Source organism: Abyssibacter profundi (assembly GCF_003151135.1).
Classification (GTDB): Bacteria; Pseudomonadota; Gammaproteobacteria; order Nevskiales; family OUC007; genus Abyssibacter; species Abyssibacter profundi.
This window is the reverse complement of sequence record NZ_QEQK01000012.1, coordinates 1-57,671: the sequence shown is the minus strand read 5'-3', so window position 1 is coordinate 57,671 and position 57,671 is coordinate 1. Positions and strand designations below refer to the sequence as shown.

The window sequence follows — 57,671 nt, the reverse complement described above, 5'->3', positions numbered from 1 at the left end:
GTTCCAGCACCTGGTCCAGCGCGCGATGCACCAGCCCGCGAATCCGTCCTTGGGTCACGCCCTGGGTCAGCGGATAAAGGGGCGTTAAAGTGTCTTCCGTCGCCGCGGCGTCTTCAGGCCCCGCCAACAGCGTGTATTCGGGATGCGCCATCTCCAGCGTGGTCGCACCCGGGCGGGCGTCGCCGTAGACACGCAGCCACTGGCCCGGGACAAACTGCCGTTGCTGGGCCTTGGAGAAGTGGAACAGGCGCATGCCCAGCCGGCCGGTGCCATCGGTTAGCCACACCAGCAGGGAGCGACGCCGGCCGAATTTCAGATCCGCCCGTTCGACCCGAGCGACCAGCTGGGCCCGAATACCTGGGGCCAGGCTGCCGATGGTCCAGATGCGGGTGCGGTCTTCGTAGCGGTTGGGCAGGTGGAACAGCAGATCCGCTGCAACCTCCAGCCCGAGTTGGGCAAGCCGCGCGGCCATGGCCTCGCCGATCCCCGGAAACGCCGTCAGCGGCGCCTCGGGGGTCAGGGCCGCGGTGCGTGCGGCGCTGATCCGGCTGGCCATCGCGGGCGTGGAGCGGTCTAGCCGCCCAGGTAGAGCACCGCATCGGCCTCTACCTGAACACCCTTGGGCAGGGCCGACACCTCAACGGCAGCCCGGGCGGGATACGGCTCTGCAAAGTACTGCGCCATGACGGTGTTCACGGTTGCGAACTGACTGAGATCGGTCAGGAAAATGCTCAGTTTGACGGCAGATTGCAGCGACGTGCCTGCCGCTTCGGCCACGGCAGCCAGATTGCGGAAGACCTGCTGGGCCTGGGCCTCGAAGTCCTCGCTGACCACCTGCATGGTCGCCGGGTCGAGCGGAATCTGGCCCGAGATGTAGAGGGTATCGCCGGCCTGGACGGCCTGGGAGTACGTGCCGATGGCCGCCGGGGCCTGGTCGGTTGAGATGATGCGTCGCATGGTGTCCTGCCGTGACTGCGGTGAAAGAATGGGGCGCGTCAATCAGATGCGCTGCACGCGCTCGACGATGTCCAGCCGGCGCAGCGCGCGCATCACCTGCGCCAAATGAATCCGGTCGCGAACCATAATGTTGATCCGCATGTCGGCCATGCCGCTGGACCGGTCCGACATGTTGACGTTCTCGATGCTGGAGCCCGCCTCGGCGATCTCGGTGGCAACGGTGGCGAGAAAGCCGCGCTGGTTCGGGCCCTGCACGCGTAGTTCCACGTTGAAGTCGCCCTCGACATCCGAGGCCCAGGACAGGGAAACCCAGTCATGCTGGGCCGCCTTACGTTGTTGGATGCCCGACTTGCAGTCCACGCGATGGATCACAATGCCGCGCCCCATGGAGACATGGCCACGGATGGGGTCGCCGGGAATGGGGTGGCAGCAGCCCCCGTACTCGACGATTAGGCCCTCCGTGCCCTGAATGGCCAGTGGCGCGGCGACCTCGATGGGCGTGCCGCCCTGCTGGTCGGGCTTCAGGAAAAGTCGGGCGACCAGCGGGGCCAGGCGCCGGCCCAGGCCGATGCTGGCGTAGAGGTCTTCCATATCCTCGAGTTCAAAGGCCTGCATCACCCGTTCTGCCGAGTCGCCCTTGAGCACCCGGGCCGACAGGCCCAGTTCGTCCAGCGACCGTTCGAGCAGGCGCCGGCCCAGCCGGACGGCCTCGTCGTCGCGTAGGTTCTTGAGGTAGGTACGAATCGAGGTTCGCGCCTTGGCCGTCTTGACGAAGTTCAGCCAGGCCGCGTTGGGCCGTGCATGGCGGGCGCCGATGATCTCGACGGTGTCGCCATTGCGCAGCTGGATGGACAGCGGCGCGAGGTGGTGATTGACGCGTGTCGCCACACAGTGGTTGCCCAGCTCGGTATGCACCGAGTAGGCGAAGTCCACCGGGGTCGCGCCGCGTGGCAGGCGCCGGATCTGCCCCTTGGGCGTGAACACATAGACCTCGTCCGGGAACAGGTCGATCTTGACGTTCTCGAGAAATTCCAGCGAATTGCCGGGCGCGTGGTCCATTTCCAGCAGGCCGGTCAGCCATTCACGGGCCCGGACCTGCGGAGCTTTCGCGCCGCCGCTGCCAAGTTTGTATTGCCAGTGGGCGGCAATGCCGGATTCGGAGATGTGATGCATATCGCGCGTGCGAATCTGCACCTCGATCTTGATGCCGCCGGGGCCCACCAGCGTGGTGTGTAGCGACTGGTAGCCATTGACCTTGGGTGTGGCGATGAAGTCGTTGAATAGCTCGCCGATCGGTTTATAGACGTGGTGGACCACGCCCAGGGCGCGATAGCAGTCGTCGACCCGTTTGACGACCAGGCGAAACCCGTAGAGGTCCATGACATCCAGAAACCGCAGATGCTTGCGGCGCATCTTCAGGTAGATGCTGTAGAGGTTCTTCTGCCGGCCGACGACGGCCGCACCGATGCCTTCGTCGCGCAAGGCCTTGGACAGCGTCTGCTCGACTTCGCGGATCAGGTTGCGGCGATTTCCGGAGACTTCGGCCACGGCGCGTTCCAGGACGCCGTAGCGGTTCGGGTAGAGATTGGCAAAGCCCAGGTCCTCCAGTTCCACGCGCATGGTGTGGATGCCCAGGCGCTGGGCGATCGGGGCATAGATATCCAGCGTTTCACGCGCGATCTTGCGCCGCTTGGCATGTGGCATGGAGCCCAGCGTGCGCATGTTGTGCAGGCGGTCTGCCAGCTTGACCAGAATGACCCGGATGTCCTGGGTCATCGCCAGCAGCAGTTTGCGGAAGCTCTCGGCCTGGACCTCGGCCTTGGTCTGGAACTGCGCCCGATCCAACTTGGAGACGCCGTCGACTAACGCGGCGACATCGCGACCGAATCGCTCGGTGACGTCATCGAGCGTGACGTCGGTGTCCTCGACCACATCGTGCAGAATCGCCGCCATGAGCGTCGTGTGGTCCAGGTGCATCTCGGCGAGAATGCGGGCCACGGCCAGCGGGTGGTAAATGTAGGCCTCACCAGACTTGCGGAACTGGCCTTCGTGGCGCTCGGCGCCGAAGTGGTAGGCCTTGCGGACTTCGTTGACCTGCGCCTGGGGCAGGTAGGTTTCCAGCACTTCCGACAAGGCATCAATGCCGAATGCTCGGGATATCCGCTGATTGCGAATGGCATTGTTGAGGCGACCGAGCATTCCGAAACTATATAAGAGCCTGGACCTGTGTGGGGGCGGTTGACCGACATCGGCCACCGAACCGGGCGGCAGATACGAAAACGCCCGCTTGTGGCGGGCGTTGTTCTATGCGGCTCGGTGAAGCGAGGCGATCAGGACTCCGGGCCGGGATCCAGGTTCGCCAGTTCCATCTTCACCCGCGGGATCAGCGGCAGGTCTTCCTCATGCAGGACGGATTCGCCCACATGCCCTTCGCCGATTTCGCGTAGCGCAACGACGGTGGATTTGTCGGTGCCCCATGGAATGCTGGGCTCGGCGCCGCGTGCCAGCATCCGGGCGCGCTTGGCGGCGACCAGGGTGAGCTGGAACTGGTTCGGAATCTGTTCGAGACAATCTTCGACGGTTACGCGTGCCATGGCTTTGCTGCAGTCATGCGGAAAAGAGGCGGGATTCTACGGTAATGCCGGCTTTTTAGCCAGCGTGTTCGCCAGCACGCCGACCGGGCCGTCCGCCGCCTGGCATTGACGCAGCCGTGCGGCTCTCAGCAATGCGATCAAATCGTCCACTGCGGTCTCGAAATCATCGTTCACGATGACATAGTCGTACTCGTGCCAATGCGACATTTCCGCAGCGGCGGCCTCCATGCGGCGCGCGATCACGGCCGCGCTGTCCTGGCCACGGCCCGCGAGACGATCACGCAGCACTTGTACGGAGGGTGGCAGCACATAGATCAGCACGGCGTCGGGATAGGCCGCCCGCACTTGCTGGGCGCCCTGCCAGTCGATGTCCAGGACCACATCCTGCCCGTCGGCCAGGGCTTCCAGCGTGCGTTTGCGACCGGTGCCGTAGCGTCGGTCAAACACCTGGGCATGCTCCAGGAATGCCTCCTCGCCGATCATGGCTTCGAAGCGCTCCATGGAGACGAAGTGATAGTCCTGCCCATCCTCTTCGCCCGGACGGGGTTCCCGGGTCGTGTAGGACACGGAAAACGTCACGGCGTGACCAATCGCTGCCAGGCGATCGATGGCGGCGTGGGTCAGGCTGGTCTTGCCAGCGCCCGAAGGCGCCGACACCACGATGAGTGAACCTTTCACGGCAATCTCGTTCAGTGTTTTAGGCGAGCTGCGACAACTGGCTGCGCCGGGATGCGGCGGAGCGGGCCGACATGGTAACGCCTGGACTGCGCATCAGACGATTCGGGCAAAATTCTAATAAAGAATCATTCTCGTTCGCATAAAGATCATTTCTGCGCAATTTGCCCGTTTTTCACAGAACTTTCACGAAAATACGCGGTCGCGGGCGGCGCTCAAGCAATGTGGGATAGATTTCCCATTCACTGAGGGCTGAAACGAATACCTCTTATATTCAATAGCTTATGATTGCTTGCGTCTGGGTAATCTCCACCTCAAGCGCAAAAATCAAGCGCTGTACAGGCTGCGCCGGCGCCCAACGCCAAAACTGTGAAGAGATTCAAGTTACCGTCGGAATGAGATCGAGATACTCGAGCGCGACCCGGTCGTGAGTGCGTGCCGGGCAGGATCGCGTCAAGGGAGTGAATGGGATGATCCGGACGGGACTGATCGCCGCCTGCTGGTTGGTGACCTGTGTGGCTTGGGCGCAGGATGACCTGCTTGATGGGGGGCTGCTCGAGGGCGGGCTGCTGGAGGAAAGCGAGGCAGCTTCGGACGGTGATCTGCTGGGGGATTCCGGTGGATTGCTGGACGGCGGTGACGATTTGCTCGATGACTCCGGCGGATTGCTCGACGGTGACTTGTTGTCTGGCGAACCTCCAGCTGCGGCGACCACCGAGGCCGTGGAGGCTGCGGATGTTTCCCCGGCGGATGATGATCGCCTGACGGCCGACGAGATCCACCGAGCCCTGTTCGAAGAGGCGGAATACCCGTCGGCCAACACCTGTGGCAGCTGCCATCCACGGCAGTACGAACAATGGGCGGTGTCCCAGCACGCCTATGCGCAGATTTCGCCGGTGTACATGGCGATGCAGCGCACGATCAACGCACAAACCAGCAGCACCAATGGCGATTTCTGCATCCGCTGTCATACCCAGGTTGGGATGAACAAGGGTGAGTCGCCGTTCATCTCCAACCTGGACCGGCACCCGGCCTCCAGCGAGGGGATTACCTGCGTGGTCTGCCATCGTCTGAGCCAGCCTTACGGCAAGGTGAGCGGGCGCGTCGCGTTGGAGACGGGTGATTTGACCGCGCCGGTTTATGGGCCGACGGATGGTGAGGTGCTTCAGGCCACCATCGATAGTTCTGGCGGCACGCTGACGCCCGATCCAGACAAATCGGGTCGCAAGATTCACGGCGAGGTTCGCAGCTTCGAATACATCGGTGAATCCGGCTTCTGTGGCGTTTGCCACGACGTCAATCTGTTCAACGGATTTCGCCTGGAAGAAGCGTTCTCGGACTACAAACAGTCACCGGCGGCGGAGAACGGTGTGAGCTGCCAGGACTGCCATATGGGGAAGGTCCAGGGCAAAGATGCGGGTTACGAGGTTGGGCCAGCCGCCCAGATTGGCAGTGAGACCACGCCGCCGAGAAAGCTGACGAATCATTTCTTCGCAGGGCCGGATTACTCCATCGTTCACCCCGGAATTTTCCCGCACAACATCGAGGCCACCAAGCTGGCCACCCCGCGGGACTGGCTGTTATTTGATCATGAGGCTGGCTGGGGCACGGACGCCTTCGAAGACACCGTCTCCGATGACTACGAGTTTCCTGAGCGATGGCGCGCCATCGATGATCGCTACGACGCCAGGGCCATACTCGATGACCAGTTCGAGCGCCTGGCCTGGGCGCGGGAGAAGCGTCTCGAGGTGCTGCGCAACGGCTTCGGCCTGGGTGAGATCGAGGTGACGCGGCAAACCGCCGAGCAGCTTCGATTCGCCGTCGACGTCAAGAACATCATGGATGGTCATAGCGTCCCCACCGGCTTCGATGCCGAGCGGGTGATCTGGCTGCACGTGGTGGTCCGCGATGCCGGTGGCCAGGTGCTGATGGAGTCGGGTGACCTGGACCCCAATGGCGATGTGCGCGATTCACATTCGATCTATGTGCACAACGGTGACCTGCCGCTCGACAAGCAGCTGTTCAACATGCAGTCGCGCTTTGTAACCCGCAACGTGCGTGGCGGCGAACGCGAGCAGGTGCTCACGGTGAACTACTCGGTCGATGCACTGCCGTTCATCCGTCCGAGCACGTCTTCCACGATTCTGACGGGCCAGCCGGCCGGCGCACGCAAACATCGCCAGGTGCTGTCGCCGGGTGCGACGCGAACCGCCAAGTACCGGGCACCGCTTAACGGCAAGGGTCCTTACAGCGTCGAGGTGGAGCTCAAGGCGGCGATGGTGCCGGTCAACCTCATTGCCGAGATCCAGCACGTGGGCTTCGATTACGGCATGAGTCCACGTGATGTCGCGGACGGGGTGGTCGCCGGGCATGAAGTGATCTGGGCGCGCAAAACGACTATCGGCGGCGCAAACGTCGCGCAAACGGAGGTGCAGTAATGCAGCCGTTGCACAGATTGACGCAGCAAGGTCGTTTGGGGCGCAGCGGTTGGGCGCTCTGTCGAGCTGTCGCTGTGGGGTTGATGCTCGCCGGCAGCGGCGTGGCAGGGGCGGCCGGCGACGCCAGCCGTTTCTCCGACGAGCCCGGTCCTTATCTGGGCGATGACGAGCTGCCCAAACTGACGCCGCCGATCGTGGAGCTGGGCGGTAAGTTTCTCGGGCCTGGCAATATTCCCCACGGCGTGCTCCTGCCGGGTGGGGCGGTATGGCAGCCTCAGTTCTGGGTCTATGGCACGTTCCGCTCGGCCCTGCAGAGCTTTGATAACGATCTCGGCACCGGACGCAGCGAATTGGTCAGCCGGCTGGACCTGTTCGGCAACCTGCAACTCTCCGGTAGCGAGCGAGTACTCATCGGCATCCGGCCGTTGAATGATGGCGCGCAGTTCACCGGCTGGCAGTACGACCCGGATCGCCAGGACCCCTTCGAAGATCACACGAACGCCGACATCACCACCCTGTTCTTTGAAGGGGATTTCGGTGAACTGTTTCCCGCGCTGGATCCCACGGACCGACACGACCTGGACATCGGGTTTTCCGTCGGCCGCCAGCAGATCACCTTCCAGGACGGGTTTCTGATCAATGATCGCCTGGATGCCATTGGCCTGACCCGAAACAATCTACGCTTTCCGAGCATGGATTGGCTGAACAACCTGCGTGTCACGGTGCTGTACGCCTGGGACGAGATCGATCGTGACGACAACGCACCGGACGACGGTGCCCGGCTCTACGCCTTGTTCACGCAGTGGGACACGGTGTTTGGCAACCAATTTTCCACGACTGTGGATCTGGACTTGGCATTGGTCGATGGCAGCCAGGGCCGTGGCGACCTGATCGCCGGCGGCATCAGCGCGGTACAGCGTCTGGGTCTAGTGAACACCACGTTCCGCTTCCTGTTCTCCAACGATATCGGCAGTGACGGAACTGGGTTGGCTTCGTCCGATGATGGCCAGTTGTTCTTCACGGAGTGGTCGATCACGCCATATCACACGCACAACCTGCTGTACGCCAACGCCTTCTACGGTCAGGACAACTTTTCCTCCGCGGCCCGCGACCCCCTGGCCGGCGGGCCACTGGGCCGAACAGGCATCACCTTTGCTGCACGAGGGATCGGCGCATTCCCGGCCCCGCTGGGTAATCGTACGGACGATGCCTGGGGGGTGGCCCTGGGTTACCAGATGTTCTGGAACCGCAATCGCACACAGCTCATTGTTGAGACCGGGCGCCGCGGTCAGCACACGGTGTCGGACAACGACGCCAGCGCGATTTCCTTCCGCCTGCAGCAGGCCGTGGGTCGACGGGTTCTGCTTCAGTTCGGCGGGTTCCTCGGGGCTGCGGACACCGGGCCGGATCAACAAGGCCTACGTGCCGAACTCGTGGTGAAGCTCTAATGGACTGGCTCGTGGCTCCGATGACCGTGCAACTGCTGGGCGCCGTCCTGGTGATCGGGGCGCTGCTCCACCTGGCCACGGTGCTGCTGCGTGCCCGGAGCGATGCGGCCATGGCGCGTCGCTACCACGATCAGCGGCTGCAACAGTTAGATCTGGAACTGGCCACCGCCGCCGTGCGTCACCGCTCGGCTGTTCGTGCTGTCGACGCAGGGTGGAGCGGTACACGTAAATTTCGTATCGAGCGCAAGGTGCCCGAGAGTGATTCGGTCACCTCGTTTTATCTCATACCGCATGACGGCAAGGCCTTGCCGCCGTTCAAGCCCGGGCAGTTTCTGACCTTTCAGCTCAAGCTGCCGGATCGGGCCAAGCCACTGGTTCGTTGCTACTCCTTGTCGGACAGCCCCAGCGAAACCGGGCACTACCGGATTTCGGTTAAACGTCTGGATCCGCCGCCGAAGGCGCCCGACGCTCCGCCCGGGCTCTCGTCCAACTTCCTCCATCGGGAAGTCAGCGAAGGTGAAATTCTGGATGTAAAAGCACCGGCTGGAGATTTCTTCCTGGATTTGGAAGAACGTAGACCGGTGGTGTTGATTGGCGGCGGTGTCGGCATCACGCCGGTGTTCAGCATGCTCAAGGCCGCGTGTGCGGCTGGCTATGATCAGGAGATCTGGTTCTTCAGTGGTGCACGGTTCGGTGCCGATCAGATCTACCAGGATGATCTCAAGGCGCTGGAAGCCGCCCACGACAACCTGCGGGTTTGTCTTTGCTACAGCGAGCCGACCGAAGGCGATGTGCTGGGCGAGACCTACCACCACCACGGCTGGGTGGGCGTCGATTTGTTCAAGCAGATGCTGCCGTCGAACAACTATGTGTTCTACATCTGCGGTCCGCCGCCGATGATGGCCGCTGTGACACAGGACCTGGCTGACTGGGGCGTGCCCAAGGCGGACATCCGCATGGAAGCCTTCGGACCTGCTTCCATCAAGAAGACAGAATCCAAGCCTGCCAGCGACGTGCCGGCGGTGACCGTCGAATTCGCCCACTCCGGCAAGACCGTGAACTGGAGTGGCGCTGAAACCCTGCTGGAGCTGGCCGAGGACAACGATGTCGTCATCGACTCCGGCTGCCGGGCGGGCAACTGCGGGACCTGCGTCACCGCCGTTCGCTCAGGTGAGGTCGACTACGCCAGCCCACCCTCAGCGGAGCCAGAGGCCGGTTCTTGTCTGCCCTGTATTGCCCGACCCACGTCCAACCTCGTGCTGGATGCCTGATTCATTTTTCCGAAGACCGATTGACCGCCATTGGAGGCCTGCACCATGACACGCCACATTCTTGCCGCATTCACCCTGGTCGCAGCCACCGTGCTTGGGGCCTCCACCGCTACGGCGCAAGAGCTGCGGCTAGACCCGGCCAAGGTCGTCGGGCCGACGGCATGCGGTGACTGCCACGAGGCCTCGATCGCCGCCTGGCGCGATACGCATCACTTCTCCACGTTCAAGAACATGCCGCGAACCGACGAGGCACGCAGCATTGCCGACAAGATGGGCATTAAGCGCATCAAGGCCGAGGGCGAGTGTGTGTCCTGCCATTTCACGTCCAAGCTGGATGAAGGCAAGCCCGAAACCATCGGCGGCATTACCTGCGAGTCCTGCCATGGGGCCGGCAAGGACTGGATCGAAGTGCACAGCGACTTCGGTGGCAAGGATGCAACGGCCGAAAACGAATCCGAGGCACATCGCAAGGCGCGTTGGACCCAGTCCGAAGCCGCGGGCATGATTCGACCGGGCGATCTCTACGCCTTGGCCGAGAACTGCTACCAGTGCCATACCGTGCCCAAGGAAGACCTGGTCAATACCGGTGGTCACCCGGCTGGCAGCAACTTCGAACTGGTGGCCTGGAGCCAGGGCGAAGTGCGCCACAACGTCTGGTACAACGACGCCGGCAGCAATGCGGAAGCGAGCCAGAATCGTAAGCGGCTGATGTTCCTGGTGGGCCAAGCGCTGGACCTGGAGTACGCCCTGCGCGGAGTCGCCAAGGCGACGGCAAAAGCCAAATATGCGGTCGAGATGGCGAAGCGCGCCAAGCGGTCGGCGCTGCGCATCAAGGCCATCTCGGACGCCGGTGTCGCGATTCCCGAAGTGGCCGCCCTGCTGAAGATTGCCGGGTCGGCCAAGGTGTCGCTCAACAACGAGGCCGCCCTGACCGCCGCCGCTGACCGGGTGGCCGAGCAGGCCAAAGCCATCGCCAACGGTTATGACGGCAGCGAGCTGGCCGCATTGGATGGCTTGTTGCCCGCGGCCGGTGCCTACAAGGGCAAGGTCTACGCGCCTTAATCGGACGACGTCATGGCCGAGTCCATCCTGACCCGAGATCTGCGAGCCGCCACCTCGGCGGCGCCGTCCAGCATTCCGCCACCGCAGCGCTGGTCACAGCCGTTCGGTGACGCCATGAGCGAGCGCGATGTGGCGCGCATACTCTCGATGCCGCCGTTCGCCCAGATGGACCCGTCGCGATTCCGGCCACCGGTGACGCTGGAGAGCATCGTCCGCAACGACACTCGGCTGCGACGGGTCACGCGCGGAGAGATCATTGTCCGCGCCGGGGACTACGGAAATTCGGCCTTCTTGATTGTGCAGGGGCGGGTGCGGGTCATCCTGCCGCCAGGTCTGCCCGAAGCCACGCTGGGTCGGGCGGAGCCGCAACGTAAGAACTGGATGCAGGCGGTGGCGCAGCTATGGCGGAATCCACGCCAGCCTGAGGTTCGCGATGTGTCGCGCTACGTGCCCGAGGCGCCTGCGTCGACGCCGTCAGCGGCGCGCCTGGTCATGACCGGGTCGTCGAGCGAATCCGAACGTGAAATCTTGCTCGATGCAGTTCCGGAAAGCGGCCTGAGTATTGGTCGAGATGCCGAGAATGACGTCGTGCTCAGCGACGCCGCCGTGTCGGCTCGCCATGCCCGACTGGTGCCGACCGAACTGGGTTGGGAGCTGGTTGATCTGGGGAGCTCCAACGGCACCTTCATCGACGGCGTGCGCATCGAGCGTCAGGTGCTGGCGGGGCAGGCCACACTTCGCCTGGGGACCTGCGATCTGCGGTTCATCGGTGAGGGCGAGGTTGATGAGCAGTCCATGTTGAGCACCCGGTTGCTCAGCGCCGATGACGGCAGCGCGTCGTGGAGTGCCACCGTGGTCGAAGAACGGGCGGGTGCAGCGGCGCCCCACACCTTTGTGCAGGACATTCCTGCGGTACTCGATCACACCCAGTCGGCGGTGTTGGCCAGTGGCGAAGTGTTTGGCGAGATCGCCGCCCTGGGGCGGACGCAGCGCACCGCGACCGTGTTTGCTGAAGACGACGCCATCCTGCTGGAAATTCGCTGGCAGGGCCTGCGGGATCTACGCAAGCGGGATGAGGCGTTTCGTCGGCATGTCGAAGATTTGTATCGCAAGAACAGTCTGATTACGCATCTACGCGCCACGCCGCTATTTGCGCATTTGGACGACGCAGCGATGAACGACATCGCAAGTCAAACCCTGTTCGAGAGCTACGGCGAATTCGACTGGCACACCAGTTACCAGCGCATGGCCGAGCAACCCGATGCGGCGCGCATGAAGGCCGAGCCCGAGATCGTGCGCGCCGGGGACTATCCCGATGGCCTGTTGCTGATTCGCTCCGGGTTCGCTCGGGTCACGCGGCCCCTGCATCACGGACAGCAGACGATCAACTACCTGGGCCGCGGTGCCGTGTTTGGGTTGGACGCGTTGCTGGCCGACGACAACGGACAGCCCAGAACACACCATCACACCCTGCGGGCCGTGGGCTATGCAGACGTGTTGCGTGTGCCCACCCAGGTGATCGAAGAGCATGTGCTACCAGGCTTGAGCGCGGCGCAGCTGGATGCCCTGCGCCAGGAGCAGGCCGATGTGCTCGGCGCGTCTGCCGGAATCGACGAGGCCCTGCGTCCCCTGGATGTGCAGAGCGCGCAGGACGATGAGGCCTTGGTCGAGATGCTGGTGGATCGGCACCTGATCAACGGGCGCGCCGCCATGCTGATCAATCTGGATCGCTGCGTGCGTTGCGATGCATGTACCGAGGCCTGCGCCGTCGGGCATCAGAACAACCCCCGCTTCAACCGTCACGGGCCGCGTCACGATGGACTGATGATTGCCAATGCCTGCATGCACTGCGCCGACCCGGTCTGCATGATTGGCTGCCCGACCGGGGCGATTCATCGCGCCTCGGAAGAGGGGCAGGTCGTGATCAACGACGACACCTGCATCGGCTGCGCCACCTGCGCAAACTCCTGTCCGTACAACAACATCCGCATGGTCGAGGTGCGTAATCAGTCCGGGGACTTCGTCCACAACGACGCCACTGGCGCGCCAGTCCAGAAAGCCACCAAGTGCGACCTCTGCATCGACCAGCCTGGCGGACCGGCCTGCCAGCGGGCCTGTCCGCACGATGCGCTGGAACGTGTGGACATGCGGGATCTGCCTAACCTGATCGAATGGCTGCATCGATGACCCCATTTGCGCTGCGGCGGCGCCGGAATCTGCTGGCGTGGGCGATCGTGGCCGGTCTGGGCTGGCTGTTGTTCCTGGCCCTGGATGCCGGCCTGCTAGCCGCGGACCTCTGGACGGGGTGGCTGCTGTTCATCGCCATCCTGCTGTTGTCGTTGTACAGCCAGCGCAAGCGGCTGAGCATGCTGCCCATCGGTCGGGCTGCTGTCTGGCTGCAGTTGCACGCCTATACGGGCGCGCTGGCCATCGTGATCTTTGCGGCGCATACCGGTCTGTCTTGGCCGGACGCCGTGCTGGAGTGGCTGCTGTGGTGGCTGTTCGTACTCACGGCGGGTAGCGGCTTGCTGGGGCTGTACTGGTCGCGCAGCTTGCCGCGCCGACTGAACCAGACCGATGAGGAACTGATCTTCGAGCGCATTCCGCAACATGCCGCCACGCTGCGCAAACGGGCTGAGGCCCTGGTCGTGCAGGCGGCCAGCGAGACCGATTCAACGCTGCTGGGCGAACACTATCGCCAGCATCTGGCGGGGCTGTTCACGGCGCCGCGGTGGCGCTGGCGCTCGCTGGGTCACGGTGATCATGTAACACGACATCATGGCCGGCTCATCGCGCTGGAACGCTACCTCTCCGAAGCCGAAAAGCCTTTTGCCAGAGAGCTGGCGGCCTTGTGCAGGCAGAAGTCGGATCTGGATATGCATTACACGGTTCAGGGCTTGCTCAAGGGCTGGCTTTTTGTCCATGTCCCGCTGACTGCAGCGATGCTAGTGCTGGCCGTGGTGCACCTCATCTCGGCCCATGCCTTTGGAGGCCTGTAGGCATGACTGAGCGCTTGCAGCCCTTCGATTACGCGGCCAGTCCTTACCACCGCCCCAATCAACATTGGGTGTGCGGGCGTCAGGCAGACGGCAGCTGTTGTCATGCTGGGCCGGACGCCCGGGGCCATTGCGGCGCCGGACCTCAGTGTCAGCCCGTGCGTGATGGTGACCGGTGGCGCTGTACGCGGGGGCCGTTGCAAGGTGGGCCCTGTGCCGGCGGCCCGGCTGCGGATGGCCGGTGCTGCCAGCAGGAGCCACCGTGTCGACCACGTCGTAGCTGGAAGTACCGACGCAAGCTCCTGGTGCGCTCAACAGCGGTTGCAGCGTTGGGACTGGTCTTGCTGGGTCTGGCCGGACAGTGGGCGGGCGAACTGGTTGAACCCGGCCACCTCAGTGCGGCCCATTCGACCGTGCAGGCCTGCAGCGATTGCCACACGACGGCAGGCGATGAGGCTGGCGGTTGGCTGCAGGCGGCGTGGAACGGCGGCGCCGATATGCCGGTGGGCGGTGAACATGCCTGTCTGAATTGCCATGACCTCGGCGAGACACCGCAGGCCCCCCACGGACTCACGGCGCTGCCGGTGGGCGAGCCTGGCGATCGCCTGGGCCCCTGGTCTGTGGAATTGAACCGCGCAATCTGGGGTACGCCCGATGCCCCGATTGCCTGCGGTGCCTGTCATCAGGAACACCAGGGCGCGACGGCTGACCTAACGGCTGTCGAAGCCGGTCAATGCCAGGTCTGTCACAGCCAGCGGTTTCCGCATTTTGGTGACGGCCACCCCGAGTTCAGTGATTATCCCTATGACCGGCGAACCCGCATCGTCTTCGATCATGCCTCACATCTGGGCAAGCACTTTGCCGATGAGGCCGAGGCCGCACCGGCCAGTTGCTCGGGTTGCCATGTCCCCGCGGAAGACGGTCGCACGATGCGCGTGCGCGCATTCGACACCAGCTGCGGCGACTGCCACGCGGGCGATATTGCGGGTGATTCCCAGGCCGGGGCACGCGGGTTGGCGGTACTCGCCGTGCCTGGTTTCGATCTGACCCTGGTCGAGCAGATCGGCCAGTGGCCGGCCTTTGCCGACGGAGAGCTGCCGCCGATGAACCAATGGCTGCTGGCGGCTGTTCCGAACTACGCTGAGCTGCAGGCAAGACTCGAAGACGTCGATCTGCTGGACCTGGAGTCTGCGACAGCCTCCCAGCGTGATGCCGCCTCCGAGCTGGCCTGGCACTTCAAACACCTGATTCACGACCTGCAGCAACGCGGTAGCGCCGAGTTCATCGAACGACTCGAGGCCAGCCAACAGGCGCCGCTGGACACCACCGCGCAACGCCGCCTATCGGGTCTGCTACCCATCGGGCTCATCGATGCCGCCCAGCAGCGGTGGTTCCCGGATTTGGCCAGTGAGGTCGCCGCCCATCAGGGCGGCGAGCCACCAGCGACCACGGCACTGCGCCCGGAGCCCGCCGATACGCCCGAGGCCACGTCAGATGACGACGGGCTGGATGACTTCGATGCCTTGTTTGGTGGCGGGGATGATGACGAGTCGCTCGGCGACCTGTTTGCAGACGATGCAGGCGCCGACGAAGACCTGTTTGGCGGCGATCTGTTTGCCGGGGGTGACGATATCGATCCCTTCGCCGAGCCGGAGCCGACGCCCGAGCCGGAATCCGAGCCCGGCCTGAGTCCCGAAGAGCGCATGGCGCTGGGCGGCTGGTACCTGGATGATTTCGTCTTGCGCTACCGCCCGGCAGGTCATGCCGACCCCGTGCTGCGTGCCTGGACCGACCTGGCTGCAGGTCAGGCTGGCGGTGACTGGATGGACCCGCGCCAGCCCGGCATGTGTCTGCAGTGCCACAGCGTGGAACGCGATGGCCCCGAGGCGCCGCGGCAAGTGCAATGGCAGCCGCGGCAGGTGTCGGCCCAGCTGCGCCAGTTCACCGAGTTCGATCATGCGGCGCATTTCAGCCTGCTGGGTGACGCCGGCTGCCGAACCTGCCATGAGGTGGCGCCGGACGCGGCTTACGCCGAAAGCTTCGAAACGCTCAACCCCCATGACTTTGCGAGCAATTTCCAGCCGCTTGAGCAGGCCGTGTGCCTGGAATGTCACCAGCCTGATCGGGCCGGTGACGACTGCACCCAGTGCCACCGCTACCACGTTGGCGAGTTCGAGGCGACGCTGCCGCCCACCCAGATGAGTGCCCTGCCAGCCCGGCCCTGAACCCCTCCGGCTCATCACGTTGACCTGACGGGTGGTACCAACGTCCCGCTGGTGACAATCCCCCCGGGGTGCCTGCGGCGTACACTAGGCGTTACATGCGTCGGGCCATGATCCCGACGCCACGAACGAGCTGCGACCAAGCGGCCGGGTGCAACGAGGAGATTGATCATGTTGGGGATTCCCACGACCGCCCTGCGTGGCGGACTGGTGGCCGTGTGGCTGCTGATGACGGCCTGCAGTGGCAGTGCGCCGTCGGTGACCGAGCCGGTCGAGGCAGGGGGCGAGGGTCTGTCGGTCCTGGTGCTGTCCAACCGCGCCGACATGATCAGTGGTGGCGATGCGCTCATGGAGATCGCCGTTCCGGGTGACGAGGCCGTTGATGGCCTGCGGGTTGCCCTGAACGGGCAGGACATCAGCACCGATTTCGCGCGCCGGAATAACGGCCGCGTCATGGGGCGCATCGATGGGCTGACGGTTGGTGAGAATCGCCTCGTCGTCGAGCTTAACGGCGCTCAATCCAGTACGACCATCACCAACTATCCCAATGAGGGGCCGATATTCTCCCGGCCCGAGATCAAGCGGATTCGCTGTCAGGACGGGGCGGTGGACCTGGCCTGTAACCAGCCTGCCGAGTACAGCTACCTCTACCGCCCCACGGCCCTGGTCGATGTGCTGGAGCCGATCCCCGGGGTGTCGCTGGGCACCGACCTGCTGCCCTACGATCCCGACAATCCGCCAGATGATGTGGCCATGACCACCACACAGAATGGCGAGACCGTGCCCTTCATCGTGCGCCAGGAGCTGGGTTACCAGGATCGCGACCAGTACAAGATCCTGACGCTGTTCAACCCGGAGGCGCCTTGGGAGCCCTGGGCACCGCAACCGCAGTGGAACGGCAAGATGTTGATCACCCATGGTGGCAACTGCGGGGCCAAGTACACGCCGGGTAATGCACCGTTGGATGATTACTCGGGCACTTTCGGCGATATCCCGCTCATCGAGCCCAGCTACATCTATGCCTTGGGGCAGGGCTATGCCGTGCTATCGACGGCGCTGGCCAATACCGGGCACAACTGCGATGTGGCCCTGGCGGCCGAATCGATCATGATGGCCAAGGAGCGCTTTGTGGAGCAGTACGGCCCGCTGCGCTATGCCATTGGCACGGGTTGCTCGGGGGGCTCGATTGCCCAGCTGACCATCGCCAACGCCTACCCGGGGCTGTATCAGGGCCTGCTGACCATGTGCGCGTATCCGGACTCGCTGTCGGCCGGGCTGCAATTTGCCGACCTGCATCTGATGCGCAAGTACTTCGAAGACCCCAGTCGCTGGGCGCCAGGGGTGGTCTGGAACCCGTTGCTGTGGGGGCCGGTGGAAGGGCATTTGACGCATGTGAACGCCGTGGTCGCCGATGAGGGTTTGTTCAAGGCGGCGACCCAGACCACCGGCAACTGCGCCGGGGATGCCAGCTACGACCCCGAGACCAACCCGACCGGGCAGCGCTGCGGGATTCTGGAGTGGATGCCGCATATTCTCGGGCAGCGCGGTCCCGAAGTCTGGTCGGAAATCGAGCAGCAGGTCGGCTTTGGGTTCACCGGTATTCCGTTGGGTAACACCGGGGTGCAGTACGGCCTCAACGCCCTGCGCGCCGGGCTCATCACACCGGCGATGTTTGTTGATCTGAACGTCAAGATCGGTGGGCTGGATGTCGATATCCAGCCGCAGGCCGCCCGCACCCGGGCCGATCACCCGGCCGTGGGGAATGCGTATCGCAGCGGCATGATCAATATGACCAACAATCTGGATACGGTGCCGATTCTGACCTTCGTCGGACCCGATCCGGGGATTGCACACGATGCGCTGCATGCGTGGTGGATCCGCTGGCGCATCGAGCGCGAGCACGGCAGCGCCCGCAACCATGTGATGTGGGGTGGCCCGGTCCCGCTGCTCGGGGATCTCGAGTATGTCTACCGTGGGCTGGATGCCATGGACGCGTGGCTGGCGCAGGTCGAGGCCGACAGCAGCGACACACCGCTGGCCGACAAGATCTCTCGTAACCGGCCGGGCGATGTGCAGGATCAATGCGCGATTGTGGGGGGTGAGCCGGTATTGGGTGAGGTCTGCATTGACCTGCTGCGCCCGCTCTACGCCTACGGTACGCCGCGCACCGTCGCGGGCGACACCCGCACGGCAGACAACTTCGACTGCCAGCTCAAGCCGCTGGATCGCAATGATGACTACGGGCTGGTGCCGTTCACCGATGAGCAGTGGGCCCAGCTGGCCACGGCCTTCCCCGATGGCGTTTGCGACTACCGCGCACCCGGCCGGGCCAAGCAGCCGACGGTCGCCTGGCTGCGCTATGTGGACGACAACGGCCGCATGATCGTCGGTGGCGAGCCGCTGCCACCGCCGCCAGCCAACTCGGGCGCAGGCATGCAGGCGGCCGCATTCGACTACGGTCTGCGGTAGCGTCAGACCCGGCGAAACCCGACAGTGGCCGGCGCCGATGACATCGCCGGCCACTGTCATCAAACAATGATGTGACTGGGCAAGAATGCGGCGCTTCGTTCGCATCCTGCACCGTTCACATGCTCTCCAACACTTTGCGCGGCCTGCTGGTCATGGCCATTGCCGTCATCGTCCCTCCGGCCGCGGCCCAGGTGTCCGGCCCCAATGGGCCTCAGCTCAACATCGCCCACCGCGGCGCCTCGGCCTACGCGCCGGAGCACACGTTTTTTGCCTACGATCTGGCCATCGAGATGGATGCGGACATGCTGGAGTGCGATGTCCTGCTATCGGCCGACGAGGTCCCCGTGTGCATCCATGACACCACGGTAGACCGCACGTCGGACGCCAGTGGCGCGGTGTCGGACTACACCCTGGCCGAGCTTCGGGAGATGGACTTCGGCTCCTGGTTCAACACCCGGAACCCCACCCAGGCTGATGACGCCTTTGTGGGCGCCAAGATCGTGCCCTTCGAGGAGCAGCTCGACTGCTACCTGCGTATCAATCCCTTAATGCGCTTTCACGTCGAGACCAAGGATTCGGCCGGCGGCCGGGCCGAAGAGGTGCTCACCGAGTTACTGACGCGCAAGGGTTTGATCGACACCGGCGGAGGCCGAGTGGCCGACAGCAGCGTGCTGATGCAGAGCTTCGACCCGGCAAGCCTGGAGCGCATCAAAGCCTTGGCGCCCACACTGCCCACCGTGTACCTGTACGGCGCGCCGACCAACCTACGCAATCTGTCCATTCAGACGAGTGGCACCGGCGACGCTTACATGGATGCGTTCTCGCCCAACAACGCCAACATTCTCGCGGACCCTGCGGTCATCGATCGCTTCCATGCCAATGGTCATGACGTGCACACCTATACCGTCAACGACCGCCAGACCATGGACACGCTGCTGGGCTACGGCATCGACGGCATTTTCACCAACAATCCTGACATCCTGCGCGCTGCGATCGATGACCTGGGAACGGGGACCACGCCCGAGCAGCGCGGCAACCCCAGCGACTTTGAGCGCGGTTGTCCGGGCGTTGCCGGGCGGGTGGTCTCCAACCAGGGGCCGGGCGACATCTGGGCCCCGGCGCCCAGCGGGCGGGGTGTGGTGCTCGTGCAGGCAGCCGGTGAGCCGCCGGCCAATCCTGACGACGCGCCGAGCGACGCGGGTTCGGCTGTCGATAGCGGCGGCGGCGCTTTGAACCTGCTGAGCTTGGTCGCCCTGATCGGCCTGTTGTACCTCGGGCGCCGGGGGCGTAGTCGGCCGCTTTAGTCGGCCACAAGCGCGTCGCGCAGCACGCGCGAAGTCGAGGTGTGTTGAGAGGCTAGAGTGCAGTCACGTCGCAGGACTTCGGGCCGGAGCACTGGGCGACGCCAGGCCCAGCGGTTGGCACGCCGCGGTTGACCAGCGGGTGGGCTCGCGGCCATCGGCAGCTGAACCGTCCAGCGCTTTACGGGCAGGCTTGGTCACTCAAGCGCCTTCACTCGGATCGATTGCAAGCGCCCGGCTTCGTGCCTTCGCCCGCTGGATCATTCTGTACCCTGTTCAGGCCATCCTGGCGGCCAGCCAATCAGCGCAGTCTGCTCTGCGAGTCTTGGCCAAGCCACCTACGTTTCTACGATTCGATCGAGATCACTATGCGCTCACTGCTTGTCGCTTTGCTGGCGGCCACCCCTGTTGTTGCCGCCGCCTGGGACTACCCGGATACCCATCGCGGCGATGTCGTGGACGACTACCACGGCACCCAGGTCGCTGATCCCTATCGCTGGCTGGAGGACACCGACTCAGAGGTGACCGCGGACTGGGTGACGCGTCAGAACGCGATTACGGACCAGGTCCTGGCTGAAATCGATACGCGTGAGGGCTTCCGTGAGCGCCTGACCGAGCTCTGGAACTACGAGCGATTCGGCGTGCCGACGGTCAACGACGACTTGCTGCTCTACGAGCGCAACGATGGCTTGCAGAACCAGGCGGTGCTCTACCTGCAGACCGGCCTGGACGGCAAGCCGCGCGTGCTCATCGATCCCAACACCTTATCCGCCGACGGCACGGTAGCGCTGGCGGGTTATGCGTTGTCACCGAACGGGCGCTTCCTGGCTTACGCACTGGCCGAGTCCGGGTCGGACTGGCGCAGCATCCGCGTGCGCGATGTGGCCAGCGGCCGCGACCTGCTGGAGACGCTCACCGATGTGAAGTTCTCCGATATCGACTGGACGCGCGACAGCCTGGGCTTTTTCTACTCGCGGTATCCGTCCAAGGACGGCACCTTTGATGATCTGGCCAATCAGTCGTTGTGGTATCACCGTGTCGGGCGGTTGCAGTCCGAGGACGTACAAGTCTACGCCCGGCCGGACAAGCCGGAATGGGGTTTCGATGCGGCCGTGACCCGTGGTGGTCGCTACGTGGCCATCAGCACCTGGAGGGGCGCCGAAGAGAAGAATCAGCTCTTCCGCCTAGACCTGGGCGACGGCGATACTCCGAACTTCGACGGCCCCGTCACCCCAGTGGTCGATGGCTTCGTTGCGCGCTACGACGTGATCGGCAGCAGCGAGCACACGGTCTATGTGTTCTCCACCGAGAACGCCCCGCGTGGCCAGGTGATTGCCATCAACCTGGCCAAACCGGCCAAGACCCACTGGCGTACGGTCATCCCGCAGGGCGAGGAGACCATCGAATCCGTGGAGTTCGCCGGCGGACGGTTGGTGGTGGTGTCCATGCGTGATGCCGCCCACCGCATGCGGGTGTATTCCACGGCCGGCAAGCTGGAGCGCGAGATTGCACTGCCGGGGCTGGGTACCGTGGGCAGCGTGGCGGGGCAAGCTGACGATTCCACGCTGTTTTACTCCTACGAATCGTTCCTGCGCGCCGACACGATTTATCGGACCGATCTCAACACCGGCAAACGCGCGGCGTGGCAGTCACCGGACATCGACTTCAACGCCGATGACTACGTCACCGAGCAGGTGTTCTACACGTCCAAGGACGGCACGCGCGTGCCGATGTTCATTACCTACAAGAAGGGCATGAAGCCCACCGGCGACCATCGCACGCTGCTATACGGCTACGGCGGCTTTAATGTCTCGCTGACGCCGTACTTCCGCATTCATCGTCTGGCGTGGCTGGAGCGCGGCGGCGTCTTCGCACTGGCCAACCTGCGCGGTGGTGGCGAATACGGCGAGGCCTGGCACGCCGCCGGCACGCGGGAGAACAAGCAGAACGTGTTCGATGATTTCATCGCCGCGGGCGAGTACTTGGTCGAATCCGGCTGGACGGCGCCCGAGCACCTCGCGATCCAGGGTGGCTCGAACGGCGGGCTACTCGTCGGTGCCGTATCCAATCAACGCCCGGACCTGTTCGCTGCCGCCCAGCCGGCCGTGGGCGTGATGGACATGTTGCGCTTCCACAAATTCACCATCGGCTGGGCCTGGGTGCCGGACTACGGCAGCTCGGATGACGCCGAGGGCTTCGACTACCTCCACGCCTATTCGCCGTTGCACAACATCAAGCCCGGTACGGACTACCCGGCCACGTTGGTGACCACGGCGGATCATGACGATCGCGTCGTGCCCGGCCATTCGTTCAAGTACATCGCCGCCATGCAACACGCGCATGCGGGTGATGACCCCGTCGTCATCCGCATCGAGACCAAGGCCGGACACGGCGCCGGCAAACCGACCTCCAAGCGCATCGCCGAGGCGGCGGACGTCTATGCCTTTCTATGGCGCTACACGGGGGGCTGAATCAGGGTCTTTGGCGAGCGGACGGCAGCCCCCGATCTAGCCGACCGGGGTGTCGGTTTCGCGTCTGAACAGTTTGGAACCCCGACTGGCTTGGTCTGCAGTCGATCGAGTGATGTCGTGCGGGTCATGTCGGATCAGAGAGAGCGGGCTCGCTACCTGCTCTCATCTGTGCGCCAGTTCCCCTGAATGGAGGATGTAAGGGACTTCGGGTGGGGCGCTCATGGCGGATTGGCGTTAGTGTCGGCAGCCGGAATCAAAGGCTGATGAGTCATGGACGACGCAAGCAGAATGTTGTGGGTTGCTGCACTGGTGCTCTCACCGAGTGTCTTCATCGCGGGCTGCGGCTCGGGCGACGATGAGGATGACGGAGGCACGCAGCCTCCCGTGATGGTCGTCGACGCGGATGCCGACGGGATTGCGGACGCCGACGACAACTGCCCAGCGGTTGCCAATCCCGATCAGTCAGATCGAGATGCCGATGGCCAAGGTGATGCCTGCTCGGGGGATGCGGATGGCGATGGCATCGCGGATGCGGACGATCCAGATGACGACAACGACGGTGTGCCGGATGACGACGAAGTTCGCGCTGGGACCAATCCGGCTGTCGCGGATTCTGACAACGATGGCGTGCTCGATGCCGACGAGGACGCTGACGGTGACGGTGTCACCGATGCGCGGGAGCGTGAACTGGGCACCGACCCGCTGGACCCGACATCAGTCTCGTTCTTCGGCCCGCGTCATGCGGTCGGGATTGCGGCACCTCGGTCCAGCGATGTTGTCGCGCCGACAGTGCATGATGTCAATGGCGATGGCTACGGAGACATTCTTCTGATTGCAGAGGGGGCCTCTGGCGACTCCACCACCGTGCTGGGGCTGAACGCAGGCAGTGCAACCCCGGAGCCAGATCGTCGTTTCTTTCTTCAGGAAACGTTGCTGGATGAAGCCGGAGCAGCGATCAGCGCCGGGCAACTGGAGCCTGATGACTTGCTCGAGGTGGCGGTCTCGCTCGACGACAACCGGATCGCAGTCGTGCAACTGGATGCTGAAGGCCGACGTCGCTCAACACAGTTTCCGATTAACCGTATTCCGCCTGCAAACGAGTTGCTTATGGCGGATCTCGACGGACAAGGCTCACTGGAGTTGATTGCCGCAACCCGCGCACTGTTCGACCCTGACCATCCCACTCTGAGCTGGTACAGCTCGGCTGACTACAGATCCCCCAGGGCGATTGACGATGTGGGCGGTTCGGTGGATGTCGATGTGTTTGACCTGGGCGGCGATGGGGCGCCCGACCTCATCGCGACGTGGCCGGGTAGGGAGCAGATTCGCTGGTACGAAAACCAGCTGTCGACGGGCGCCGACCCGACATTCGCCCTCAGTGGGTCGCTGGATAGTAGTGATGTATTTTCAGTTGAGCTCGCGCACGTCGACGACGACGGCGTTCTGGACCTGTTTGAAAGTGTCCGTGGCGTGGCTGGAGAAGCCGGCCGAGACCGCGTCCAGGTGGCTTTTCGCCGCGGCCAGGCCAGCCAGGCCGGGACGCTGAGCTTTGCCGAGCGGCAAGTGCTCTTCGAAGCAGAAGTCCAGAGCAACGGCACGGCTTATTTTGACCTGCATGCGGTTGACCTCGACGGGGATGGCTTGAGCGAGCTGGTGCTCGGGTCGCGGGCTAACACGTTGACCGAACCGCGCGTACAGACGCTCACGATGATTCGTGCGCTCAACCCTCGAGCCAGTGGCGCGGCGCTGCAATTCTCCCCGCCCTTGCCGGTTGATATCTCGATCTCATCCACGGACGCCCACCCGGTTCTGCACGACTTTGATCAGGATGGGGATCTCGATGTTCTGGCGCATCTAAGCGTGCTTGGTGGTTCCGGTGCGCGCTACTACTGGTTGCAGAACAACCGCGGGCTAGACAGCGACGCCGATGGCATGATCGACGCGCAAGAGGTCGATCTGGGGCGAGATCCCTTTGACGCTTCGGATGCGCGGTCTCGCTAGCGGCGAGAGTGGTCGCTTTCTACGGATGAACGAGCAATCAGGCGTCGAGCGTTTGTCACTCGATATTCTGCACCTGATTACCTATGGCGCGAATAAACTTTTTCATATCAATGCTTTATTTGCGGGGCGCCCCGGCTAGTTACACTTTCAGCTACAAAGCATGCGTTGCTCGGCACGTCCGCTGAATCGGCGAAGCGGGGCACCTATGGAGGATAGCGCTCTGGTGCAGGATTTGCGCGGACGACTGGCGAAAACCAGTCCAAAGCCGCCTGTCGTCGTTGCAGTAGGCTCGTACAAACATAAAACCGATTGACAATCGGTATTAACCTGTCAGGCTCGATGCCTCCCGTTAACCGACCGGCTTCCCGATGCAGAAGGCCATTTCGTTGCCGCTCGGCGATCTCGAATTGCAGGTCATGGAGCACCTGTGGTCATCAGGTCAGGCAGACGTTCGTTCGACCCACGAGGCGCTGGGCGGCCAACACTCGCGCAAGCTGAATACAGTTCAGTCCACGCTGGATCGGTTGTTCCGCAAGGGGCTCCTTGATCGAAAGAAGATCAGTCGGGCCTTTGTGTACTCCGCCAAGGTGGATCGTGAATCGCTGTTGCTGGGGAGCATGCAGTCGATTGCGGACACGCTGGGCGAGATCGATCGCGGCGCGCTGCTGGCATCTTTCCTGGAGCTTCACGGTGAAGACGACGCCGAGCTGGACCGGCTCCAGGCTCTGATTAACGCGCATCGCGCCAAAAACGCGGAGCGATAGCGGTGCCTCCAAACGACGAACTGGTTGCACTTGCGCTATTGCTGCTCGGCTGCTTCGTGCTGGTGAGCACGGTGCTCGCTGTCCTGTCCGTTGCGATCCGTCCGCTGGTCAATGGGTGGCCGGCGAGCGCCAGATTGCGAGCCTCGACGCTGCTGCTGGTCTCGCCGGTCATTTCGGCCTCGGCTCTGGCGATGCTGGCGTCGGCCCCACACCTGTGGGCAACCGTCATGGACCATTGCGCACTGCACGCCGCCGATCATGGTTGCGGGTGGCATTTGCCCATTGAAGGCACCCGTTCTGCGGGGATGACGTTAGCGACGGTCTTGTCGGTTTTTGCTCCGCTCATGTCATTCAAGGCCGCCCGTGTCATCTCGCAGCATCGGCGGCTGCAGCGATTGCTGGCTCTAGCCAGATTTGATCATGATTTGGGCGCATTCCGTCTGCCCATTGCAGCACCGATGGCGTTCACAGCCGGCCTGCTGCGGCCGGGCATTTATCTGAGCGACGGCCTGCTTGATGCACTGAACTCGGGGCAGATTCAGCAAGTCCTCGCCCACGAACAGGCCCATGTGGCACGACGAGACGGCCTGCTTAAACTCGGGCTCTCGGTGTTGTCGGCGGGTCATTGGCCTGCCGTACGCAGGCAGCTATTTAGGGATTGGGAACTCGCCTGCGAGCAACGCTGCGACGCGGCCGCTGCCGAAACGCCCAGCAAGGCGACCGATCTTGCAGAATGTCTGGTCCGCGTCGGGCGGCTCACGCTCGCGCACCAACCGGTGGGTCCGTCCGTGTGCAGATTGGATGGCGGACACTTGGAGCAACGCATCTGGGCTTTGCTGGAGCCCGCCGAGCGACCCTCCCGGACCAGCCATCTTCTGCTCGCGGCGGCATTCGCCGCGGTGTTGACGACTGTTGCGAGCTTGGCTCCACCAGTCCATCTGCTGCTTGAGCAGATCACTTGAATATGATGCGCGCCAGTGTTGAGGGACGATCTGCATGGCACGCCGCGCTGCTAATGCTCATTTGCGCGGCCGTGCCCGCCTTTGCGAGTGCAGACCCGAGAGTTCAAGAACTCAGTCTTGATCAAGCTGAAGCGCTCCTGATGTCGCAACCGCACATCAGCCAACGCCTAGCCGCTGCGAGAGCGGGTGCCTCGGGCGAACAACGCGCCGCCGGCCGATGGGCCAACCCTGTGTTGGAGCTGTCCGACGAATCCGTGTCTGGCGGCGGCCAATCGGAGGACGAGCGCAGCATCTGGATTCGGCAATCGCTGGATTTGTCCCGCGTGCGCAGGCAACGCAGCCTTGCGGCCGCGGCAGAGGGCGGCGCCCGGGTTGCCGACACGCAGCACGGCGTCAGGTTGCTGATTCAGCAATTGCGCAATTCCTACTTCAACGCGCTCTACTGGCAGCAGCGCACGCGACTGCTCGCCGATGCACGCACGCGGATCGAACGGTTGATCACGATGATTACCGAGCAGGTCGCACGCGGTGAAACTGCGCAGTTTGATTTGCTTAGACTCGAGCAGCAGCAGGTGAGCGTGTCCGCACGTGAGGCAGCTTCCGCAGCCCGGGCAGATCGTGATCACCAGCGACTACTGGCTTTACTGGGGCTGGGAACCCAGCAAGGACTCAGGCTGACCGACCCACTCATTCCGCCTGCACCGCCCGACTTAGTTTCGCTGCTCGAACAATTGCCAAGGTTGCCGGTCCTACGGGCTGCGCAGGCGCGTCTTGACGCGGCGCAAGCGTCGCTGCGCGCCGAACAGCGCACGCGTATCCCGGAAATAACCCTGGGGCTGGGCCACCGGACGGTTGAATCCAATGGGATGGAGCAAGACGGCGCGCTAGTGGCACTGGAAGTACCGCTGCCACTGTTCGATCGCCGCAGCGACCAGCGACAGATCGCGGCTTCAAACGTTGAATCAACGACCGCCGAACTCACCGCCCTGCAACAGCAAGTTGCAGGCGATGTTCGCGGACTTTGGGCAGCGGCAACACGGCTTCGGGGGCAGGCAATGCGGATCACCGAGGAAGCCGAACGCTCATCATCGGCAATGCTGATGGCCGCCGAGACGGGTTACGCCGAAGCAGAGCTCAGCGTGCTCCAGCTGACCGACGCGTTGGACACGGTTTTGAGCACGCTGCTGAACGCACACGACCTCACCTGGGCAGCCAGAGCTGCTCACAACGAACTGCACCGCTACACGCTGGATGACTCCAATGAATGAAAGACGCTTGACCGAAACCACGGCGCGCCACGTGGCATGCACCTTATTGGCGGCGTGCACGCTCATGATCGGCACGGCAACGGCTGGCGGCGATCACGAGGACGGCCATGATCATGGTCACGGACACTCTGATGCACCCGCGACCGAAGCCTTCTTCCCAGAAGACGGCGAGTCCGACTCAGGGGAAACGAACAAGCACGCCGCGGCGGATTGCCCTCCAGCCACGTCAGGCCCAAAGTCCAAACAGCAGCCGTCAGACCGCATGGATGTCGGCAAGCAATCTGCGAGCGCAAGCTGCCCGCCGAGGCAGGCTGGCGGCCACCACGCCCATCGCGGTGATGGCGACCATGACGCAGACCGGGGCCGCTCGCACGCGGCGCATGACCACCCTCACTAGACCGATGCGCGCCATCGGATCAGCAGTGTTGGCCCTCGTGCTCGTCAGTCTCATGGCCGCGTGCAGTCACGACCACTCCCACGAGGCGGGGCACGGCCACGATGACCATGGGAATGACCATCACGCGCACGGTCATGGCGATGCTGACGACGGCCGTCCGACAGTCGTCATCACGCATTTCACCGGCAGCAGCGAACTGTTCATGGAGTACCCGGCACTGGTCGTCGGTGAGGAATCACGCTTTTTGGCGCACTTCACGCGGCTGGCCGATTTCGCACCGGTTCGCGATGGGGTGCTGGACGTCGAGCTACTTCAGCAAGGCCGCCTGAAAGCGCGCTTCCGCGTCCGCGCGCCTGCGCGGGATGGATTGTTCACGCCGGTCATCCAGCCGCGGGAACCGGGCGAGTACGACCTGGTGCTGAAACTGTCCGGCGAGGATCTGAACACCACGCACGCTTTGGGCAAGGTCGACGTCTACGCCACAATCGACGCCGTCCCCCCCGCGGAGGATGTTCCGGACAGTGGCGTGAGCTACCTCAAGGAGCAGCAGTGGCAAGGCGAATTTGACTTGGCACAAGCTGACGTCCGAGCAGTGCAGGCATCCGTTCCCGCATCAGCGACCATCACCGCACCGCCCGATCGCTTTGCCACGTTGCGCGCTCCCAGTGCCGGAATCGTCGCATCAACGGCGGAAGGCTTTCCCTCGATCGGGGCTCGTGTCGAGCGCGGGCAACAACTGGCCACGTTGCGGCCACTGCTGTCCGCTGGGACGGATGCCGCGACACTGAATCTTGCGCTCGAGCGTGCAGAAGCCAATGAGCGCCTCGCACAGCAGGACCTGGCGCGCCATCGCCGCTTGTTCGCGTCCGGCGCCATTGCCGAGCATCGCGTTCACGAGGCGGAAAACACGCTGGAGGTGGCACGGGCCGAGACGCGTGCGGCGCGCGCCCGGGTCGTGCAACTTGCTAACGCCACGTCCAGGGCAGGGATTGCCATCATCGCCCCGATCTCCGGTCGATTAGTAGATTTGCGGATCACACCCGGCGCGGTCGTGGAGGTCGATTCCATGCTGGCGCAAATTGCTGGCGACAGCGAGCTGTGGCTGCGCGCCGATGTCGCCGAGGCGGATGCGCCCCGGATCAGCCGTCCTGACGGTGCCTGGTTTGACCTGGGTGATCGTCGCGTCCGCTTGGACGTTGGTGACAATGCACACTTGATCGCCGTGGGCGGGGTGATCGATGACACCCGCCGGACCTTGCCCGTCATCCTGGGTTTCGCTACCTCGGACGTCGGCCTGCGGATCAACCAGCGTGTGGCCGCCCACATCCTGACGGGCGAACAGGTTCAGGCTGTCACCGTCCCTCGCAGCGCGCTGATTGACGACGGGGGGCAACCGATCGTCTACGTACAGCGCGGCGGAGAGACCTTCGAGCGCCGCGCGGTGCGTACCGGTCTGCGCGACGCAGAGTTCGTCGCGATCACCCATGGGCTCGCAGCCGGGGAGCGCGTTGTCAGTCAAGGGGCCTACGACGTGCATCTCGCCGCAGCAGACCCGGCCGAAGCCGGCCACGGCCACGCGCACTAGGTTGATTGATGATTGAAGCGCTGATCCGTAGATCGCTGGCCAACCGTGCTCTGGTGCTGGCTGCAGCCCTGGTCTTGCTGACCTGGGGCGCGTGGCAGGCGTTGCGGACACCGGTCGATGTCTTCCCCGACCTGACAGCGCCTTCCGTCACGGTCGTCGCCGAAGTGCATGGCCTGGCGCCCGAGGAGGTCGAGCGGCTCGTGACCTTCCCGATCGAAACCGCCATGAATGGAGCGTCCGGCGTGCGGCGTGTGCGCTCGAACACCGGCGTCGGGCTGGCCGTCATCATCATTGAGTTCGACTGGCAGACCGACATCTATCGCGCGCGCCAGATCGTGACAGAGAAGTTGCAAGCCGCCCGCAGCGAGCTGCCGCCTGACATCCCCACGCCCACGCTGGCACCGATCACGTCCGTCATGGGCGAAGTCATGTTCATCGCGCTGGTATCGGATCAGCATGACGAGATGACGCTGAAAACCACGGCGGATTGGCTGCTGCGTCGGCGGCTGCTGGCGGTGGCGGGCGTCGCGGAGGTCATCCCGATCGGTGGATTGACCCGGCAATATCAGGTGCAAGTGCACCCCGAGCGCCTGGCCGCCTACAACCTGACGCTGGAGTCGGTGATCGCCGCCGTCGGCCAGACCAATACCAGCGCAAGCGGTGGCTTCGTGGTTGAGAACGCGCAGGAGTTCCTCATTCACGCCCGCGGCCGTGTCCAGTCCGTGCATGACATCGCCGCCACTGTGGTTGCAACACGCGATGGCTTACCGATCGCCGTACGGGACATCGGCTCGGTGGTCTCAGGTCCGGCGCCACGTCGAGGCACCGGCAGCTACCGTGGGCAGAGCGCCGTCGTGCTGGGCATCCAGAAGCAGCCGGAAGCCAATACGCTGGCGCTCACCGAGCGCCTGGATGACACGCTGGCGGACATCCAGCAGTCCTTGCCCGACGGCATGCGCATCGAAACCGATGCCTTCCGACAGGCGGACTTCATTCGCCTGGCCATTGATAATCTCTCGGTGGCCATTCGCGACGGCGCACTGCTGATCGTGTTGATCGTCTTCGTGTTCCTGATGAGCGGCCGGGCCACGCTGATCACGCTACTGGCCTTGCCGCTGTCGGTGATTGTCACTCTGCTGGTGCTCAAGGCTCTGGGGGCGACCATCAACACCATGACCCTGGGCGGCATCGCCATCGCGCTCGGGGCCCTGGTCGATGACGCCATCATTGCGGTCGAGAACATTGTTCGGCGGCTGCGGGAAAACCACGGCAAGCCGGCTTCCGAGAAGCGCGCGCGCTTTGCCGTTGTGCTGGACGCAACGCGCGAGATTGAGTCCTCGATTGTATTCGCCACGCTGATCATCATCCTGGTCTTCCTGCCGCTGTTCTTCCTGTCCGGCGTCGAAGGGCGGCTGCTTCAACCCCTGGGGCTGGCCTACGTGGTGTCGCTGGGTGCTTCGCTGCTCGTCGCGCTAACCGTCACGCCGGTGCTCGGCCACCTGATGCTGCCCAATTCAGCGACCGTCCGCGCGGGCCGAGACGGTCCGCTGGTGGACTGGCTGAAGCGGGTCTACCGCCCCGTCCTCAACGCGTCGCTGCGCACCTGGTGGCTGCTGGCCGTACTTGCGGGCGCGTTGTTCGTTGCTGCGATCGTTGCTCTGTTCTCTGCAGGCCGCGCCTTTCTTCCAGAGTTCAACGAGGGAAGCCTGACCATTGGCGTGGTCGCGCTGCCGGGGACGTCGCTCGAAAAATCAGATGCGATCGGTCAACGCGTCGAACGAATTCTGCTCAACACACCCGAAGTCATCGCCACGGCCCGGCGCACCGGTCGCGCTGAACGTGATCCGCATGCACAGGCCGTCTATGCCTCTGAAATCGACGTCAGCTTGCGCCCCAGCGATCGTGGCAAGGCGGCGCTGCTGGAGTCGCTGCGCGACGAACTCAGCGCCGTCGCGGGTGCCAACATCATCCTTGGCCAGCCGATTTCGCACCGCATCGATCACATGCTGTCCGGCACACGCGCCAACATCGCGGTGAAGATTTTCGGCGATGACCTGGCGGAACTGGATCGCCTCGCACAGCAGGCGGAGGCGCTGATGACCAATGTGCCCGGCGCAGTCGATGTTTCATTGGCCAGCCAGTCCCAGATTCCGTTCATCGACGTCAAGCTCAAACGCGGTGCCATGGCGCAGTACGGCGTGACAGCGGCGCAAGTCAGTCATTTCGTCGAAGCCGCGTTTACGGGCGTGACGGTATCCCGCGTGCTGGAAGACGACGCCGCCTTTGATCTTGTCGTGCGGTTCCCGCCCGATGCAAAAACCGACTTCGAATCCGTGCGCAACGCCCGGCTGATCACATCAACCGGCGCGCATGTTCCGCTGCATGCCCTTGCCCATCTTCGTCGCACGCGGGATGCAAACACGATCAGCCGCGAGAACGTGCAGCGGCTACGCGTCGTTGTCGCCAATGTGGCCGACCGAGACCTCGTCAGCGTCGTTGAGGACATCCGCACGCGGCTTGCCACTGAGATGACGCTGCCAACCGGCTACTACATTGAATACGGGGGGCAATTCCAAAGCGCTGAGCAGGCCACGCGGACGCTTTTGGTGCTCAGTGGGATTGCGGTTGTCGGCATCTTCGTGCTGCTGATGATGGCGCTGGGCACAGCGCGAGATGCCGGGCTGGTGATGCTCAATCTGCCGCTAGCACTGATCGGAGGCGTCGCGGGCGTTTACCTCGCGGACGGCGTGTTGTCGATTGCTGCGATCATCGGGTTCATCACGCTGTTCGGTATCGCCACGCGCAACGGCGTGATCATGATCGACCATATCCGGCGGCTGCAACTGACCGGCGAAGAGCAGGCGCTACGTGCTGCTGTGCTGCGTGGTGCAGAAGAGCGTCTGGCACCGATTCTGATGACAGCGCTTGCTACCGCACTGGCGTTGATCCCGCTGGCGCTGAGTTTGGGCAAGCCGGGTAGCGAGATTCAGGCACCGATGGCACTGGTCATACTCTGCGGCCTAGCCACCTCGACCGCACTCAACATGTTGGTCGTCCCGGCGCTGTATGCACGATTTGGCAGCGCAACGCAGCGTGGTGCTTCCGCTCGGACGTGAAGTCGTTGCTCACGAGCTCACGGGCAACGTGAACACGGCCGCCACCTGACAGGTGGGTCTGAGTAACAGCTCCTTGCGTGAACGCTCGCCTGAACATCCCCGCGTCGTCACGCACGGTGCTTCGGCCCGTATGTAGCGTCGCAAACTACCGGATGCCATAGACACTTCAAGGAAGCACACTCGAAAGTCCGCGTTGATGAACGCATCCAAGATCGAGGGACACTTCGGGAGGTCGGCCTCTGGCACTTTCCGGACTGCGTGTGCCAGCGCCGGCTTTAGGTCGCGTGCTGCCGGTCAAACTGTTGGCGCTGGCGTTCAGAGTTGCAGCGAGGAGTGGATGGCTGAACGCCAAGGGTCAATCACGTGGATTAGAAAGACGGCAGGCCACACGTTTTTTGCCCTGCGACCGACACATCCAGGTGCTGCGCTCTGCTGATCGGGGGCTGCGGCTGAAAATCAGCGACTGACAACGACCCGGGCGTTCGCAGTATCCACGATTCAAGCTAGGCTGGCTCCTCAGCGCACCTTTCCTTGACGATTCTTGCTTAGCTTCTCGGGGGCGAATGGGGTAGATCCCCGGCCGGAGCTCGGTGTTGAGCCCGGTCAATTGCAGTCTAGATACAAGTCAAACCCAAGAAACCCTCAGGCCGTCTGCGGCGCTGCGAAGAAAAAAGATCATTAAATTCAAGAATATATATTCATATCGGGCGCTGCATGAAACTTGGAGCGGCGTCACTCGATGTTCTGCACCTGCTCCCGCATCTGCTCGATCGCGACTTTCAGTTCCACCGCCAGGCGGGTGATTTCTGCGTCTTGTGACTTGGAGCCCAGGGTGTTGGCTTCGCGGTTGAGTTCCTGAATCAGGAAGTCGAGGCGACGGCCAACGGGGTCCTTGCGTTGCAGGATGTTGTGGATTTCCTGCACGTGGGCGGTGAGTCGGTCGAGTTCTTCTGCGGCGTCGGTCTTGTTGAGCAGCAGCAGGAATTCCTGCTCGATGCGGGCAGGGTCGAGTTCGGTTTTAAACTCGGCGAGACGGTCGCGCAGGCGCTGTTCCCATTCCGTGCGGATGGCGGGCAGGCGGGCGGTGACGTCTGCCACCAGCGATTCAATTTGGTTTGCGCGATCGGTGAGCAGGGCGGCGAGCTTGCTACCCTCGCTGCGGCGGGCTTCGGCCAGCGCGGTCAGGGCTTCATTCAGGGTGTCGAGGGCGGCTGCGTTGAGCTGGGCTTGATCGACACCTTGTTCGACCAGCACGCCGGGCCAGCCGAGCACGCGGAGCGGGTCGGGGGCCTGGGTCTGGACGCGGCTGGTCACTTCGCTGATGGCGGCGGACAAGGCATCCAGCCGGTCGGTATCGATGTCCAGGCGATTGCTGGTGGTATCCGCCAACTCCAGCTTGAGCGAGGCTTCGCACTTGCCGCGTGCCACCTGCTTGCTGATTCGGGCGCGAAACTCCGACTCCAGCGCCCGCATGGGCTCCGGCAGTCGGAAGCTGACGTCCAGGTAGCGATGGTTAACAGTGCGCAGCTCCCAGGCCAGCTGCCCCCACTCGCCCGAGGCCTGTCGGCGGGCGAATCCGGTCATGCTCTTGATCATGCGGGGGAGTATCGCAGATCGGCCCGGAGCGAGGCCGAAGCCGTCGGTATACTCCGCGCCCATGACGACTTATCAACGACCCAGTGGCCGCGCGGCTGATCAGCTGCGCGAGGTCACCCTCACCCGCCATTTCACCAAGCATGCGGAGGGCTCCGTGCTGGTCAGCTTCGGCGACACACGTGTGCTGTGCACCGCGTCGGTCGATGAGCGGGTGCCGCCCTGGCTGCGTAACGAAAACCGGGGTTGGGTGACGGCCGAATACGGCATGCTGCCGCGCTCCACCCACGACCGCATGGGCCGCGAGGCGGCTCGTGGCAAGCAGAGCGGGCGCACCCAGGAAATCCAGCGACTCATTGGCCGCAGCCTGCGGGCCGTTGTGGATCTCGAGGCGCTGGGCCAGCGCCAGATCACCTTGGATTGCGATGTGCTGCAGGCCGATGGCGGCACGCGCACGGCGGCTATCACCGGGGCGTATGTGGCGCTGGTGGATGCGGTGAACGGGTTGCTGGAGCGCAAGCAGCTCAAACGCGACCCCATCCACGGGCACGTGGCGGCGATCTCGGTCGGCATATGTGGCGGCACGCCGGTGCTGGATCTGGACTATGCCGAGGATTCCACGGCGGAAACCGACATGAACGTGGTGATGAACGATGCCGGGGGCTTTATTGAGGTGCAGGGCACGGCCGAAGGGCATGCATTCCAGCGCGATGAACTCGATGCGCTGCTGGAGTTGGCCGGCAGCGGTATTCGTGAGTTGGTGGCCATGCAGCAGGCTGCGCTGGCTGCCGCATCCTGACCATGAGCAAGCAACTGGTGCTGGCCACCGGCAATGCCGGCAAGCTCAAGGAAATGCGGGCCATGCTCGCGCCGCTGGGTTACACGGTGCGCTCGCAGGCCGAGTTTGCCGTGGAGCAGCCGCCGGAGACCGGCAGCACGTTTATCGAAAACGCGCTGATCAAGGCCCGTGCCGCAGCGCAGGCCACCGGGTTGCCTGCGATTGCTGATGACAGTGGTATCGAGGTGGCCGCCCTCGGCGGTGCGCCGGGGGTTCGGTCGGCGCGTTACGCCGGCGGGCACGGTGATGATGCCGCCAACAACACCAAGCTGCTGGAAGCCCTGGCCGGCGAGCGGCGCCGTCAGGCGCGGTTTCGCTGCGTGTGCGTGTGCCTGCGGCATGCGGATGATCCGGCCCCGCTCATCGCCCAGGGTGTCTGGCCCGGCAGCATTGTTGAACAGCCCCGTGGCGTAGATGGTTTCGGTTACGACCCGGTGTTTCTTCCTGCTGGTGAGCAGCGTACGGCGGCTGAATTGACCGCCGACGAAAAGAACCGGGCGAGTCACCGTGGCCAGGCGGTTGCGGCACTGGTCACCCAGTTGCGCATCGAACCGCTCTAGTCGATGACCGCTCGGCCACTGGGGCTTTATGTGCACCTGCCCTGGTGCGTGGCCAAGTGCCCGTACTGTGATTTCAATTCGCATGGCCTAAATGGCCGTCGTGTGGACGAGTCCGGCTACACCCAGGCCCTGCTTCGCGACCTCGATTTTGAACAGGCGGCGGCGCAGCCGGGGCGGCCGCTCACCAGCATTTTTTTTGGTGGGGGCACGCCCAGCCTGTTTTCTGCTGATGCCATCGGGCAGGTGCTGACCCGCGCCGAACAGCGGTTTGGCTTTGCCAATGACATTGAAATCACGCTGGAAGCCAACCCCGGCGCCAGCGATGCCAGTCGCTTTGCGGGTTACCGCGCGGCGGGCGTCAATCGTCTGTCCATTGGCATCCAGAGTTTTGACAATGCCCAGCTCCGTCGCCTGGGGCGCGTGCACGACGCTGATGCGGCCCGTGCAGCCGTGGCCGATGCCCGCGCGGCCGGCTTCGACAATCTCAATGTCGATGTCATGTTCGCGCTACCCGAGCAATCGCTGGCGCAAGCCTTGGTGGATCTGGACGCAGCCATCGCGCTGCAACCCGAGCATCTGTCCTGGTACCAGCTCACGCTGGAGCCGGGGACGGCGTTTGCCCGGCGCCCCCCGCCGCTGCCAGCCGAAGACACGGCCGTGGCGATCTGGGAGCAGGGGCAGGCCCGCCTGGCCGAGGCCGGTTTTGAGCAGTATGAAGTGTCGGCCTATGCCCGGCCGGGCCGGCGCTGTCGGCATAACCTCACCTACTGGCAGTTCGAGGAATACCTGGGCGTGGGGGCCGGGGCGCATGGCATGGTCGGGCTGCAGCGTCGGGCGCGGGTGCGGCGTCCGGGCGGCTTCATCCGGTCGGCGGGCGGCGCGGACGTATTGGACGATTCGCGCTACATTGAGCCACAGGATCGCCCCATGGAGTTCCTGATGAATGCACTGCGCCTCAACAATGGGTTCACAGTCGAGCAATTCCGGCTCGCAACCGGCCTCGAAGCCGCCGCACTGGAGCCCGGACTGGCACGGGCCCTGGCGCTGGGTACGCTGGAGCAAATCGATGACCGCATTCGCCCCACCGCGCTGGGTCGCCGTCATCTCGATGATGTGCTGGCGGGGTTTTGACGATGGAACCACTGACCGAACACCCCACACACTGCCCCTATTGTGGTGAGCCGATCACCCTGCTCATTGATCACAGCGGTGGCTCCCAGTCCTACGTCGAAGACTGCTTCGTCTGCTGCCAGCCCATCGTGGTGCAGGTGGTGGAGGGCGACGACGGTTTTCAGGTGGACGTCAGTCCCGAGAACGATTGATCCGACCCGCCCTGTCCGGCCTGCACAAGGCATGGACGCCCTCGCTGCATCCGTTCTGATCAGCGCTCCGAACCCACCTGTACAGCTGTTGTCTAACCGTCGCCGCTGCCGCGATGATGACTCGGCGTTGTCCAGGGCAGTATGCCCCTATTTTGTGGTTCAAGGAGTCTTCAAGCCATGAACGAAGTTGTTGAAGAGGGCCAGTCATTCCGGATTGGGGCGGTCGAGCGCGCCACGGGCATCCCCGCCAATACCATTCGGGTCTGGGAGCGACGCTACGGGCTGGTCAACCCGGCGCGCGACGAAACCGGGACCCGGCTGTATTCTCAAGATGACGTTGAGTACCTGCGTCAGGTGCGCAGCCTGATCGACGCCGGGGACTCCATCGGCTACATCGCCACGCTGGACAAATCGCAGATTCCCGCTCGGATCGAGTCGCTGGCTTCGATGCCCAACCGCGGCAATTTGCGGCGGCGGCGCACCGGGCTTGCTCCGCTGCTGCTCGTCGGGCCAACGCTGGGTGATCGCCTCGGCGACATCGATCTGCCCGGCTATACCATTCACGCGAGTTATGCCTCGCCCGCCGAGGCGCGACAGGCGTCTTTGCCCACCCATTCGAATGCGATTGCCGTTGTCGAGACCGAGCAGGTCACGCGTTCCATGGCGCAGGAGCTGGCCGCCTGGCGGGACGATGCCAGCCTCACCGCGTTAATCGTCGTGTACAGCTATGCGCGCAAATCGGATCTGGAGGCGATTCGCGACCTCGGCCTGCTGGTGCTGCGCGAGCCCATCGATGCCGAGATGCTCCGCCATGTGCTGCTCACCCGGAAATACTGGCTTGCACCGGAAGAGCAGCCCGGGGACTACCTGTCCGAGCCGATTCCCCCGCAGCTGTTCACCAAGAAGGAATTGGTCGCCCTGGCGCTGGTTCAGACCAGTGTCAGCTGCGAATGCCCTCGCCACTTGGCCGAGCTGCTCATCTCGTTGAGTGCATTCGAGCGCTACTCACAGCTTTGCGAGGATCGCTCGACCGAAGATGCCGCCGTTCACGCCATGCTGCGGGGTGCGACCGCCCACGCACGGGCCACGATGGAGGCTGCGCTTAAGCGGGTCGTCGACCACGAAAAAATCGACTTGTCGGAGCTGCGTTAGGGCCATCCGGCGCTGTTGCTCCGGCCACCCGTGTGTTCCGGCGCAACCAAGGAGCCGGGCGGTGGCCGGGGTTAATTCACGGCCTGCATTGGCGACATGCCAGTGCGGGCCGCATAATCGCCGTCCCGCTTTTCACGGCAATCTACGGTTATGAGCAATCCCGACAGGCGCCAGGCGGCGCTGGACTACCACGCCAAGCCTCGGCCAGGAAAACTCGGGATCGCCATTACCAAGCCGTTTACCACGCCTAGCGAGCTGGCTCTGGCCTACTCGCCCGGTGTGGCCGAGCCGGTGATCGAGATCGAGAAAAACCCCGACGACGCCTTCAAGTACACCTCCAAAGGCAATCTGGTCGCGGTGATCACCAACGGCACGGCGGTGCTGGGTCTGGGGCGCACCGGTGCGCTGGCCTCCAAGCCGGTGATGGAAGGCAAGGCGGTGTTGTTCAAGAAATTCGCGAATGTCGACGTCTTTGATATCGAGGTCGACGCGCCCGATGCCGACGACTTCATCGAAACCGTCAAGCGCATTGCCCCGACTTTCGGAGGCATCAACCTTGAAGACATTGCCGCGCCAGACTGCTTTTACGTCGAGCAGGCGCTGAGCGATGCGCTGGATATCCCGGTGTTCCACGACGATCAGCACGGCACCGCGATCATCATCTGCGCCGGACTGCTTAACGCCTTGTCCTACCAGGGCAAAACGCTGGAGCAGGCGCGCATCGTCTGCGTGGGTGCGGGGGCCGCCGGCATTGCTTCAATGAATCTGCTGCAGGCGCTGGGTGCCGATGCGAACAACATCATCATGTGCGACAGCAAGGGTGTGGTGCATAGCGGCCGCACCGACCTGAACGCGCAGAAGCAGGCGTTTGCGGTCGATACGGACTTGCGCACGCTGGAAGACGCCATGAGCGGCGCCGATGTTTTTATCGGTGTGTCCGGCCCGGGGCTGGTCTCGCAGGCCATGGTGCAATCGATGGCGCCCAAGCCCGTGGTGTTCGCGCTGGCCAACCCGACGCCGGAAATCCTGCCTGAAGAGGCGCATGCGGTGCGCGATGACCTGATCATGGCCACCGGGCGCAGCGATTACCCGAATCAGGTGAACAACGTCTTGTGTTTTCCGTTCCTGTTTCGCGGTGCGCTGGATGTGCGGTCTCGCTCGATCAACCACGCCATGCAGATCGCGGCGGTCCATGCCATCGCCGATCTGGCGCGCCAGCCGGTGCCGGAGGTGGTGAAGGATGCCTACGACGCGCCCGAGCTGAGTTTCGGGCCGGAGTACATCCTGCCCACCCCGCTGGATCCACGTCTGTCCGATTTCGTTTCTCCGGCGGTGGCCGCGGCGGCCGTCGATTCCGGCGCCGCTCGCAGCGAGTACCCAGCCCACTACCCCAAGCGCTAGGGCGGCCTGCCCACCGCCTCGGTCGCGCGACATGCCTCTCGCCGAGCAAGCGCATCTGGTCGTCGCCATCATGGCGATTGGAACCGGGCTGGCGAGCTGGCTGACGAACCGTGACGACACCGTCAACCGGGCGTTGGCGCTTTGTCTGATCACCATCGGCGTGGTGCAGGCCCTCGATCCGGCGGAAGCGTGCTGGGGTCGTGTGTTCTGGGCGGCATTTGCCGAGTTGCTGGAAGCCACGGCCATACTCGCCGGCGTGGAATGGGGGCGTCGCATCGGGCGCACGGCGCGTGGCCGCCGGGGCCTGGCGGCACAAGTCCTGTTCCGGGCGTCTCAGTTGCTCGTTCTGGTCTGGTTGGGGCTGGGTCTGGGCTATTTGCTCATCGCGCCGGAGCAGGCAACCTCCGATGCCAGCGGGCCGGTCAAGGTCCGGGGAATCGAATTCGCCATCTTCGCGCCGGTGCTGGGCTCGGCCATGCTGCTATCGGCCATTGCCATCGTGCTGCTGCTCAGCGGCCGGCTGGACTCCACCGATTCGCTGCGGCTGCGGATGCTGTATCTGGCGGCGCCGTTTCTGATCGGCGCCCTGGTGGTCAGCCAGGGTCTGGAGCCCTATCTGGTGGCCATCGGCCTGGCGATTCTGTCTGCATCCTCGGTGCGCTATTTAACGATTCTGGGTCGTCGCGGCGCATTCATGGGGCAGTTTCTATCGCCGCAGGTGGCGCAGGAGGTCCGACGACACGGCCTTGATCACCTGTTGGAGCGGCGGCGTGCGCTGCTCACCGTCGTGGTGGCCGACCTGCGCGGCTTTTCTGCCTATGCGCGAGAGCAGCGTTCGGATGCCGTATTCGAGCTGCTGGAAGCGTTCTACCAGGCAGTGGGCCAAGCCGCGCGGCGACACGGCGGAACGGTCAAGGACCATGCGGGCGATGGCGTGCTCATCCTGGTGGGCGCACCCTTCGCCTTGAGTGACCATGCGCGACGGGCCGTGGAGTTGGCGTTCGACCTGCAACAGGCGGTGCGGGACATGCTCGCGGAGGCGGGGCACGCGCCATCCGTGGGCCTGGGCATCGGGCTGGCGACCGGGCATGTCACGGTGGGTGCCCTGCACGGTGCCGGGCGTCTTGAATATGCCGCGGTCGGCAACCCCGTGGTGCTGGCTTCGCGGCTCTGCAACCGCGCCGCCGACGGCGAGGTGCTGGCGGATGTCCGCACGCGTGAACAGGCCGGCCAGTCCGACCGTTGGACGGCCGTTGACCAGACGGCCGAACCGCTTAAGGGCTTCCCGAGCCCGGTGCCCATTTGTGCACTGCGCTTGCAAAGCCTTGGTGCGACCGGAGAAACTAGTAAGCGTTAACGATTTTTCCACTGGGCGATGTGCTGCCCAACGTCAGCCGTCGGCAGTGGTTTTGCCGCGTTGGCGCGGTGCGGCGCAGACCTGACATTTTTTCACTCAATGAACGTCCCGGGACGCCAGCGACGTGACCCCACGGTAAGACCGCGGGGTGACATCGCCGCCATCGCAGGCTGCAACGGCCTGTGTCAGCCACGGCCCCGAGACCGACTGGGAGCAAGACGAGCATGAGCAGCGATTCGTATACAGTCACCGGCCCCGACGGCAGTTCCGTAGAACTCCCGCAGGTTCAGGGCACGATGGGCCCGCCTGCGGTCGATGTGCGCAAGCTGTATGCGAACACCGGCGGGTTTACCTTTGATCCGGGCTTTACCTCGACCTGCTCCTGCGAGTCGGCCATCACCTTTATCGATGGCGAGAAGGGCCAGCTGTTGTACCGCGGCTACCGTGCCGATGAGCTGGCGCAGAAGTCCAACTACATGGAAGTCTGCTACCTGCTGCTCAACGGCGAACTGCCGACCCAGAGCGAGTACGAAGAATTCACCGACGCGATTCGCATGCACACCATGCTGAACGAATCGCTGAAGCGCTTCTTCACGGGCTTCCATTACGACGCCCATCCGATGGCCATGCTGTCGTCCATCGTCAGTGGCCTGTCGGCGTTCTACCACGACACCACGAACACGGCTGACCCCGAGCACCGCAAGATTTTTGCCCGCCGGATGATCGCCAAGATCCCGACGATCGCAGCAGCTGCCTACAAGTACTCCATCGGTCAGCCGATGATTTATCCGAAGAACGAGCTCGACTACAGCTCGAACTTCCTGCGGATGATGTTTGCGGTGCCGGCCGAAGAGTACGAGGTTGACCCCGTGGCTGCCGAGGCGCTGGACGTGCTGCTGATCCTGCATGCCGACCACGAGCAGAACGCATCGACCTCCACCGTTCGCCTGGCGGGCTCCACCGGCTGTAACCCCTACGCCGCGATCTCCTCGGGCATTGCGGCCCTGTGGGGGCCTGCGCATGGTGGCGCGAACGAGGCCGTGCTCAAGCAGTTGTCAGCCATCGGGGATGTCAGCAACGTCGACAAGTTCATCGCCAAGGCCAAGGACAAGAACGACCCGTTCCGCCTGATGGGCTTCGGCCATCGCGTGTACAAGAACTTTGATCCGCGTGCCACGGTGATTCGTGAGCACTGCCACAAGGTGCTCAAGGCCTACGGCGGCGACACCGACGGCATGCTTGAACTGGCGATGAAGCTCGAAGAGATCGCGCTGAAGGATGAATACTTCGTCGAGCGCAAGCTGTACCCGAACGTCGATTTCTACAGCGGCATCATCTACAAGGCCATCGGCATTCCGACCAACATGTTCACGCCGATGTTCGCCATCGGCCGCACCGTGGGTTGGGTGGCGCACTATCTTGAAATGATCTCCGATCCGGGCATGCGGATTGGTCGCCCGCGTCAGATCTACACCGGCGCCACCGAACGTCCGTACACCGACATCGCCGGGCGATAACACCCGCTATTCGGCCAGGGCGACGCCGCCGTTGGTGTGCGCCCTGGCTGGCCAGTCGAGAGTTCCATGAAAGCTGTGCTTGAACAGTTGCTGGATGCCCGTGACCTCGGTTCCGAGGTCATGACCCAGACCATGCGCGGCATCATGGCCGGCGAGTACACGCCGGCGCAGGTGGCCGGGTTTCTGGTCGCCCTGCGTTGCAAGGGCGAGACCGTCGACGAAATTGCGGCTGCGGCGAAGGTGATGCGAGAGCTGGCGACGCCGGTTTCGCTGAGCGAGCGTGCCCGCAAGCATCTGGTCGATACCTGCGGAACCGGTGGTGACGCCAGCGGGATTTTCAACGTGTCCACGGCTGCCGCCATGGTGGTGGCCGCCGCGGGTGGCCACGTGGCCAAGCATGGCAATCGCTCGGTTTCCAGCAAGTTCGGCAGCGCCGATGTGCTGGAATCCGCCGGGGTCAAAGTCAGTCTGGACCCCGACGCCGTGGCCCGCTGCGTGGATGAGGTGGGCGTCGGGTTCATGTTCGCGCCGGGTTATCACTCGGCGATGAAGCATGCGATCGGGCCCCGGCGGGATCTGGGCGTCCGCACGGTGTTCAATCTACTGGGCCCGCTGACCAACCCTGCAGCGGCGCCTTGCCAGGTGATCGGAGTCTTCTCCGGCGCTTGGTGCACACCGATTGCCGAGGTGATGCAACGCCTGGGTAGCGAGCACGTCATGGTGGTCCATGGTCAGGATGGGCTGGACGAGATCAGTCCGGTGCAGCCCACGCATGTTGCAGAGCTGCGCATGGGCGAAGTCCGCACCTACACCATCGAACCGGCCACCTTCGGCGTCACGGCGCATAGCCTGCAGCCGCTACGCGCCGCATCTGCCGAGGAAAGCCGCGACATGATCCAGCAGGCGCTGGGCGGGCGCGCCGGCTCGGTGGCCGACATGATTGCCCTCAATGCTGGCGCGGGCATTTATGTTGCCGGTCTGGCGAGCACCATGGCCGATGGCGTTAACCGGGCGCGCGAGGTCCTGGCGGCCGGCACCGCGCTGGATACGCTCAAGCGGCTTGCCCGGCTATCGCAGCAGCTCTGACTCCATGAGCGACATCCTCGAGAAGATTCTCGCCACCAAGCGGGACGAGTTGGCCGTGGCGCGTTCGCGCATCTCGGCCGAGGCGCTTCGAGCGAAAGCCGGTGATGCCGAGCCGCCCCGCGGTTTTGCCGCCGCACTGCGTGCCCGTGTTGAGCAGCATCAGCCAGCGGTCATCGCCGAGCTCAAGAAAGCCTCGCCCAGCAAGGGCTTGATCCGTCCGGACTTCGACCCCGAATGGCTGGCCCATCGCTATGCGGCGGGTGGGGCGGCCTGCCTGTCCGTACTGACGGACACGGCGTACTTCCAGGGGGCGCCGGATTACCTTGTGCAGGCCAAGGCGGCGGGTTTGCCGGTGATCCGAAAGGATTTCCTGATCGACACCTACCAGGTGGCCGAGGCCCGTGCCTGGGGCGCAGATTGCGTGCTGCTCATCGTGGCCGCGCTGGATGATGCCCAGCTCCGCAGCTTGGCCGAGGCGGCGGTCGAGCTGGGCATGGATACGCTGGTCGAGGTCCACGATGCCGCCGAGCTGGAGCGCGCGTTGGCGTTGCCGCCTGCGCTTTGTCCGTTGCTGGGCGTGAACAACCGCAACCTGCGCACCTTCGACGTCAGCTTGGACACCACGCTGTCGCTGCGTGACGCCGTGCCGGCCGACCGCGTGCTGATCACCGAAAGCGGTATCCATCAGCGCGAAGACATCCAGCGCATGCAGGCCGCTGACGTGCATGGCTTTCTGATCGGCGAGTCGTTGATGCGGGCGCCGGACCCCGGTGAGGCGCTGGCCCAGCTGATCGACCACCCGTTGCAGGCGGGTTAGGGCGTCGGCTCAGTTCGATACGCGGCGTGCGGCCAACGCGCGCGCAGCCTTGGAGGCGGGCGGACGGCCTAAGTGTTCGCAAATCCACGCGCCGACATCGACGACGCCGTCCAGATCCACGCCCGTCTCCAGGCCCATGCCGTTGAGCATGTACAGCACGTCCTCCGTGCCGACATTGCCGCTGGCACCCTTCGCGTAGGGGCAGCCACCTAACCCCGCCACCGAGGCGTCGATGACCCGTACGCCGGCTTCCAGCGCGACCAGCAGGTTCGCGAGGGCCTGGCCATAGGTGTCATGGAAATGCGCGGCCAGTTGCTCGACCGGTAACTCATCGGCCAGCACAGCCAGCAACTGCCGGGTGGCAGCGGGCGTGCCCGTGCCAATCGTGTCGCCCAGCGAGATTTCCTCGCAGCCCAGCTCCATCAGCGCGCGGCTGACGGTCAGCACCGCCTGCGGCTGAATCGGGCCTTCGTAGGGGCAGCCCATGACGCAGGAGACGTAGCCACGCAGGCGCATGCCTTCAGCGCGTGCAGCCTCACAGACCGGGCGGAAGCGCTCCAGGCTTTCGGCGATGGAGCAGTTGATGTTCTTGCGGGAGAAGGACTCGGAAGCAGCGGCAAAGACCGAGACATCGCGCGCTCCCACAGCCCGGGCCGTCTCGAAGCCCTTCATGTTCGGGACCAGGACGGGGTAGCGGATGCCGGCGTCGTGATCCAGGCTGGACAGGACCGTGTCCGATGCGGCCATTTGTGGCACCCATTTGGGCGACACAAAGGCCCCGGCCTCGATGTGCGTGAGGCCCGTGCTGGCCAGGCGCCGAATCAACTCGACGCGGACCGCGGGCGTGAGCGCTGCGGCCTCGTTCTGCAGCCCATCACGCGGGCCCATCTCGACCAGAGTGACCCGGTCGTCCGTGCGCATCAGATTTCAGGGCCCAGCGATTCGCGTGTGGCGTCCGGAACGAACACGGCGCGGCCCTTGACCCGGACCAGGCTGTCTTCTTCCAAAGCCTTGAGCACGCGGCCGGCCATCTCGCGGGAGCAGCCGACAATGCGCGCCAGTTCCTGACGGCTGATGCGCACCACGCGCCCGCTATCGACGACCTCGTGACCGGGTTCGTTGGTGAGCGACAGCAGCGTACGGGCGATGCGTCCCGCGACATCCACGAACGCCAGATCGGCTGCGCGGCGAGAGGTGTCGCGCAAGCGCTTGGCCAGTTGATGGCCCAGCACGAACATCAGGTCGGGGTGCTTGTGAGCCAGTTCGCGGAACGGCTGAAACCCGAGTTCCGAGACCACGGTGGGTTTGCGTGTGCGCGCGATGGCGCTGCGCGATTCCATTTCGGGAAACAGGCTCATCTCGCCGAAGAAGTCACCCGGGTTGAGGTAGGCGAGTACCATCTCGCGCCCGTCCTCATCCTCGTAGATGATGCTCACCGAGCCTTCCAGAATCAGATACAGCGAGTCCGGCGCATCACCCTCATGCAGAATCGTGTGATTCTTCGGGTAGTGTCTCCGGTGTGCCGCCATGTGAAAGGCCTGGATGGCGGCCTCACTGCCCTCGTCCAGCCTTGGTGGGCTGGTCATGCTTGTTCAGCGGTCATTCCGCCGCTCCCCGTCTCTTTTCTCATCAGTATCATACCGCTATGACTGTGAATACGATGTCAGCAAGACTCAAACTCTCCGAAGGTGTCACCTGGGTCGGCGAGTCCGGCAGTGGTCACGGCATCGTGATCGATGGTTCGCCGGATATCGGAGGTCGGAATCTGGGCATGCGTCCCATGGAGCTGATGCTGCTGGGTGTGGGCAGCTGCAGTGCAATGGATGTGATGCTCATCCTGCGCAAATCGCGCCAGGACGTCACCGACTGTTCGGTGGAAATCCAGGGCACCCGCGCCGAAACGGTGCCCAAGGTGTTCACGGCCATTCATCTGCATTTCATTGTTGAAGGCCGTGACCTGGCCGAGCGCCATGTCGCCCGCGCCGTGCAGTTGTCTGCCGAAAAATACTGTTCGGCCTCGCTGATGCTGCAGGCCAGTGTCGACATCACCCACGATTTCGAAATCCGTTCCGCCTGATGTTGCTGTCTTTCTTCTTTGCCCTGCGTGAGGGCGGGCTCAAGCCCACGGTCACTGAATTTCTCACGTTGCTGGAGGCGCTGCAAAAGCAGGTCGTGCTCTACAGCCTCGATGACTTCTACGTCGTCTCGCGCGCCTGTCTGGTCAAGGACGAGACCAAGTACGACCGCTTCGATCAAGTGTTCGCGGCCTACTGGCATGGCGTGGAGTCCGTGACCGAGGATTTGTTCGCCGAAATTCCCGAGGAGTGGCTGCGCAAGCAGAGCGAACTGCACCTGTCCGACGAGGACAAGGCCAAGATCGAGGCCATGGGTGGGTTCGAGAAACTCATGGAGACCTTGCGCAAGCGACTGGAAGAACAGGAAAAGCGCCATCAGGGCGGCAACAAGTGGATTGGTACCGGGGGTACATCCCCGTTCGGCGCCTACGGGTTCAATCCCGAGGGTGTTCGCATTGGTCAGGCCGGTAGTCGCAACCGATCGGCCGTGAAGGTCTGGGACAAGCGCGAGTTCGCCAACCTGGACGACAGCCGCGAACTGGGCACCCGCAACATCAAAATGGCCCTACGCCGGCTTCGGCGCTTCGCCCGTGAGGGGGCCGCCGACACCCTGGATTTGAGCGACACGATTCGCTCCACCGCCAAGAATGCCGGCCTGCTCGACATCAAAATGGTGCCCGAGCGCCACAACGCGGTGAAGGTGTTGCTGTTTTTCGATGTGGGTGGATCGATGGATCCGCATGTGCGCACCTGCGAAGAGCTGTTCTCCGCCGCGCGCACCGAGTTCAAGCACATGGAGTACTACTACTTCCACAACTTCATCTACGAAAGCGTGTGGAAGGACAATCGGCGGCGCCGGTCAGAAAAGACGCCGACCCGTGAGCTGATCCGTACCTACGGGCCGGACTACAAGATTATTTTCGTGGGGGACGCCACCATGAGCCCTTACGAGATCGCCTATCCCGGCGGTAGCGTCGAGCACTGGAACGAAGAAGCCGGCGAGGTTTGGGCCCGGCGGCTGCTGGATCATTTTCCGCGCGCGGTCTGGTTGAACCCCGAGCCGGAAGCGCACTGGGAGTACGCACCCTCCGTGCAGATGACGAAGGCGATCTTCGAAGACCGCATGTTCCCGCTCACCATTCAGGGGCTGGAAGATGCGATGCGGCGCCTGACGCGCACGAAGTAGCGGCGCGTCAGGGCCGGGCCGGTCTAGCCCACCGAGGGCTCGGCCATCAGCGTGGCCACAGGCTGGCCAGCGTCGTTCAGCAGCACCAGACGGCCGGCTTCTACGCGGTGCCCCTGGGTCGCGGCCAGCGCCTGCAGGAATTGCTGCTCCTGCGCCATGCCCTTGGCACAGGCCATTTTGGTGGTCACGAGTCGTGAGAACGCCAGGCTGTCATTGTCGCGGCTGTACTCTCCGCTCATGCGGTTGCAGCCCGCGTGGCCGTACATGCGCTGGGTGCCGGTTTCCATGACCAGCGTGGCGGGTTGGACGTCCGGATCGACGGGTTGCCCCCCAAGCGACACCAGGACCCAAGGCGTGCCGGTCAGCGCAAGCGCCGGTGCCTCGGCCACGGGTGTGGCACAAGCCGAGCAAAGGACGACGGACAACAATGCCAACGGCGTGAACGTCCGGCCGCGTTGGAACAAACGGCGAAGATAAGACTGATGGCGCATGCGCTGATGGCTCCTTGTATCCGGTCATATCGGCCGCGAATCTGGCGCGTCCGAGTCGAGTCTGGCAGGCATTGCAGTATACGCAGACCGGCGGTCGCGACCAGCGCAGCATGATTGTCTTGCAAATGCTGGGCGCTTGGCGTTCACTGCTGGTTCAACGACTCTTTGTCCAGGTTACAAACCGGATGCTCGACGCTGTTGCCGTTGCCAATTTTTTTGTCGCGCAGGCCGCTGGTGAGCGGCTGCGGGATATGAACCCTCCCAAGCTGCACGAGCTGACGTACTGTGCCCATGGCTGGCATCTGGCCATGCTCGGCAAGCCATTGGTCGAAGGCCAGGTCATGGCCACGGTGGATGGGCCGCGAATCGACGTGCTGGGCGACTTGCTGAGCGGCACCAAGCGGGTTATGGAGCCATTGGTTGTGCGCCGGACTGATGCGAACTCCGGGAAGATGGTGGAGCTGACCCCGCACCCACAGGCTGCCGATGAAGGTACGCGGCGCGTGTTGTCCATCACCTGGAAGGCATACGGCAAGCTGTCCGGATATGACCTGTCACTGGTCACGCGTGAGCAGGGCGGCCCCTGGGACCTGCTGTGGAACGACGAGGAGCGGTCGGTCGATCGCGTCGCCATTCCCAACGAAACCATCCGGATGTGGTTCCGGCAATTGGCTGAGCGCAACCGCAAGGTGACGTCCGCCAAGTCGGTGAAAGACACCCAGCGCATACTCATCGCGCCGCAGCGCGACGGCGTCAAAAGCGTTTGATCCGGGCGCGGGCTTACGCGCCTGCGGTTAGAAGTACGCTTCCATGATCAGGCTGAACGTGTCCTCTTGTTCGAGGACCGAACTGAAGGACTGCTCTGGCGCGGAATCGGGCACGTTGCTCAAGGCCCGCACCTGCGCCGATACCTTCAGTGATGAACCGAAACGGCGTTCGGCTTCCAACAAATAGGCCACCGTTGTCTCGTCGAGGCTGCGCACCGCGCCAGCCAGCACGGCGGTACCGGCGACGTCGTTAAAGCCAAGGCGCGTGCCGGCAAAGATCTCCCGATCAAATAGGTCCTGCGTTTCAGGATCGCGCTCGTCATACAGGTACTCCGACAGCAGCCCCATATCGATGGCCGAGCCGAAGAGCCCGTAGAGCGTGTACTCGAACCCGGTCACCAGGGCATTGGTCCACTCGCCGCGCTGCTCGCGTCGCGTGGCTTCCAGCTTCAGCGCCGTCGCTCCGATGATCCACTGCGCATCCAGTGCGTACTGCTCGATCTGGTCATAGTGCGGGATGAGCAACAGGGCGTTACGCACGTCCTCTTCGGTGGTGTTATTGCCGCCCGCCTGTGCCAGGCCCACGATGATGTCGTCGAAGCTTGGGTTGCCGGTGGGCATGGCGCCCGCCATCAGGCTTTCCAGATCGCAGTTCGCCTGGTTTTCGGTGTTGGGAAAGCCGCTGCCCTCACGCAGGCAGGGCACCAGCCGTGGATCACGCGCGGTGCCCTTGAAGGCACTCAGGCCGATGTCGACGGCGCCCAATGTGTGTCGCCAGCGCAGGGCGAAATCATCGTGGTTGTCGCCGCGATGGGACTGATAACGCGCTGCATCCTGTTCGATGGGCAGGGGGAAGGCGGGGCGGCCGTCCTCGCCGGGAAAGGTGCGCTCGCGGAACAGCGGCATCCAGAACACATCCCAGGTGCCAAATGGGCTGATCCAGGCCAGATTGACCATCGGCTGGCCCAGCTTGTCCTCGTTGTCGATGTCTTCGACGAAATCGGTCTGATTGATGATGTCGACGAGATGACGTGATTCGGTCACCCCCCAGAACACCTTGCGAATGCCCAGCCGGACCTCGTAGTCACGGGCCGCGTGCACAAAGCTGAGTTCACGAATGTCCCAATGCGTGCGCTCGTCGTCATCGGAATCGACACGACCGAAAATCACGCCGGAGAAGAGCTGATCCCCGCGGTTCCATTCCCGGAAGAACTCGATTTCCAGGGCGGCGGAGCTTTGGCGGTCGGGCTGGTCCGGAACCTTGGACTGCTGCGGAAACTCGCGGTGCTCCAGTTCCAGCGTGGTGTAAATATCGCCGTCAGCCGCTTGGGCGGCACCCGCGAGTAAGGCCAGCGAACTGGCGACCATCCATGCGTAGCGCATCGCGCATCCCTGCAACATACCGATTGGTATGATCCTACGCGGCGTCGTGCTCCGCAAGCAAACCGGTGGGCGGATTCGCCCCCACTGGTCGCGGCGGTGCGTCGCCGCCTGCGGCTAGCGTTCGAGCTGCGACCGAACGCTTTGGACCTTATCGCCGAGCGTCTGCGGTCGATCAATGCGGGTTCCCAGCTTGAGGCTGGTGTGTATCCGCGGTGCGCCCTGGCCGTGAACCGCTTCATGACAGGCTTTGACCGCTGCCATCACGGTGTCCCAATCGCCTTCCACATTCGTGCCGTAGGCATGCATTTGTGGATGTAGCCCCGCGGCGTCCAGGATGCGCTGGCAGGTCGCAATATAGGGGGAGACCGAGACCCCCACCCCAATGGGAATCAGGCAGATTTCAACGTTGACGTGCATGCTGTGGACTGCTGGATCGGGCGTGGCACCAGCCTGCCGGCTCCTGCGCTGTCACTCAAATCGACGATTGCTTATGGTCTGCGGATCCTACGGTTATGGTTTGTGGTCCCAGCCGTATTGCACTGACGTCTTTTGGAGTTGCCGATGAATGTCCGTCTGTTCGTTCTGCTGTTTGTTGCGGCGCTAACCGCCTGTGCCACCTCGCCGTTGGGGCGGTCCCAGCTGCAGTTATTTCCGGAGTCGCAGATGGCGCAGATGGGCGTGGCAGCGTTTCAGGACATGAAGACGCAGCAAACGCTGGAAAGCTCGCCGCAGACCAATCGCTATGTGAACTGCGTGGCCAATGCCATTACAGCTGAGCTGCCCGAGCCGCGCGATTGGGAGGTCCAGGTGTTTAAGGACGACTCCGCGAACGCCTTCGCCCTGCCGGGAGGCAAGATCGGGGTGCACACCGGTTTGCTGGATGTGGCCAAGAACCAGGATCAGCTGGCGACAGTCATCGGGCACGAGGTCGCTCATGTGCTGGCCAGCCATGCCAATGAGCGCGTGTCCACCAGTTACATCGCCAGCACCGGGCTACAGCTGGCGCAGGTGGCCGCCGGCGAACCGACGCCTGCCAAGCAGCAACTCTTCGGCCTGCTCGGGCTGGGCGCGCAGGTGGGCGTGCTGCTGCCGTTCTCGAGAACCCAGGAATCCGAGGCGGACCTGCTGGGCTTGGACCTGATGGCCAAGGCGGGTTTTGATCCGCGCGCCAGCATTCCGTTGTGGCAGAACATGGGCGCGGCCGGCGGCGGTAATCCGCCGGAGTTTCTTTCGACGCATCCGTCGCATCAAACGCGCATCGGGGACTTGTCTCGGCGCCTGGAGATCGCCATGCCGATCTACGAACAGGCCAAACAGGCCGGCAAGCGCCCCCGTTGTGGTTAGGCGGGTGCCTCGTCGGTTGTTGGCAGCGGCCCGAACACGTCCGGAGAAAAGCCCAGCGAGGTCCCCGGCAGCTTCAGCCGGCGTTTAAGCACCAGGTCGAACAACCAGGGGTTGTGGGCGTAAATCGCGCGTAACGGAGCGACATCGTCATCGGCCAGCAGGCCGGCCATGACCAGACGGTCCAGCGACACATTGGTGTTGATCGCGGGATACGGATAGGCGCTGGCGTAGCGCATGCGGTCGAACAAATCGATTTGCTGCAAGGCGATGTTGAGCAACCCCGGCGCGGTCAGTGGATTGCCGAGTCCGTCGATCAGTAGGAATAGTCGCGCCTCGTTCGGTGTGCTGCGCAAGGCGCGAATGCAGGCCGTCAGCCGGTCTTCGCTACCCCGCATGCAACCGAGTAGCAGCACCGTGCGGCCGGCGCTGGCCAGGGAGGTGGCCAGCGACAGGGCCGGTGTGAAGTCTTCGATGGCGGTGAGGTCCAGCCAGATGGTTCCCGCCGGTTGGCCGCTGCCCAGCAACATCAGTCCGTGCACCCAGCGGTCGGCTTGCTCCGCGGCACTGGTGACGACGCGCCAGTCATCCGGCCAGTCATCCGTCCCCTCGGTCAGCGGGCCGTCCGTGCGGTCGGTCCTGTCGTCCGGGGTCGTGACCGCATGGGTCAGCACCACCGGTTGAACCGGATGCGCCACCTGCTCAAGCTGCTCTTTCAGTCGGGTGACATAGGGGGCGCGCCAGTCCTCATGGCCAGGCCGGACCGCCACGGCATCTGCCCAGGCCCGCATCCGCAGCCCTGCCAGCAGCCCCGAGGCCGGTGCAGGTGTCCGAACATAGGCCGCATGGTCGACCACCGTTGGAGGCAGGCCGGCCAGGGTGTCATCGACCAGCGTCTGTGTTGCCGTCGACCAGAGCCAGGCCGTGCTGGCAGGTGTTTGATCCGGCTGGCCGGGATGGCCCAGCCAGTCTTCTGCACAGCCGCTCAGGCCCAGGGCCAGCGCAATGGCTGCGACAGCGGGGGGCAAGCCAGGTTTCATGCGCGGTGATCGCCCCCGCGACGTTTCTTGGAACGGTAGTAGGCGCTGATTTCCGCCAGGCTGTATTGCGGCTGCCAGCGGTAGGTGTCGGCAAAGCCGCGTCCGTCCAGCACCACCGGATACTTGAAGAAGTTAATGAGATACGGCGGGAAGGATTGCCAACCCATGAGTTCTGAAATCCTGCGCGGCAGAAACGGCGGCAAGGAGGGTAGCGGAAGCACGCGGCAACCGCAGGCCCGCAGAAAATCCTGATAGGCCACCCAGTCATCCGGTGCGACGTTGAACACGCCCTTGCCGCGTCGCTCGAAGGCGGCGACCACGGCGTCGGCCATATCTTCAACATGCAAAAACTGCATGATCGGCGAAAAACCGGCGAGTGCCGGAGCGATCCGGCCTGACAGCAGGCGGGACATGGAATTGCGCACGCCGGGGCCAACGATATTGCAGGGCCGCAGCACGGTGACGTGCAATTGTGGGTGTCGCCACAGATAGATTTGCGCCAGGTTTTCCAGTTCCACGGCGTCGACCAGATCCATGGTCAGCTCACTGGCCTTGAGCGGCGCCGTTTCCGGAATGGGCGCCGGGTTGTAGGCATCGGCACCGTAGACAAAATGTGTGGAATGCACGACCACCTTGCCGACCTTGTACTTGGCGGCCAGGTCCAGCAGTCGCCGGCTGCCTAGAACATTGTCGTTGTAGCGCCGGAAACGGCTGTACTCATTGGTGAGAATACGGCCCAGGTGGATGACGCCGTCGATGGGGTGCTCGCGAAAAATATCCTCAAAGCGCCGTTTTCGCAGGTCGACCTGATAGCTCGGGATATGGGCGTCGGTTTCCACCTTGCGGCGGAAGTCCACAGCGATGACTTGGTGCCGCTCCACCAGCCGGGCCATCACGCGCCTGCCCAGCGCGCCGCCGGCACCCGTGACCAGGATGGTCCGGGGTTTGATGCGTGGGCGGCTCACCGGTACACCGATGTGCGCTTGGCCAGGCCCTGATCGATCAGCCCACGAATCGCCTGTTTGACCTGTTCGATCCGGGGTGCAATGGCCGCCTCGGATTCGCAGTCGTTGTCGAAATGGATGGGTTCGCCGATCTCGATAAACACCCGGGCGGGCAGGGGCAGCGGCGGACCCAGCGGGATGTAGGGCAGCCCCAGCGGGCGGGCCAGGGGTTTGAGGCCGGAGAATGACGGCATGGTCTCCTCGCAACCGACGATCCCGACCGGGATCACGGGCGTGTTGTGGCGCATGGCCAGATGCATGAAGCCGGTGCCGAAGCGTTGCAGTTGGTAGCGCTTGCTCCAGACCTTGCCCGAGCCGCGAATCCCCTCCGGAAACACGATGATGGCTTCCTCGTGTTCCAGCATGGCGCCGCAGTTGACGGGATCACCGACCACCGCGCCCAGCCCATTCAGGAAATTGCCCACGAACGGCACGGTGGGGAAGAAGCGTTCGATCATCGCCCGGGGCGCACGCGGCCCGGCCGGGTTACGCGACATCGCCACCCCCAGCATGACGCCATCCAGCGGCAGCTGCCCGCTGTGGTTGGGGACCAGCATGATGCGCCCGGTGGGCGGGACATGCTCCAGGCCGCTGACCTGCACACGGAAATAGTGATCGAACAGCCAGCCCGCTGCCGCCAGGCCCAGCTTGGCGGTGGAGCGGTTGTACCCCCAGGGGTCGAACCCGAAACTGCCTAGGGTTTTCGGGATCCGGTCGATGGTCTCGTGGACGTCTGGCGCGACCAGTCGGTCGGCCAGCCAGCGGCTGATCGCCATGGCTGTCGCTCTCCTCCGTGCACAGGGATGTGGACAGTGCGGCGCTCTGCTTTATCGGCGCCGTCGCCTGACCCCGAAGATAAGCGGCAGCAGGGCCAACGTCCAGGCGCCCGAGCCACCCCCGCCGCCACCTTGGTCTGTGGGCTGCACCGGGGTGTTGTCCGACGGCGTGGCAGAGGCATCCAGTTGGTAGGCGCCGGTGACGGATTCATCGAACCCGCGCACCTCCAGCACGTAGGTGCCGGCCGCCAGCGTGATCTCAATCAAGAAGTTGCGCTGCTGACCAAGCACGATGTCATCATTCTCGGCGACGAAGGCCCCGTCGTCGGTGGTGAGCGTGGCGTAGGTATCGGTTTCGCCGGTGGTGGTCAGCACCACATCGGAGGTTTGCGACAGGGTGAACCGGAAGTAGTCCAGATCGCCGCTCACATTGATGATTCCATCAACCAGCGTTCGCGTGTTGTCGATGACAAGCGTCGTGGCGCCGCTGGGTGTGTTGGCATGCAGATCCTCGCCGGGGTCGCCGGTGATCACGAAGGTGACCTGCGCCTGGTCGGCGCCGCCGTTGCTGTCTTCCAACGTGTACTCCAGCGTCTCGCTGGCTTCCTGCCCGGGGGGCAGGCTGGCGAGATCGCCGCCCGGTGTGTAGCTGAAACTGCCGTCCGCATTCACGGTGAGCTGCGAGCCGGCCGGGGTGGTGAAGGCCGTGCCTACATTGCCGGCACTGCCGTCGATGGCACTGATCTGCAACGTGTCGCCCTCCGGGTCGCTGTCGGCACCGGCGCCGTTGTCGCCCAACAAGCTCCCGGTGGCGGTTTCCGTCGATAGCAAAGTGATCCGATCGTCACGTGCCTTGGGTGGCAGATTGCCTGTGGTTGACCGGACCACGACCTCAAACTGCTCTCGCGCCGTATACCGGCCGTCGGAGAGAACTACGGTGATAACGGCCCGGCTATTCCGCGTAGTGGGCGTCACATTGACCGAACGCGTGCCATCACTGCCGGAGAAGGTGATCTGGTCATCCGGCACCACGGACTGATTGTCGGAGCGGCCCGTGAGTGTCAGCGTGCCGGCGGCCGAGGTCCGGTTGTTGTCGGTGACCGTAAAACTCACCGGGCCGGTGGGTGTGCTGGTGGTGGTGGTCTGGTCCCCGATGGCGCCGATTTCGGGCGGGGTATCGGGCAGGTGATCGTCATGGCAGTCATTGATCAAGAGCTGCCAGCCGATGTCTGCAAGCAGGCAGGCGGTGAGGTCCACGCCCCGGTTCACCCGCACGCTGCGGGCCGCAAAGGGCTCCATGAGCAGGCTGGGTTCGGCTTCGGTGTCCCAATGCGCGATGGACGAGCCCTCCTCATACGGGTTGGGCGCATAGATCAGCGGGCGTCCGTTGGTGTCGGTCCCGTTGCCACTGCGCAGGCCCCGGTCGGCGGCGCCGGCAGCGGATTGCGAGCCCGTGATCACCACATTGCCTGTATTGACGGCTGAATCCTGGCGCTGCGCCACGGTCATATCGGTCCACAACCGATTCTGGCTGTTGTCGAAGAGCAGCCGGTCGTAAACGATGAAGAAACCCTCACGGGGGGCTTCGCCCGACTCGTCGATGCCATTGGTCACGCCAAACCCGTGTCCCAGCTCGTGCATCACCACGTTGTAGAAATCGATGGTGTTGTTGGCGCCAGCATGATCAAAGCCGTAGTAGAAGCGGGCGTTGCTCAGGCAGTTGGGGTCGCTATCCACCGCGCCGTTAAAGTCGGCAAAGATATCTGGCAGGTCTTCAGCCAGATCACGACCCGCCAGCGCGTTGGCCAGTGCCACGGGGTAGAAGGTGTTGTCATCGGGCGCGTTATCGAAGGCTGCGAAGAAGGTCGCCGGCCCCGCGGCCGCCAACGTGCCGCTGTCGCTGTCGCACTGGTCGTCCGGCAACGGCTCGAAACCGGCCTCCAGAATAATCTCCACCGGGCTGTCCAATAGCGCGCCCCACTGCTCGGCGGCGGCGCGTACGACGTTCAATCGAGCTTCGCCAAGCGTGGTGGCATTATTGCCGCCCTCGGCGGTGAACGGCGTGGGGTCGTTAAACCCCTCGTTGGGCGGGTCGTTGGTGACGATACTGATCTGGGCGGCCGACAGGCAGGGCGCAACCACAGCGGTTGCCAGGCCCGCCAGCCATGGGCGACTAAGGCGCATCGGTCGTCTCCTCATAGTCCACGGTCCCATCCTCGGCCTGTTGAGCTTCGATGCGATGCCGCGTGGGGTGCTTGGGCCGAAGCTCGATGCTGCCATCGGGCTGGGTGTGAAGGCTGTAGCCTGCAGGCTTGGACGACGTAGCGCCCGCGGCCTTGGTGTCCGCCGGCGGGGCAACCAGCTCGCCGGTCTCAGGATCCACGAATGCGCGCTGACCGGGCTGTGCGGCCGTCGCCGACGCCGCCTGCTGTGCTTCATCCTGTGGGGCGTCCGTCCCGGCACAGGCCACCAGCATGGCCGCGGGTATCGAGAGCATCCATCGTGCAGTCATGTCATCCACCCGAGTGTTCAACTAAGGGCAACGCTACCATCTTCGGCGACCACCAATCGTGAAGGCGATTCCGTGAACACCGTAGCTGCGGTACACTCGCGCCCCACGCGCCTGTGACTCGGTTGGATAGAGTCCCGCCCCTCCGACGGTGCTCGTCCCCGGCGCGTGATAATCGGAGAGATGTAGTCAAAGCGCCCGTAGCTCAGCTGGATAGAGTACTGCCCTCCGAAGGCAGGGGTCGCAGGTTCAAATCCTGCCGGGCGCGCCACTACTGCATTTGCTCCCGGTGCAAATGACTCGTGCAATCTCCCGTGCTCACGATGATTCGTCATTCGAATCAATGACGGCGCTCGCCCGCTGCCGCAACAGGCAGATCGCACCCATCCCGTTTTCCTGGACCAGATAGCCGGCCGATGCTCTCCCCTGCGGGGCTGTTATCGCCCGCCGATGCATGAGAAACCAGGGCGGTGTCCTCCCGACTCCCCTGGGTTACTCATCTTCGGCTAGGTCTGCATCGACGCAGTCGCGCAGCTGCCGGAGTTGCAGGGGCTCTGCCCGCCCGAGGTCGCTCTCGCACGCCCGCAAACGGTGATAGCTGTCGGACAGCGACTGTTCGATGTTGCCCAAGTCAGAGAAGCCGGTCGTGTCTTCGCACAGTGCTTCTGTCAGTAATCGCTGGGACTGAGCGCTCAGCGAGCTGATCGCCGCGTTGTCCAGTACCTGCGCCACGATGGCGACAATGGGCTGGTAGTTCCGCCGGACATGGGAGCCGGTGAGTCCGGATTTCGCCAACTGGCCCGCGACGGACCGGACTGCGTAGTCGCTTGATGCGCCATCTTGCTTCAATTCGGCGAGGTCCTGTGCGACGCGGCCGATGCCTGCACAAACCCGCGTCGGCTCGGCATTTTCAGGCGAAGTATCTGCCAATCCCAAGGTGGGCGCTATCCCGCAGACAGCTCCAATCAGCGCGCTCGCCCAGGCAGCCCTGGTCGGGCGGCGGAGGGTCGTGCTGACCCGCGATGTGCGACCGGTCATGGGTGATGGCATGAGCGTGTTCAAGTGGGTTTCTCATTCGGCTCCAGTCCTCTCCAACGGAATATCGCTTCATATCCGGACATCGGAGCATTCAACCGGTTGTTCATCTCTCCGAGAACGGCCCTTACTGCAGGCCTTCGATCTCAGCCGGTCGCTGATGGATCGTCTGATGATCCGGCACTTGAATCGCCGAGCAGTTCGAAGCGCTGGCTCTGCGCCCACGTTTGGGCTTGCCCTGGCGCAGTTGGGACACCAGCAGCCGCTTCAGGCGGTTTCTCGGCTGCGCGTAGACCCACGAATAAATGGTCTCGTGGCTCACGTGCATGGACGGATCGTCCGGGTGTTCCCGTTTCAGCTTTTCTGCGATTTGCTCTGGCGACCACTGGCGATGCTCAAGCATGCTGACGACCCGATCTGACAA

At 63.8% G+C, this 57,671-nt stretch carries 47 protein-coding genes, 1 tRNA gene and 1 pseudogene (1 of these 49 running past the window's edge); 31 read left to right on the top strand and 18 right to left on the bottom strand.

The window, feature by feature from the left end; translation table 11 throughout:
* From recG to gmk, 5 genes are all read right to left on the bottom strand, one after another.
* Positions 1 to 556, bottom strand: partial view of an ATP-dependent DNA helicase RecG gene (gene recG, locus DEH80_RS13410; protein ID WP_109721019.1) — the 5' portion only. Its footprint begins 1,553 nt before the window's first position; the window shows 556 of its 2,109 coding nt (coding positions 1–556); it begins with the start codon at positions 554 to 556; the stop codon falls past the left edge of the window.
* A gap of 17 nt (positions 557 to 573) precedes the next feature.
* On the bottom strand, positions 574 to 957 hold the full coding sequence (locus tag DEH80_RS13405; RefSeq protein ID WP_109721018.1) for a RidA family protein: 384 nt from the start codon (positions 955 to 957) through the stop codon (positions 574 to 576).
* Between the two features lie 42 nt (positions 958 to 999).
* Complete coding sequence (locus tag DEH80_RS13400; RefSeq protein WP_109721017.1) at positions 1,000 to 3,156, bottom strand: RelA/SpoT family protein; 2,157 nt, start codon at positions 3,154 to 3,156, stop codon at positions 1,000 to 1,002.
* A 131-nt stretch (positions 3,157 to 3,287) separates the two neighbouring features.
* Entirely contained in the window at positions 3,288 to 3,551 is a 264-nt protein-coding gene (gene rpoZ / locus DEH80_RS13395; RefSeq protein ID WP_109721016.1) for a DNA-directed RNA polymerase subunit omega, read from the bottom strand.
* A gap of 36 nt (positions 3,552 to 3,587) precedes the next feature.
* Positions 3,588 to 4,229 carry a guanylate kinase gene (gmk, locus tag DEH80_RS13390; RefSeq protein ID WP_109721015.1) on the bottom strand — a complete coding sequence of 214 codons (642 nt, stop codon included), beginning with the start codon at positions 4,227 to 4,229 and terminating at the stop codon, positions 3,588 to 3,590.
* A 467-nt stretch (positions 4,230 to 4,696) separates the two neighbouring features.
* Between gmk and DEH80_RS13385 the strand changes: the two genes are divergently transcribed.
* From DEH80_RS13385 to DEH80_RS13310, 16 genes are all read left to right on the top strand, one after another.
* Positions 4,697 to 6,664 carry a multiheme c-type cytochrome gene (locus tag DEH80_RS13385; RefSeq protein WP_133249242.1) on the top strand — a complete coding sequence of 656 codons (1,968 nt, stop codon included), beginning with the start codon at positions 4,697 to 4,699 and terminating at the stop codon, positions 6,662 to 6,664.
* A 74-nt stretch (positions 6,665 to 6,738) separates the two neighbouring features.
* Complete coding sequence (locus DEH80_RS13380) at positions 6,739 to 8,112, top strand: hypothetical protein (RefSeq protein ID WP_133249241.1); 1,374 nt, start codon at positions 6,739 to 6,741, stop codon at positions 8,110 to 8,112.
* Positions 8,112 to 9,383 (top strand): 2Fe-2S iron-sulfur cluster-binding protein, encoded by a 1,272-nt coding sequence (locus DEH80_RS13375; protein WP_109721012.1) that lies wholly within the window; start codon positions 8,112 to 8,114, stop codon positions 9,381 to 9,383. The genes DEH80_RS13380 and DEH80_RS13375 overlap by 1 nt, the downstream gene beginning before the upstream one ends.
* Before the next feature lie 45 nt (positions 9,384 to 9,428).
* Positions 9,429 to 10,445, top strand: a complete 1,017-nt coding sequence (locus DEH80_RS13370; RefSeq protein ID WP_109721011.1) for a multiheme c-type cytochrome — start codon at positions 9,429 to 9,431, stop codon at positions 10,443 to 10,445.
* Positions 10,446 to 10,457: 12 nt separating this feature from the next.
* Entirely contained in the window at positions 10,458 to 12,632 is a 2,175-nt protein-coding gene (locus tag DEH80_RS13365; RefSeq protein WP_109721010.1) for a cyclic nucleotide-binding domain-containing protein, read from the top strand.
* Positions 12,629 to 13,444, top strand: coding sequence for a hypothetical protein (locus DEH80_RS13360; RefSeq protein ID WP_109721009.1), 816 nt, complete (start codon positions 12,629 to 12,631; stop codon positions 13,442 to 13,444). The genes DEH80_RS13365 and DEH80_RS13360 overlap by 4 nt, the downstream gene beginning before the upstream one ends.
* A gap of 302 nt (positions 13,445 to 13,746) precedes the next feature.
* Positions 13,747 to 15,666, top strand: coding sequence for a cytochrome c3 family protein (locus DEH80_RS13355; protein WP_133249240.1), 1,920 nt, complete (start codon positions 13,747 to 13,749; stop codon positions 15,664 to 15,666).
* Positions 15,667 to 15,834: 168 nt separating this feature from the next.
* On the top strand, positions 15,835 to 18,132 hold the full coding sequence (locus DEH80_RS13350) for a DUF6351 family protein (protein ID WP_109721007.1): 2,298 nt from the start codon (positions 15,835 to 15,837) through the stop codon (positions 18,130 to 18,132).
* A gap of 119 nt (positions 18,133 to 18,251) precedes the next feature.
* Entirely contained in the window at positions 18,252 to 19,436 is a 1,185-nt protein-coding gene (locus tag DEH80_RS13345; protein ID WP_109721006.1) for a glycerophosphodiester phosphodiesterase, read from the top strand.
* Positions 19,437 to 19,801: 365 nt separating this feature from the next.
* Positions 19,802 to 21,904 carry a prolyl oligopeptidase family serine peptidase gene (locus tag DEH80_RS13340; protein ID WP_109721005.1) on the top strand — a complete coding sequence of 701 codons (2,103 nt, stop codon included), beginning with the start codon at positions 19,802 to 19,804 and terminating at the stop codon, positions 21,902 to 21,904.
* A gap of 270 nt (positions 21,905 to 22,174) precedes the next feature.
* Complete coding sequence (locus tag DEH80_RS13335; RefSeq protein WP_133249239.1) at positions 22,175 to 23,905, top strand: hypothetical protein; 1,731 nt, start codon at positions 22,175 to 22,177, stop codon at positions 23,903 to 23,905.
* Positions 23,906 to 24,273: 368 nt separating this feature from the next.
* A complete protein-coding gene (locus DEH80_RS13330) occupies positions 24,274 to 24,669 on the top strand; it encodes a BlaI/MecI/CopY family transcriptional regulator (RefSeq protein ID WP_109721003.1) in 396 nt (131 codons plus the stop codon).
* 2 nt (positions 24,670 to 24,671) lie between these two features.
* A complete protein-coding gene (locus DEH80_RS13325) occupies positions 24,672 to 25,631 on the top strand; it encodes a M56 family metallopeptidase (RefSeq protein WP_109721002.1) in 960 nt (319 codons plus the stop codon).
* Positions 25,632 to 25,771: 140 nt separating this feature from the next.
* Positions 25,772 to 26,899: a TolC family protein gene (locus DEH80_RS13320; protein WP_165831469.1), complete on the top strand. Its 1,128-nt coding sequence runs from the start codon at positions 25,772 to 25,774 to the stop codon at positions 26,897 to 26,899.
* A 380-nt stretch (positions 26,900 to 27,279) separates the two neighbouring features.
* The gene (locus tag DEH80_RS13315; RefSeq protein WP_165831468.1) at positions 27,280 to 28,881 is read left to right on the top strand and encodes an efflux RND transporter periplasmic adaptor subunit; all 1,602 of its coding nucleotides are present in this window, start codon (positions 27,280 to 27,282) and stop codon (positions 28,879 to 28,881) included.
* Positions 28,882 to 28,889: 8 nt separating this feature from the next.
* Positions 28,890 to 31,997, top strand: coding sequence for an efflux RND transporter permease subunit (locus tag DEH80_RS13310; protein WP_109720999.1), 3,108 nt, complete (start codon positions 28,890 to 28,892; stop codon positions 31,995 to 31,997).
* A gap of 732 nt (positions 31,998 to 32,729) precedes the next feature.
* Here the strand turns inward: DEH80_RS13310 and DEH80_RS13305 are convergent.
* The gene (locus DEH80_RS13305; protein ID WP_109720998.1) at positions 32,730 to 33,593 is read right to left on the bottom strand and encodes a YicC/YloC family endoribonuclease; all 864 of its coding nucleotides are present in this window, start codon (positions 33,591 to 33,593) and stop codon (positions 32,730 to 32,732) included.
* Between the two features lie 61 nt (positions 33,594 to 33,654).
* Here DEH80_RS13305 and rph point away from each other — a divergent pair, with 61 nt between their 5' ends.
* The 10 genes from rph (at position 33,655) to trpC (ending at position 43,640) form a co-directional block, all read left to right on the top strand.
* The gene (gene rph / locus DEH80_RS13300; protein ID WP_109720997.1) at positions 33,655 to 34,389 is read left to right on the top strand and encodes a ribonuclease PH; all 735 of its coding nucleotides are present in this window, start codon (positions 33,655 to 33,657) and stop codon (positions 34,387 to 34,389) included.
* On the top strand, positions 34,386 to 34,988 hold the full coding sequence (gene rdgB, locus DEH80_RS13295) for an RdgB/HAM1 family non-canonical purine NTP pyrophosphatase (RefSeq protein WP_109720996.1): 603 nt from the start codon (positions 34,386 to 34,388) through the stop codon (positions 34,986 to 34,988). Before rph ends, rdgB begins: the two co-directional genes overlap by 4 nt.
* Before the next feature lie 3 nt (positions 34,989 to 34,991).
* The gene (gene hemW, locus DEH80_RS13290) at positions 34,992 to 36,119 is read left to right on the top strand and encodes a radical SAM family heme chaperone HemW (RefSeq protein WP_109720995.1); all 1,128 of its coding nucleotides are present in this window, start codon (positions 34,992 to 34,994) and stop codon (positions 36,117 to 36,119) included.
* Between the two features lie 2 nt (positions 36,120 to 36,121).
* Positions 36,122 to 36,310, top strand: coding sequence for a CPXCG motif-containing cysteine-rich protein (locus tag DEH80_RS13285; RefSeq protein WP_109720994.1), 189 nt, complete (start codon positions 36,122 to 36,124; stop codon positions 36,308 to 36,310).
* A gap of 177 nt (positions 36,311 to 36,487) precedes the next feature.
* Entirely contained in the window at positions 36,488 to 37,462 is a 975-nt protein-coding gene (locus tag DEH80_RS13280; protein WP_165831467.1) for a MerR family transcriptional regulator, read from the top strand.
* Between the two features lie 150 nt (positions 37,463 to 37,612).
* Complete coding sequence (locus tag DEH80_RS13275) at positions 37,613 to 38,863, top strand: malic enzyme-like NAD(P)-binding protein (RefSeq protein ID WP_109720992.1); 1,251 nt, start codon at positions 37,613 to 37,615, stop codon at positions 38,861 to 38,863.
* Positions 38,864 to 38,894: 31 nt separating this feature from the next.
* Entirely contained in the window at positions 38,895 to 40,220 is a 1,326-nt protein-coding gene (locus tag DEH80_RS13270; RefSeq protein WP_109720991.1) for an adenylate/guanylate cyclase domain-containing protein, read from the top strand.
* Positions 40,221 to 40,444: 224 nt separating this feature from the next.
* Complete coding sequence (locus DEH80_RS13265) at positions 40,445 to 41,737, top strand: citrate synthase (protein WP_109720990.1); 1,293 nt, start codon at positions 40,445 to 40,447, stop codon at positions 41,735 to 41,737.
* 66 nt (positions 41,738 to 41,803) lie between these two features.
* Positions 41,804 to 42,823 (top strand): anthranilate phosphoribosyltransferase, encoded by a 1,020-nt coding sequence (trpD, locus tag DEH80_RS13260; protein ID WP_109720989.1) that lies wholly within the window; start codon positions 41,804 to 41,806, stop codon positions 42,821 to 42,823.
* 4 nt (positions 42,824 to 42,827) lie between these two features.
* On the top strand, positions 42,828 to 43,640 hold the full coding sequence (gene trpC, locus DEH80_RS13255; RefSeq protein ID WP_109720988.1) for an indole-3-glycerol phosphate synthase TrpC: 813 nt from the start codon (positions 42,828 to 42,830) through the stop codon (positions 43,638 to 43,640).
* Between the two features lie 9 nt (positions 43,641 to 43,649).
* On the opposite strand, the gene DEH80_RS13250 is transcribed toward trpC, so the two are convergent.
* Positions 43,650 to 44,561 (bottom strand): hydroxymethylglutaryl-CoA lyase, encoded by a 912-nt coding sequence (locus DEH80_RS13250; RefSeq protein WP_109720987.1) that lies wholly within the window; start codon positions 44,559 to 44,561, stop codon positions 43,650 to 43,652.
* The gene (locus DEH80_RS13245) at positions 44,561 to 45,226 is read right to left on the bottom strand and encodes a cyclic nucleotide-binding domain-containing protein (protein WP_207774602.1); all 666 of its coding nucleotides are present in this window, start codon (positions 45,224 to 45,226) and stop codon (positions 44,561 to 44,563) included. The genes DEH80_RS13250 and DEH80_RS13245 overlap by 1 nt, the downstream gene beginning before the upstream one ends.
* Before the next feature lie 74 nt (positions 45,227 to 45,300).
* Here DEH80_RS13245 and DEH80_RS13240 point away from each other — a divergent pair, with 74 nt between their 5' ends.
* Together DEH80_RS13240 and DEH80_RS13235 are read left to right on the top strand one after the other, a co-directional pair.
* Positions 45,301 to 45,717 carry an OsmC family protein gene (locus DEH80_RS13240; RefSeq protein ID WP_109720986.1) on the top strand — a complete coding sequence of 139 codons (417 nt, stop codon included), beginning with the start codon at positions 45,301 to 45,303 and terminating at the stop codon, positions 45,715 to 45,717.
* On the top strand, positions 45,717 to 46,901 hold the full coding sequence (locus tag DEH80_RS13235) for a vWA domain-containing protein (RefSeq protein WP_109720985.1): 1,185 nt from the start codon (positions 45,717 to 45,719) through the stop codon (positions 46,899 to 46,901). The genes DEH80_RS13240 and DEH80_RS13235 overlap by 1 nt, the downstream gene beginning before the upstream one ends.
* 23 nt (positions 46,902 to 46,924) lie before the next feature.
* Here the strand turns inward: DEH80_RS13235 and DEH80_RS13230 are convergent, their stop codons facing one another.
* Positions 46,925 to 47,392, bottom strand: a complete 468-nt coding sequence (locus DEH80_RS13230; protein WP_109720984.1) for an META domain-containing protein — start codon at positions 47,390 to 47,392, stop codon at positions 46,925 to 46,927.
* Between the two features lie 110 nt (positions 47,393 to 47,502).
* On the opposite strand from DEH80_RS13230, the gene DEH80_RS13225 reads away from it, so the two are divergent.
* Complete coding sequence (locus DEH80_RS13225; RefSeq protein WP_133249237.1) at positions 47,503 to 48,159, top strand: Panacea domain-containing protein; 657 nt, start codon at positions 47,503 to 47,505, stop codon at positions 48,157 to 48,159.
* Positions 48,160 to 48,186: 27 nt separating this feature from the next.
* On the opposite strand, the gene DEH80_RS13220 is transcribed toward DEH80_RS13225, so the two are convergent.
* Both DEH80_RS13220 and DEH80_RS13215 read right to left on the bottom strand, forming a co-directional pair.
* Positions 48,187 to 49,542, bottom strand: coding sequence for a hypothetical protein (locus DEH80_RS13220; RefSeq protein ID WP_109720982.1), 1,356 nt, complete (start codon positions 49,540 to 49,542; stop codon positions 48,187 to 48,189).
* A 114-nt stretch (positions 49,543 to 49,656) separates the two neighbouring features.
* Positions 49,657 to 49,959 (bottom strand): MTH1187 family thiamine-binding protein, encoded by a 303-nt coding sequence (locus DEH80_RS13215; protein WP_109720981.1) that lies wholly within the window; start codon positions 49,957 to 49,959, stop codon positions 49,657 to 49,659.
* Positions 49,960 to 50,103: 144 nt separating this feature from the next.
* Between DEH80_RS13215 and DEH80_RS13210 the strand changes: the two genes are divergently transcribed.
* Positions 50,104 to 50,886, top strand: a complete 783-nt coding sequence (locus DEH80_RS13210; protein ID WP_109720980.1) for a M48 family metallopeptidase — start codon at positions 50,104 to 50,106, stop codon at positions 50,884 to 50,886.
* Here the strand turns inward: DEH80_RS13210 and DEH80_RS13205 are convergent.
* The 5 genes from DEH80_RS13205 to DEH80_RS13185 are packed head-to-tail and all read right to left on the bottom strand — an operon-like array spanning position 50,883 to position 56,215.
* Positions 50,883 to 51,923, bottom strand: coding sequence for a hypothetical protein (locus tag DEH80_RS13205; RefSeq protein ID WP_109720979.1), 1,041 nt, complete (start codon positions 51,921 to 51,923; stop codon positions 50,883 to 50,885). The genes DEH80_RS13210 and DEH80_RS13205 overlap by 4 nt on opposite strands.
* Positions 51,920 to 52,888, bottom strand: a complete 969-nt coding sequence (locus DEH80_RS13200) for an SDR family oxidoreductase (RefSeq protein ID WP_109720978.1) — start codon at positions 52,886 to 52,888, stop codon at positions 51,920 to 51,922. Before DEH80_RS13200 ends, DEH80_RS13205 begins: the two co-directional genes overlap by 4 nt.
* On the bottom strand, positions 52,885 to 53,703 hold the full coding sequence (locus DEH80_RS13195) for a lysophospholipid acyltransferase family protein (RefSeq protein WP_109720977.1): 819 nt from the start codon (positions 53,701 to 53,703) through the stop codon (positions 52,885 to 52,887). The genes DEH80_RS13200 and DEH80_RS13195 overlap by 4 nt, the downstream gene beginning before the upstream one ends.
* Before the next feature lie 51 nt (positions 53,704 to 53,754).
* Entirely contained in the window at positions 53,755 to 55,887 is a 2,133-nt protein-coding gene (locus tag DEH80_RS13190; protein WP_109720976.1) for a cadherin-like domain-containing protein, read from the bottom strand.
* Positions 55,877 to 56,215: a hypothetical protein gene (locus tag DEH80_RS13185; RefSeq protein WP_133249236.1), complete on the bottom strand. Its 339-nt coding sequence runs from the start codon at positions 56,213 to 56,215 to the stop codon at positions 55,877 to 55,879. The genes DEH80_RS13190 and DEH80_RS13185 overlap by 11 nt, the downstream gene beginning before the upstream one ends.
* Positions 56,216 to 56,406: 191 nt before the next feature.
* On the opposite strand from DEH80_RS13185, the gene DEH80_RS13180 reads away from it, so the two are divergent.
* A tRNA-Arg gene (locus DEH80_RS13180) sits at positions 56,407 to 56,483 on the top strand.
* Between the two features lie 221 nt (positions 56,484 to 56,704).
* On the opposite strand, the gene DEH80_RS13175 is transcribed toward DEH80_RS13180, so the two are convergent.
* The gene (locus DEH80_RS13175) at positions 56,705 to 57,148 is read right to left on the bottom strand and encodes a hypothetical protein (RefSeq protein WP_133249235.1); all 444 of its coding nucleotides are present in this window, start codon (positions 57,146 to 57,148) and stop codon (positions 56,705 to 56,707) included.
* 226 nt (positions 57,149 to 57,374) lie between these two features.
* Positions 57,375 to 57,671: pseudogene (locus DEH80_RS13170) on the bottom strand (helix-turn-helix domain-containing protein); the annotation flags it as partial.

Bases quoted from the DNA above. Each gene is read 5' to 3' on its own strand.
- DEH80_RS13405 (WP_109721018.1), bottom strand. From the start codon at position 957: ATGCGACGCATCATCTCAACCGACCAGGCCCCGGCGGCCATCGGCACG.
- DEH80_RS13320 (WP_165831469.1), top strand. From the start codon at position 25,772: ATGTCGCAACCGCACATCAGCCAACGCCTAGCCGCTGCGAGAGCGGGT.
- DEH80_RS13310 (WP_109720999.1), top strand. From the start codon at position 28,890: ATGATTGAAGCGCTGATCCGTAGATCGCTGGCCAACCGTGCTCTGGTG.
- DEH80_RS13345 (WP_109721006.1), top strand. From the start codon at position 18,252: ATGCTCTCCAACACTTTGCGCGGCCTGCTGGTCATGGCCATTGCCGTC.
- hemW (WP_109720995.1), top strand. From the start codon at position 34,992: ATGACCGCTCGGCCACTGGGGCTTTATGTGCACCTGCCCTGGTGCGTG.
- DEH80_RS13275 (WP_109720992.1), top strand. From the start codon at position 37,613: ATGAGCAATCCCGACAGGCGCCAGGCGGCGCTGGACTACCACGCCAAG.
- DEH80_RS13245 (WP_207774602.1), bottom strand. From the start codon at position 45,226: ATGACCAGCCCACCAAGGCTGGACGAGGGCAGTGAGGCCGCCATCCAG.
- trpC (WP_109720988.1), top strand. From the start codon at position 42,828: ATGAGCGACATCCTCGAGAAGATTCTCGCCACCAAGCGGGACGAGTTG.
- DEH80_RS13185 (WP_133249236.1), bottom strand. From the start codon at position 56,215: ATGACTGCACGATGGATGCTCTCGATACCCGCGGCCATGCTGGTGGCC.
- DEH80_RS13350 (WP_109721007.1), top strand. From the start codon at position 15,835: ATGTTGGGGATTCCCACGACCGCCCTGCGTGGCGGACTGGTGGCCGTG.
- DEH80_RS13215 (WP_109720981.1), bottom strand. From the start codon at position 49,959: ATGCACGTCAACGTTGAAATCTGCCTGATTCCCATTGGGGTGGGGGTC.
- DEH80_RS13235 (WP_109720985.1), top strand. From the start codon at position 45,717: ATGTTGCTGTCTTTCTTCTTTGCCCTGCGTGAGGGCGGGCTCAAGCCC.
- DEH80_RS13220 (WP_109720982.1), bottom strand. From the start codon at position 49,542: ATGCGCTACGCATGGATGGTCGCCAGTTCGCTGGCCTTACTCGCGGGT.
- DEH80_RS13240 (WP_109720986.1), top strand. From the start codon at position 45,301: ATGTCAGCAAGACTCAAACTCTCCGAAGGTGTCACCTGGGTCGGCGAG.
- DEH80_RS13265 (WP_109720990.1), top strand. From the start codon at position 40,445: ATGAGCAGCGATTCGTATACAGTCACCGGCCCCGACGGCAGTTCCGTA.
- DEH80_RS13270 (WP_109720991.1), top strand. From the start codon at position 38,895: ATGCCTCTCGCCGAGCAAGCGCATCTGGTCGTCGCCATCATGGCGATT.
- DEH80_RS13225 (WP_133249237.1), top strand. From the start codon at position 47,503: ATGATTGTCTTGCAAATGCTGGGCGCTTGGCGTTCACTGCTGGTTCAA.
- DEH80_RS13230 (WP_109720984.1), bottom strand. From the start codon at position 47,392: ATGCGCCATCAGTCTTATCTTCGCCGTTTGTTCCAACGCGGCCGGACG.
- rph (WP_109720997.1), top strand. From the start codon at position 33,655: ATGACGACTTATCAACGACCCAGTGGCCGCGCGGCTGATCAGCTGCGC.
- DEH80_RS13250 (WP_109720987.1), bottom strand. From the start codon at position 44,561: ATGCGCACGGACGACCGGGTCACTCTGGTCGAGATGGGCCCGCGTGAT.
- trpD (WP_109720989.1), top strand. From the start codon at position 41,804: ATGAAAGCTGTGCTTGAACAGTTGCTGGATGCCCGTGACCTCGGTTCC.
- DEH80_RS13370 (WP_109721011.1), top strand. From the start codon at position 9,429: ATGACACGCCACATTCTTGCCGCATTCACCCTGGTCGCAGCCACCGTG.
- DEH80_RS13190 (WP_109720976.1), bottom strand. From the start codon at position 55,887: ATGCGCCTTAGTCGCCCATGGCTGGCGGGCCTGGCAACCGCTGTGGTT.
- DEH80_RS13280 (WP_165831467.1), top strand. From the start codon at position 36,488: ATGAACGAAGTTGTTGAAGAGGGCCAGTCATTCCGGATTGGGGCGGTC.
- rpoZ (WP_109721016.1), bottom strand. From the start codon at position 3,551: ATGGCACGCGTAACCGTCGAAGATTGTCTCGAACAGATTCCGAACCAG.
- DEH80_RS13315 (WP_165831468.1), top strand. From the start codon at position 27,280: ATGACCACCCTCACTAGACCGATGCGCGCCATCGGATCAGCAGTGTTG.
- DEH80_RS13360 (WP_109721009.1), top strand. From the start codon at position 12,629: ATGACCCCATTTGCGCTGCGGCGGCGCCGGAATCTGCTGGCGTGGGCG.
- DEH80_RS13365 (WP_109721010.1), top strand. From the start codon at position 10,458: ATGGCCGAGTCCATCCTGACCCGAGATCTGCGAGCCGCCACCTCGGCG.
- DEH80_RS13340 (WP_109721005.1), top strand. From the start codon at position 19,802: ATGCGCTCACTGCTTGTCGCTTTGCTGGCGGCCACCCCTGTTGTTGCC.
- DEH80_RS13330 (WP_109721003.1), top strand. From the start codon at position 24,274: ATGCAGAAGGCCATTTCGTTGCCGCTCGGCGATCTCGAATTGCAGGTC.
- DEH80_RS13205 (WP_109720979.1), bottom strand. From the start codon at position 51,923: ATGAAACCTGGCTTGCCCCCCGCTGTCGCAGCCATTGCGCTGGCCCTG.
- DEH80_RS13400 (WP_109721017.1), bottom strand. From the start codon at position 3,156: ATGCTCGGTCGCCTCAACAATGCCATTCGCAATCAGCGGATATCCCGA.
- DEH80_RS13195 (WP_109720977.1), bottom strand. From the start codon at position 53,703: ATGGCGATCAGCCGCTGGCTGGCCGACCGACTGGTCGCGCCAGACGTC.
- DEH80_RS13305 (WP_109720998.1), bottom strand. From the start codon at position 33,593: ATGATCAAGAGCATGACCGGATTCGCCCGCCGACAGGCCTCGGGCGAG.
- DEH80_RS13335 (WP_133249239.1), top strand. From the start codon at position 22,175: ATGGACGACGCAAGCAGAATGTTGTGGGTTGCTGCACTGGTGCTCTCA.
- DEH80_RS13375 (WP_109721012.1), top strand. From the start codon at position 8,112: ATGGACTGGCTCGTGGCTCCGATGACCGTGCAACTGCTGGGCGCCGTC.
- DEH80_RS13210 (WP_109720980.1), top strand. From the start codon at position 50,104: ATGAATGTCCGTCTGTTCGTTCTGCTGTTTGTTGCGGCGCTAACCGCC.
- DEH80_RS13285 (WP_109720994.1), top strand. From the start codon at position 36,122: ATGGAACCACTGACCGAACACCCCACACACTGCCCCTATTGTGGTGAG.
- DEH80_RS13385 (WP_133249242.1), top strand. From the start codon at position 4,697: ATGATCCGGACGGGACTGATCGCCGCCTGCTGGTTGGTGACCTGTGTG.